38 protein-coding genes, 1 tRNA gene and 2 pseudogenes (1 of these 41 running past the window's edge) are annotated in these 57,671 nt (G+C 67.6%); 31 read left to right on the top strand and 10 right to left on the bottom strand.

The genetic code is table 11. From position 1 onward, the window contains the following. Positions 1–2,471, top strand: the 3' portion of a protein-coding gene (locus LOC57_RS15520; RefSeq protein WP_229960801.1) for a glycosyltransferase. It extends 940 nt beyond the left edge of the window; only the last 2,471 of its 3,411 coding nucleotides appear in the window; the start codon falls outside the window, past its left edge; the stop codon is at positions 2,469–2,471. Next, on the top strand, positions 2,468–4,102 hold the full coding sequence (locus LOC57_RS15515; protein ID WP_229960799.1) for a DUF5719 family protein: 1,635 nt from the start codon (positions 2,468–2,470) through the stop codon (positions 4,100–4,102). The genes LOC57_RS15520 and LOC57_RS15515 overlap by 4 nt, the downstream gene beginning before the upstream one ends. 10 nt (positions 4,103–4,112) lie before the next feature. Here the strand turns inward: LOC57_RS15515 and LOC57_RS15510 are convergent, their stop codons facing one another. Further along, positions 4,113–4,625, bottom strand: coding sequence for a metallopeptidase family protein (locus tag LOC57_RS15510; RefSeq protein ID WP_227914106.1), 513 nt, complete (start codon positions 4,623–4,625; stop codon positions 4,113–4,115). A 92-nt stretch (positions 4,626–4,717) separates the two neighbouring features. On the opposite strand from LOC57_RS15510, the gene LOC57_RS15505 reads away from it, so the two are divergent. The 3 genes from LOC57_RS15505 to ahcY all read left to right on the top strand — a co-directional run bounded on the left by LOC57_RS15505 (position 4,718) and on the right by ahcY (position 6,940). Then, a complete protein-coding gene (locus tag LOC57_RS15505) occupies positions 4,718–5,164 on the top strand; it encodes a DUF3499 domain-containing protein (protein WP_331460684.1) in 447 nt (148 codons plus the stop codon). Positions 5,165–5,256: 92 nt separating this feature from the next. Continuing rightward, complete coding sequence (locus tag LOC57_RS15500; RefSeq protein ID WP_227914108.1) at positions 5,257–5,463, top strand: Trm112 family protein; 207 nt, start codon at positions 5,257–5,259, stop codon at positions 5,461–5,463. A gap of 16 nt (positions 5,464–5,479) precedes the next feature. Further along, positions 5,480–6,940, top strand: a complete 1,461-nt coding sequence (gene ahcY / locus LOC57_RS15495) for an adenosylhomocysteinase (RefSeq protein WP_229960797.1) — start codon at positions 5,480–5,482, stop codon at positions 6,938–6,940. A 24-nt stretch (positions 6,941–6,964) separates the two neighbouring features. On the opposite strand, the gene LOC57_RS15490 is transcribed toward ahcY, so the two are convergent. Beyond that, positions 6,965–7,765, bottom strand: a complete 801-nt coding sequence (locus tag LOC57_RS15490) for an RDD family protein (protein WP_227926965.1) — start codon at positions 7,763–7,765, stop codon at positions 6,965–6,967. A 61-nt stretch (positions 7,766–7,826) separates the two neighbouring features. Between LOC57_RS15490 and LOC57_RS15485 the strand changes: the two genes are divergently transcribed. Both LOC57_RS15485 and LOC57_RS16560 read left to right on the top strand, forming a co-directional pair. Continuing rightward, positions 7,827–8,813 (top strand): stage II sporulation protein M, encoded by a 987-nt coding sequence (locus LOC57_RS15485; RefSeq protein ID WP_229960795.1) that lies wholly within the window; start codon positions 7,827–7,829, stop codon positions 8,811–8,813. Positions 8,814–8,909: 96 nt separating this feature from the next. Then, positions 8,910–10,628: a TIGR01906 family membrane protein gene (locus LOC57_RS16560; protein ID WP_229960793.1), complete on the top strand. Its 1,719-nt coding sequence runs from the start codon at positions 8,910–8,912 to the stop codon at positions 10,626–10,628. An 81-nt stretch (positions 10,629–10,709) separates the two neighbouring features. Here the strand turns inward: LOC57_RS16560 and LOC57_RS15475 are convergent, their stop codons facing one another. Together LOC57_RS15475 and LOC57_RS15470 are read right to left on the bottom strand one after the other, a co-directional pair. Next, positions 10,710–12,518 carry an AMP-dependent synthetase/ligase gene (locus LOC57_RS15475; RefSeq protein ID WP_229960791.1) on the bottom strand — a complete coding sequence of 603 codons (1,809 nt, stop codon included), beginning with the start codon at positions 12,516–12,518 and terminating at the stop codon, positions 10,710–10,712. Positions 12,519–12,560: 42 nt separating this feature from the next. Continuing rightward, the gene (locus tag LOC57_RS15470) at positions 12,561–14,210 is read right to left on the bottom strand and encodes a dolichyl-phosphate-mannose--protein mannosyltransferase (protein ID WP_442860735.1); all 1,650 of its coding nucleotides are present in this window, start codon (positions 14,208–14,210) and stop codon (positions 12,561–12,563) included. A gap of 43 nt (positions 14,211–14,253) precedes the next feature. On the opposite strand from LOC57_RS15470, the gene rsmI reads away from it, so the two are divergent. Together rsmI and LOC57_RS15460 are read left to right on the top strand one after the other, a co-directional pair. After that, a complete protein-coding gene (rsmI, locus tag LOC57_RS15465) occupies positions 14,254–15,144 on the top strand; it encodes a 16S rRNA (cytidine(1402)-2'-O)-methyltransferase (protein ID WP_283997677.1) in 891 nt (296 codons plus the stop codon). A gap of 146 nt (positions 15,145–15,290) precedes the next feature. Beyond that, a complete protein-coding gene (locus tag LOC57_RS15460; protein WP_227914115.1) occupies positions 15,291–16,772 on the top strand; it encodes an NAD-dependent succinate-semialdehyde dehydrogenase in 1,482 nt (493 codons plus the stop codon). A 66-nt stretch (positions 16,773–16,838) separates the two neighbouring features. Here the strand turns inward: LOC57_RS15460 and LOC57_RS15455 are convergent, their stop codons facing one another. From LOC57_RS15455 to LOC57_RS15445, 3 genes are read right to left on the bottom strand one after another with little or no spacing between them, the layout of a single operon-like run. After that, entirely contained in the window at positions 16,839–19,196 is a 2,358-nt protein-coding gene (locus LOC57_RS15455; protein ID WP_229960787.1) for a transglutaminase TgpA family protein, read from the bottom strand. Further along, positions 19,193–20,590 carry a DUF58 domain-containing protein gene (locus LOC57_RS15450; RefSeq protein ID WP_229960785.1) on the bottom strand — a complete coding sequence of 466 codons (1,398 nt, stop codon included), beginning with the start codon at positions 20,588–20,590 and terminating at the stop codon, positions 19,193–19,195. Before LOC57_RS15450 ends, LOC57_RS15455 begins: the two co-directional genes overlap by 4 nt. A gap of 43 nt (positions 20,591–20,633) precedes the next feature. After that, positions 20,634–21,707 (bottom strand): AAA family ATPase, encoded by a 1,074-nt coding sequence (locus LOC57_RS15445; protein ID WP_227914118.1) that lies wholly within the window; start codon positions 21,705–21,707, stop codon positions 20,634–20,636. A 231-nt stretch (positions 21,708–21,938) separates the two neighbouring features. Between LOC57_RS15445 and LOC57_RS15440 the strand changes: the two genes are divergently transcribed. Further along, complete coding sequence (locus LOC57_RS15440; protein WP_229960783.1) at positions 21,939–22,871, top strand: TatD family hydrolase; 933 nt, start codon at positions 21,939–21,941, stop codon at positions 22,869–22,871. Positions 22,872–23,166: 295 nt separating this feature from the next. After that, on the top strand, positions 23,167–24,321 hold the full coding sequence (locus LOC57_RS15435) for a ubiquitin-like domain-containing protein (RefSeq protein ID WP_331460683.1): 1,155 nt from the start codon (positions 23,167–23,169) through the stop codon (positions 24,319–24,321). Positions 24,322–24,332: 11 nt separating this feature from the next. Here the strand turns inward: LOC57_RS15435 and LOC57_RS15425 are convergent, their stop codons facing one another. Further along, positions 24,333–25,553, bottom strand: a complete 1,221-nt coding sequence (locus LOC57_RS15425) for a helix-turn-helix transcriptional regulator (protein ID WP_229960781.1) — start codon at positions 25,551–25,553, stop codon at positions 24,333–24,335. A 236-nt stretch (positions 25,554–25,789) separates the two neighbouring features. Here LOC57_RS15425 and rsmA point away from each other — a divergent pair, with 236 nt between their 5' ends. The 3 genes from rsmA to LOC57_RS15410 are packed head-to-tail and all read left to right on the top strand — an operon-like array spanning position 25,790 to position 29,546. Then, the gene (gene rsmA, locus LOC57_RS15420) at positions 25,790–26,674 is read left to right on the top strand and encodes a 16S rRNA (adenine(1518)-N(6)/adenine(1519)-N(6))-dimethyltransferase RsmA (protein ID WP_227914121.1); all 885 of its coding nucleotides are present in this window, start codon (positions 25,790–25,792) and stop codon (positions 26,672–26,674) included. Between the two features lie 19 nt (positions 26,675–26,693). Further along, positions 26,694–27,662, top strand: a complete 969-nt coding sequence (locus tag LOC57_RS15415; RefSeq protein ID WP_229960779.1) for a 4-(cytidine 5'-diphospho)-2-C-methyl-D-erythritol kinase — start codon at positions 26,694–26,696, stop codon at positions 27,660–27,662. A gap of 6 nt (positions 27,663–27,668) precedes the next feature. Further along, positions 27,669–29,546, top strand: a complete 1,878-nt coding sequence (locus tag LOC57_RS15410) for an ABC-F family ATP-binding cassette domain-containing protein (RefSeq protein ID WP_227914123.1) — start codon at positions 27,669–27,671, stop codon at positions 29,544–29,546. 67 nt (positions 29,547–29,613) lie between these two features. Here LOC57_RS15410 and LOC57_RS15405 read toward each other — a convergent pair. Together LOC57_RS15405 and LOC57_RS15400 are read right to left on the bottom strand one after the other, a co-directional pair. After that, a pseudogene (locus LOC57_RS15405) lies at positions 29,614–29,982 on the bottom strand (NUDIX hydrolase); the annotation flags it as partial. Between the two features lie 90 nt (positions 29,983–30,072). Next, positions 30,073–30,657, bottom strand: a pseudogene (locus LOC57_RS15400) (TetR/AcrR family transcriptional regulator); the annotation flags it as partial. Between the two features lie 142 nt (positions 30,658–30,799). Between LOC57_RS15400 and LOC57_RS15395 the strand changes: the two are divergent. From LOC57_RS15395 to LOC57_RS15315, 17 genes are all read left to right on the top strand, one after another. After that, positions 30,800–30,871, top strand: a tRNA-Gln gene (locus tag LOC57_RS15395). An 84-nt stretch (positions 30,872–30,955) separates the two neighbouring features. Beyond that, the gene (glmU, locus tag LOC57_RS15390) at positions 30,956–32,464 is read left to right on the top strand and encodes a bifunctional UDP-N-acetylglucosamine diphosphorylase/glucosamine-1-phosphate N-acetyltransferase GlmU (protein WP_331460682.1); all 1,509 of its coding nucleotides are present in this window, start codon (positions 30,956–30,958) and stop codon (positions 32,462–32,464) included. Next, positions 32,461–33,444, top strand: coding sequence for a ribose-phosphate diphosphokinase (locus LOC57_RS15385; protein ID WP_227914125.1), 984 nt, complete (start codon positions 32,461–32,463; stop codon positions 33,442–33,444). Before glmU ends, LOC57_RS15385 begins: the two co-directional genes overlap by 4 nt. A gap of 262 nt (positions 33,445–33,706) precedes the next feature. After that, positions 33,707–34,315, top strand: coding sequence for a 50S ribosomal protein L25/general stress protein Ctc (locus LOC57_RS15380; protein ID WP_227914126.1), 609 nt, complete (start codon positions 33,707–33,709; stop codon positions 34,313–34,315). A 66-nt stretch (positions 34,316–34,381) separates the two neighbouring features. Next, the gene (gene pth, locus LOC57_RS15375; protein WP_227914127.1) at positions 34,382–34,969 is read left to right on the top strand and encodes an aminoacyl-tRNA hydrolase; all 588 of its coding nucleotides are present in this window, start codon (positions 34,382–34,384) and stop codon (positions 34,967–34,969) included. Positions 34,970–35,415: 446 nt separating this feature from the next. Continuing rightward, on the top strand, positions 35,416–38,025 hold the full coding sequence (locus LOC57_RS15370; RefSeq protein ID WP_229960777.1) for a helix-turn-helix transcriptional regulator: 2,610 nt from the start codon (positions 35,416–35,418) through the stop codon (positions 38,023–38,025). A 16-nt stretch (positions 38,026–38,041) separates the two neighbouring features. Continuing rightward, complete coding sequence (locus LOC57_RS15365; RefSeq protein WP_229960775.1) at positions 38,042–40,732, top strand: helix-turn-helix domain-containing protein; 2,691 nt, start codon at positions 38,042–38,044, stop codon at positions 40,730–40,732. A 467-nt stretch (positions 40,733–41,199) separates the two neighbouring features. Beyond that, positions 41,200–43,353 carry a helix-turn-helix transcriptional regulator gene (locus LOC57_RS15360; protein ID WP_229960772.1) on the top strand — a complete coding sequence of 718 codons (2,154 nt, stop codon included), beginning with the start codon at positions 41,200–41,202 and terminating at the stop codon, positions 43,351–43,353. Positions 43,354–43,478: 125 nt separating this feature from the next. Next, complete coding sequence (locus tag LOC57_RS15355) at positions 43,479–46,367, top strand: LuxR family transcriptional regulator (RefSeq protein ID WP_331460681.1); 2,889 nt, start codon at positions 43,479–43,481, stop codon at positions 46,365–46,367. Next, the gene (locus LOC57_RS15350) at positions 46,364–49,117 is read left to right on the top strand and encodes a helix-turn-helix transcriptional regulator (protein ID WP_227914132.1); all 2,754 of its coding nucleotides are present in this window, start codon (positions 46,364–46,366) and stop codon (positions 49,115–49,117) included. The genes LOC57_RS15355 and LOC57_RS15350 overlap by 4 nt, the downstream gene beginning before the upstream one ends. Before the next feature lie 256 nt (positions 49,118–49,373). After that, on the top strand, positions 49,374–50,900 hold the full coding sequence (locus LOC57_RS15345; RefSeq protein WP_227914133.1) for a sugar transferase: 1,527 nt from the start codon (positions 49,374–49,376) through the stop codon (positions 50,898–50,900). Between the two features lie 59 nt (positions 50,901–50,959). Continuing rightward, a complete protein-coding gene (locus tag LOC57_RS15340; protein ID WP_227914134.1) occupies positions 50,960–51,400 on the top strand; it encodes an adenylyltransferase/cytidyltransferase family protein in 441 nt (146 codons plus the stop codon). After that, a complete protein-coding gene (locus LOC57_RS15335; RefSeq protein WP_442860195.1) occupies positions 51,397–52,578 on the top strand; it encodes a DUF1972 domain-containing protein in 1,182 nt (393 codons plus the stop codon). The genes LOC57_RS15340 and LOC57_RS15335 overlap by 4 nt, the downstream gene beginning before the upstream one ends. Next, on the top strand, positions 52,575–53,363 hold the full coding sequence (locus tag LOC57_RS15330; RefSeq protein ID WP_227914135.1) for a CDP-alcohol phosphatidyltransferase family protein: 789 nt from the start codon (positions 52,575–52,577) through the stop codon (positions 53,361–53,363). The genes LOC57_RS15335 and LOC57_RS15330 overlap by 4 nt, the downstream gene beginning before the upstream one ends. After that, positions 53,360–54,106, top strand: a complete 747-nt coding sequence (locus LOC57_RS15325) for a hypothetical protein (RefSeq protein WP_227914136.1) — start codon at positions 53,360–53,362, stop codon at positions 54,104–54,106. The genes LOC57_RS15330 and LOC57_RS15325 overlap by 4 nt, the downstream gene beginning before the upstream one ends. Beyond that, the gene (locus tag LOC57_RS15320; protein WP_227914137.1) at positions 54,103–55,017 is read left to right on the top strand and encodes a hypothetical protein; all 915 of its coding nucleotides are present in this window, start codon (positions 54,103–54,105) and stop codon (positions 55,015–55,017) included. Before LOC57_RS15325 ends, LOC57_RS15320 begins: the two co-directional genes overlap by 4 nt. Before the next feature lie 126 nt (positions 55,018–55,143). After that, positions 55,144–57,555, top strand: coding sequence for a delta-60 repeat domain-containing protein (locus LOC57_RS15315; RefSeq protein WP_227914138.1), 2,412 nt, complete (start codon positions 55,144–55,146; stop codon positions 57,553–57,555). Positions 57,556–57,671 lie beyond the last annotated feature (116 nt).

Below are 57,671 nucleotides of genomic sequence, written 5' to 3'. Positions count from 1 at the left end.
TGCGCAGCACCGGCAGGGAAGTGCGCGAACACCGCCGGACCCTGACCGAGGCACATACCGGTCCAAACGGTCCAGGCGGGGAAGAATACGTCCCCTCCGGTGACGCCAGTGATGACTTTGCCGCCCTTGAAGGATCCGGCCGCAGCTGGGTCGGCCTCGGCGCTCTGGCCGGGGCCCTGCTGCTGGCCGCAGCTTCCCTCACGGGCCTGCACCGCCTGATCGGCGTACCAGCTGCTTCCGGCGGCGCCCTCCTGCCCTTGGGTCCGGGGGTGGCTGGAATATGGGATGCGGCCACCGGATGGTGGGCACAGGCGGGCTCCGGTTACCCCGCCCACGGAGATCCTTTCGGGTTTGTGCTGTCCCTGCTGGCCATGGCCGGATTCGGCAACGGGAACACCGCCGTGCTCGTCCTGCTGATGCTCGCCCTGCCCCTGGCCGGGCTGAGTGCCTGGTTCGCGGCAGGGGTCTTTACTCAACATCGCGGCCTGCGGTTCTGGGCAGCTGTCTTCTGGGCCGCCGTACCCGCGTTCCAAACGGCCCTGGGCAGCGGACGGCTGGGCAGCATGATCGCCCACATCCTGCTTCCACTCACGGTCCTCGCCGTTGCGCGTGCGGTGGGTGCCGGCAAGCCGGCGCCTGCCGCCGGCGCCGGGCGGGCAGCGTCCTGGACGGCAGCTGCCGCCGCCGGGCTGCTCCTGGCTGTCCTTACCGCAGCTGCGCCGATTCTCTTTGTCCTTGCGGTGGCCGCGGTCCTGATCCTGACGCTTGCCCTGCGCCGCCGTGCCCGGACCCTCTGGTGGTCCCTGCTCCCGCCTGCCGCGCTCCTGCTGCCGCAGGTACTGTCCGCCGCGCCGGACCATCTGCGCGCTGTCCTGGCGGACCCCGGAGTCCCGCTGGCCTTTGACCGTTCCGAACCGTGGCAGCAGCTGCTGGGTTACCCCGTGGCGTTTACCGTTGACGGCACCCTTTCCGGCCTGCTCCCGCAGGGTCCGTGGAACCTGGTCCTGGCACTGCTGATCGGCGCGCCCGTGGTGGTGCTGGCCGCTCTCGGACTGTTCCGGACGAGGACGGCCCGGCTTGCCCGGCTGGCCTGGATCCTGGCTGTCACCTCACTGGCTGTTAACGCCGCGGCGTCCTACTTGGGTACGGCCGCCACTGCTGATTCCGTGGTCACCGCGTTCGCCGGCCCCCTGGTTTCAGCGACCGTGCTGCTGCTCCTGGGCGCCGCGCTGGCCTGCACCGCGGATGTGCTGCCCGGTAGCCCCGCGCCGGTGCACGCGCGCCGGCCGCCGCGCAGCAGGCGTTCCCTTGCCGTGGTCCTCGGGCTTGTCCTGGCCGCCGGACCCGCCGCCAGCCTTGCCCTGTGGGCGGTCCCGCAGTTCACCGGCAATGGATTCCCCGGCACCGCCGCCAACGGCGGTCCAAACGACGCCGGCATCCTGCCGGGACTGGAAACCGCCGTGCAGGGCGCCCCCGCACGAACCCTCCCAGCCACGGCAGCTGATGCCGGCTACGGAGACGCCCAGTCCCGCAGCCTGGTCCTGCACGCCGACGCCGACGGGAATGTCACCGCCGTCCTTATGCGCGGCGGAGGCACCACACTGGAACAGCTCTCCACCGTTTCTGCCGCCCGCGGACTGGAAGGCGTTCCCGGCACGCCGGGCGCCGACGATCCGGCCACCGCGGACCTGCGCCGGGCCGTTGCGGTAATCACCGCCGGCACGGGAGTTGATCCGCGGGCTGAACTTGCCCGGCTCGGCGTGGCATTCGTGGTCCTGCAGGAGTCCGATACCGCAGCTGAGCTGCTGGCCGGCCGGATGGATTCCGTGCCCGGCCTGGCCGCCGTCGGCCAGACCGGCGCGGGCTGGCTGTGGCGCGTGACCGAGCCGCTCAACGATGCCGGGACCGAAACACAGTCGGGGCTGGGTGCGCGGGTGCGGATCCTGAACGCCGACGGCAGCACGGCAGCAGCTGTGCCCTCACATACTGAAGAGGTGCGCACCACCCTCGAGGCCGGTGTGCAGGGGCGCACACTTGTCCTGGCCGAACGCGCCGATGACGGCTGGCAGGCCACCCTGGACGGCCGTCCGCTTGCGGCAACGGAGGGGGGCTGGGAACAGGCTTTTGAACTTCCGGCCGACGGCGGGGAACTGGTTATTGCCTACCGCTCGCCCTGGGAGCCCTGGGTCGAGGCCTTGCAGGTGCTGGTCATTGGCCTGACCGTGCTGCTGGCACTGCCTACTCCGGGTGCCGGCAGGACAATCCGGCTGCCGGGCAAACGCCACGCGGGTGCCGATGCTGCGGACAGCACCGCCGCGGGCGGCAGCGAAACGGATGCCGCCGGACCGGACGGGCCGGCCGCGGCCGCCCCCGCTGAAGTTCCGGCGCAGGACGGCGCTTCGCCTTCCCCTGTCCGCACCGGTGCCGGCAGCGGGCCCGAAAACCGGACCCGGGAGGGGAACCAGCCATGAGCGAAACGAAGTCCAGCCCTGAAGGCCAGCCCACCGCACGCGATCAGACCGTGAAGGAACGGGGGCGGAAGACCGCTCCCGCGCCTTCCCGGGCACGGGCAGCGGGCCGCTGGTCCGGCGGAGTCCTGCTGCTGGCCTGTGCCGGAGCGTTGGTGGCCGGTTCCAGCCTGGCCGGTACCGGTACAGCCGGCCGCGCCGTGGACGTACCGTACGCGGAGGTGCCGGCCGGGCCGCTGACCGGGGTATGCCCGGAACCCCTGCGGCTGCTCTCGGGCAACGTGGCCGGCACCGATGCCGAATTCAGTGCCGAGTCCTCGTCCGCACGCAGCGTGGTCAACGCCGTCGTCCTTCCGGCAGCAGGCAACCCGCTGCCCGCCGCGTCTTTGGCGTCCGTCAAGGACGGCTCCGTACTGCTGCGCATGGGCGGAGGAACTCAGGTGCCGCTGGCCGGCACCCGGACTGCCGGCGTCGCCCGGGACCAGCAGGTCTCGGCGGCAACCGTACTCAGCGCCGATCCCAAGGGAGCCCTGCAGCCGACCGCCGGGGCAGCCATGACTTATGCCGCCACCGACGGCGACCTGTCCGGCCTGGCCGCCGCCAACTGCCAGACACCGGCCAACGACCAGTGGCTGGTGGGTGCCCGGACAACTGTGGGGGCAACCGCCGTGCTGCAGCTGACCAACGCCTCGCAGACGGCCGCGGCGGTGGACCTGGAACTTTACGGTCCGGCGGGTCCGCTGGACGGGCCCGGGACGCGCGGCATTTCCGTTGCTCCCGGGCAGACCCGTTCGGTGGTCCTGGCCGGGCTGGCCGCGAACCAGGAGGCGCTGGCGGTCCGGGTCCGCAGCTCCGGCGGGCCTGTCTCGGCAGTGATCTCGCAGAGCCTGCTGCGCGGCCTGACCCCGGGCGGGGTGGAACTGATCCAGCCGACAACGGCGCCGCGGCCCAACCAGGTGGTCGGCGGCGTCTTCATCCAAAACCCGGAGGCAACCCGAAAGCTCGCAGCCGTCGACGGGTACGCGTCCGTGACTCCCTCCCTGCAGGTGGCCGTGCCAGGGGCAACAGACGCCGTGGTCAACGTGCGCGTTTTCTCAGCGGCCGGCGAAGTGAACCTTGAAGGCGGGGGCAGTTACAACGCCGCAGCCGGGACGGTGACCAAGCTGCCGTTGGATTCGCTGCCCGAGGGAACCTACACGCTGGACATTTCCTCCGACGTTTCCGTGGCGGCGGCCGCCGTCGTCACCCGCGGCACCGATGCCGGTGCAGGCACTGACCTGGCCGTGGCCAGTGCAGGGGAGCGGGTCGGCAGCGAGCACCTGGCCGTGCTGGCCTCGGCCAACACGGTTCTGTCCTTCGCTGCCCCCGCGGGAGCCGCGGAGCTCAGCCTCGCCGCCGTATCGGCGGACGGGTCGCTGCAGGCGGAAAAGATCCTGCCGTTGTCCGCAGGGTCCACCACGGCGGTCCTTCCGGCCGATCTGGGCACCTCGCCCGTCGCGGTCCTGGTCCGCGCCACCGGCGCACCGGTATACGGAGCGCAGGTGGTGACCGAAGGGGACAGGGGCCTCAGCGTGCTGGTCCTGCCCAAGGGCAATGCAGGCGCAAACAGGGTCCAGGTGGGCGTGGGGAACTAATCCGGCCGGGCTACAGCGGACGGAACCTGCCGTAGGCCGGATCCACGGTTTCCGGGTCCATGCCCATCAGCCCGGCAAGCTGTTCCACGATCACGTCATGGACCAGTTCGCTGACCGGAACCAGTCCCCGGGCCGAGGTTTCCACGGCGTGCCGGTAAATGGTGATGACCGCCGGGCGGCCGGGCGCGGACGCGGTGGCCGCGCCCAGCGGGATGGGTCCGCCCTCGCGGGCCAGATCCTCCAGCCGGGGAGGGATTTCCGTAACCACGAACTGGTAGCTCTGGATCCGCTCGCCCCACAGCCGTTCCAGGCGCTGTGCGGATTCCAGGACCCACTCGTCGAACCGCTCGGAGCGGGTACGTGCTCCGGCCAGATGCGGCGGAATCAGGTCCCCGCGCAGCCCGCGGCCGTGCCGGTTGCGGCGGCGCTGCCGGAAGGAGCGGACCCAGTAGCCGGACGAGGACACAGCAGCCGAACCCGACTCATCATCGAGGCTCACCCGCAGCGAAGATCCCATGGACATGTAAGAACTCTAACCGCTGCCCCCGGGTGCCGGGACCCCGTCGCCGTGGGCAATAACAGCGGGCATCCGGCCGCCGGCGGCTCCCCGGCACCGTGGGGGCCCGGCGCGCCTGCACCGTCGTCGCCGGGGAGCGGGTAAAGTGGTCCTCCGTGGAATCCTTACGTCAGTGCTCCAGATCAGCATGCCGCCAGCCGGCGGTTGCAACCCTGACATACGTCTACGCCGATTCCACTGCAGTGCTGGGGCCGCTCGCAACGTACGCCGAGCCCCATTGTTACGATTTGTGTGCCGGCCATTCCGCCCGCCTCACCGCCCCCATGGGATGGGAGCTGGTCCGGCTGAACCTGGACGGACAGTCCCGGACACCGACCAGCGACGAACTGTCGGCCCTTGTGGACGCCGTACGGGAGCGGTTCGCCGAGACCCCGGCGGAGGACGACGATGAGCCCAAGCGCAGCGGCAAGCATGCGTTGGAGCCGCCCGCTGACATCCCCGGGTCGCGCCGCGCGCACCTGCGGGTCCTGCGCGAACAGAACTAGCTCCTGCGCCGGGGCCAGGGGTTAGGCTTGGCTGTGATGCGCCGCCAGCCGCGGCACCTGACGTGTTCTGACTTGTGAGGAAGTGCCGTCCCATGGCCACACTATCTGCCGGACTGCTAACGGTCCTGCGTTGCCCCGTTACCGGTTCCCGCCTTGTGCAGGAGGGCGACGAACTGCTCTCCACTGCCCCTGACACCTCCGGGGCCCGGGTACGCTACCGGCTGGAGGAGGGCATTCCCGTGATGTTGAAGCCGTCCGCCACCGGCGGCACCGGTCCCGTTCCTGCAGCAACGGATTAGGGGAGCGGGCGGAAGCATGGATTTCAAAGTCGCCGACCTGTCCCTGGCAGAAGCTGGACGCCACCAGATCCGCCTGGCCGAACACGAGATGCCCGGGCTGATGGCGCTGCGCCGCGAATACGGTCCCGGCCAGCCGCTGGCCGGAGCACGCATTGCAGGATCCCTGCACATGACGGTGCAGACCGCTGTGCTGATCGAGACCCTCACGGCCCTGGGGGCCGAAGTGCGCTGGGCGTCCTGCAACATCTTCTCCACCCAGGACGAAGCCGCCGCCGCAGTAGTGGTGGGGGAGGGTACCCCGGACAACCCGGCAGGGGTGCCGGTATTCGCCTGGAAGAACGAATCGCTTGAGGACTATTGGTGGACAGCGGAACAGATCCTCACCTGGCCAGAGGGCTCCGGCGGACCGAACATGATCCTGGACGACGGCGGTGACGCGACGCTGCTGCTGCACAAGGGAGTGGAGTTCGAAACAGCCGGGTTCGTGCCGGAGAATCCGCAGGCGGACGATGACGGCTACTCCTACGAGTTCACGGTCATTTTGGACCGGCTGCGCCGCAGCCTCGCCGAGCACCCCGGCAAATGGACCGCAATCGCCAAGGGTATCCGCGGCGTCACCGAAGAAACCACCACCGGTGTCCTGCGGCTGTACCAGCTTGCAGCCGAAGGCAAACTGCTGTTCCCGGCCATCAACGTCAACGACTCCGTCACCAAATCCAAGTTCGACAACAAGTACGGCATCCGGCACTCCCTGCCGGACGGGCTGAACCGGGCCACGGACACGCTGATCGGCGGCAAGGTCGCCGTTGTCTGCGGCTACGGCGACGTCGGGAAAGGCGCCGCGGAAGCACTGCGCGGCCAGGGCGCGCGCGTCATCGTGACGGAAATCGACCCCATCTGCGCCCTGCAGGCGGCCATGGACGGCTACCAGGTGGCCCGGCTGGAATCCGTGCTGGACCAAGGCGACATCTTCATCACCACCACGGGCAACAAGGACATCATCATGGCCCGGCACATGGCTGCCATGAAGCACCAGGCCATTGTGGGCAACGTGGGCCACTTCGACAACGAGATCGACATGGCCGGGCTGGCCCGGGTCCCGGGTATCCGCAAGGTCGAAATCAAACCGCAGGTACATGAATGGGTCTTCGATGAAGGCACGGACGAACAGCGCAGCATCATCGTCCTCTCCGAAGGCCGGCTGCTGAATCTGGGCAACGCCACCGGCCACCCCTCGTTTGTGATGAGCAATTCCTTCGCCAACCAGACCATTGCCCAGGTTGAGCTCTTCACCCGCCACGGCGACGGGACCTATGCCAACCAGGTGTACGTGCTGCCCAAAGTCCTGGACGAGAAAGTGGCCCGCCTGCACCTGTCCGCCCTCGGCGTCGAGCTGACTGAGCTCACCAAAAGCCAGGCCGACTACCTGGGCGTGGATGTCGCAGGTCCCTTCAAACCGGACCATTACCGGTACTGAACCGGAGCCGGTGACGGCCGGGGCCTAACGGCTGAACGGCGTCCGGTGCAGCCGTGCGGCCAGCACTGCAGCGGATCCGCGGGCCCGGTGCAGACGTGCAAAGTCCCGATCCCGCCGCTCTCCGGTCACGGCCCGCAGGTACGCCTCGGGGTGGGTGCCCATGGGTGGCTGCGGCGACACGTAAGGCACCGTTTCCGCTGCCAGTTCGGCGGCAAGCGCGGTCCTGGCGGGCCCGGACATCCCGCCGGTCTGCGCCAGGAACCGGGAGATCCGGAAGGACAGGGGATCGGGGAGCCGGCCAAGGTCGGCCAAACGCGCCCACCCGGCAAGTTCGGGCGGGGTCAGCACCGGAGGCGGTGCGGCGGCCGGGAGCCGCTCCTGCAGGGCATAGGTTCCGGCCAGCACGTCGCCGAGCCGTTTGGACTTGTCATTGAAGACGGCCACGAAAACCGCCAGGGCACCGGAGAGCGTATAGATTTCCAGAACGGCCGTGACCGACCGGATGATGGCGTGCCGGAACCGGACCGCACCGCCGTCGTCGCGCACTATGCGCAGCCCCAGGGCCAGCCGCCCCAGCGATTTGCCGCGGCTGGCCGCTTCGACGACGGCTGGAGCCACAACGAACACGAGCACCACGGACCCCACCAGAAGTGCCTGGAAGAGGGATTCATCCGCGTTGGCGGCAATCCCGCCGAGCGCCAGCACAAGGAGCACAAATACCACGACGGAGGCGGCAACGTCGATGAGGGCACTAAGCATCCGGGGCGCGAAACCGGCAGGGCGGAGCTCCAGGACCACTGCCTCGCCGGTAACAATGCTGCTCACGCGTGTGCCTCCTCCAAAGCCGTTGGTGAGCTCCACTGTACCGACCCGCTAGGGTGTACCCGTGGACCTGGATGCCTTCACCGCCGTGCACGGTGCCGATTGGATGCGCCTCGACGAGCTCACTGCCCGACGCCGCCTCAGCGGCCCCGAAGCGGATGAGCTCCTTCGGCTGTACCAGCGTGCTTCAACACACCTGTCCATAGTGCGCTCCGTGGCCCCGGAAGGGCCTTTGTCCGCTGGGCTTTCGATGCGCCTGGCGAGGGCGCGTACGAAGTTCACCGGCAACCGCTCCGCCGCGCTCACGGACCTCTCACGCTTCTTCCTGTATTCCCTCCCTGCCGCGTTCTACCGGGTGCGCTGGCTCACCGCCGCCATCGGGGCAGTGTTTGTCCTGGTGGCCTGGCTGAGCGGGTGGTGGGCGCTGAACACCCCCGGAGTGTTGGCAGCCATGGGCACAGAGGCTGAAATGCGCCAATACGCCGAAGAAGATTTCGTGGACTACTACAACCCGTCCGCCGGCTTCGCCGGAATGGTCTGGACCAACAACGCCTGGATCGCCCTCCAGTCGGTGGCCTTCGGCGTCACCGGGGTGTGGGTGCCGTGGATCCTCCTGCAAAACGCCGTGAATGTGGGGATGTCCGGCGCGTTGCTGGCGGCGCACGGGCGCCTGGATGTCTTTTTCACGTACATCCTTCCGCACGGTTTTATGGAACTGACCGCCATCTTCATAGCCGGGGCCGCAGGACTGCGGATCTTCTGGGCCCTGGTTGCGCCGGGCCGGACGCCGCGCATGGCAGCGCTGGCCAGGGAAGGACGCTCCCTGATAACCGTGGGCCTTGGCCTCATCCTGGTGCTGTTTGTATCCGGGTTGGTGGAAGGTTTCGTGACCCCAAGCCCGCTGCCTGCATGGCTGCGCCTTTCAATTGGGTTCCTGGTGTTCTGTGCTTACTGGGCTTACACCCTGATCCTGGGCGGCAGGGCCTACCGTGCCGGACACCGGGGGGACCTTGCCGCGCGCGACGCCGGCGCCGAGGCGCTGACTGCCTAAGCTGCGGGCGGGGTGGCGTGCGCACACGACCCGCACTGTCCCGGTAGGGTCGAGGTAAGACCAGTGAGAACAGTTTCGGGTAGTGAAATCCGGGTAGTGAAAGAGGAAGCAGTGGCAAGCCAGGACGAAACCCCCACGGATCGGCCAACGACACCGGGAGAGCCTCAGAACGGTGCCGCCGAATCCGCGCCTGCCGGGCCGGATAACCGCATCGGCTCCCGGTCCGGATCCCATTCGGCCCGGGCGGCCCGGGCGGCCGGCGCGGCCGGACCTGCCTCCCTGCCGGGCCCGGACGAACACGCGGACTGGGATGCCGAATTCAACAGCCTTGCCGGATCTGCGGAATCCACCGGAAGCGCCGGGGATGCCGGGAATGGCAGGGCTGCCGGGAAACGGGAAGACGCTTCGTCTCCGGCCGGACCCGACACAGAGCCGGCCGAGACGGGCCAACCGGACGCAGAGCATACTGAGGCCGGCATGCCGGACACCGAGCATGCTGAGGCCGGCACGCCGGACGCGGTATCGGCAGACACGGACTCGCCCGCAGCCGTCGTTCCCACCACCGCGCTTCCCGCCACCGCGCAGCGCCCCGTCACCGAGCAGCGCCCCGACCCGGAGGCGTCGCCGTCGCCGCACGGGACGGAAACCGTCCCGGGCGGCCATCCGAGCTTGGCGCAGCGCAGTGAGCTCCCCATGCGCCGGGCCAGCACTCTTCCGGACCTGAGCGGCGTTGCCCGGGCCGGGGACCGGAAGGAAGGCACCGCAGACGCTGGCGAGCCGGCCGAAAGCGGTTCGCCCGTGTCCGGAGCAGCAGTGCCGGCCGCAGCCGTGTCTGCCGATCACCATCAGACGGACCGCAGCAGTGCCGATACCAACGGCCACGCCGACGACGCCCTCCCGAACAACGAAGATCCGGAGAACACGGACCGGAACCTCGCTGATACAGAGAACAATCACCCCGACGACAGCGATCCGGAGGACACGGATCCGGAGGACACTGACCGGGACCCGGCCGATCAGGACGGTGCCGCGGTGTCGCCGGAGCAAGTCGAGCGGCGGGCCAAGGAACGCGAAAAGGCAGCTGCCGGCAAGCCGGTGCTTGCCCGTGTACTGCAGGTGATGATCGCCGTGTTCTTCCCGGTCATGGTGCTCGCTGCGGCCATCCGAGCCGTTGCCACACCCTTGTTCCTGTGGGCCGAATACCACCGTCCGGGCTTCCCCGAGGACGCCTACGGCTTCTCACGGGATGACCGCATGACATATGGCTCATATGCCGTGGACTATCTTTCAAACCTGAGCGGGGCGCGGTATCTGGGCGACCTGGTGGGGGGCGGCGGGGAACCGCTGTACCTCGCCAGCGAGGTCAGCCACATGGCGGACGTCAAAACCGTGCTGACGGCCGCGTTCACGGCCGGTGCAGTGATGCTGCTGCTCAGCCTGGCCGCAGCCCTGTACCTCCGCCGCCGCAGCCCCGGCGGTATCCGGCGCTCGCTGTTCGCCGGCGCCCTGGTGACCCTGGCGCTGATGGCCGTGCTGGTGGTCCTCGCCGTCTTGGGCTGGGAACAGTTCTTCACACAGGTGCACAGCATCTTCTTTGCGAACGGCAACTGGACCTTCCGCCTGGACGACACACTGATCCGGCTGTTCCCGGCCCAGTTCTGGATGGACGCAGGAATTGTGATCGCCGCCTTGGTGCTGCTGACATGCGCTGCAGTTCTCGCCTGCTGCTGGCCGACCAAAGCCCGCCGGGAACGCGTCCGCCAGGCACGCGAGGACGCCCGCCGCCGCTACGCAGAGTCGCTGAACGCGCTCTAGGCCCCGGCAGCTGACGCCGCACGGCACACAGAAAATCCCCCGGACCGCTGGACGGTACGGGGGATTTCCTATTGGCGGAGACTACTTCGCGTACAGCTTCTCAACCTCGTCGGAGTAGTCGGCAATCACGGCGTTGCGGCGCAGCTTCAAGGTGGCCGTCAGGTGCCCGGATTCCAAGGTGAAGTCCTTGGGCAGCACGGTGAACTTGCGGATCTGCTCAGCCCGGGAAACCGTCGCGTTGGCGGCGTCCACGGCCTCCTGCAGCATCTGCTGGACCCGGGGGTCGTCTCCGGCATTCCCGGTCGGCGCCCCGTTCTCCCGGCTCCAGGCCGCCAGGGCTTCGTCGTCGAGGGTAATCAGCGCCGAAACGAACGGCCTGCCCTCGCCCACCACAATGGCCTGGGAGACCAGCCGGTTCTCGCGGATCTTTTCCTCCAGCGGACCCGGAGCCACATTCTTCCCGCCGGCAGTGACCAGCAGGTCCTTCTTCCGGCCAGTGATGCGCAGGAACCCGTCGTCGTCCAGGACACCCACATCGCCGGTCTTGAACCACTCGCCCTCAAACGCGTCGGCGGTAGCCTCCGGGTTGCGGTGATAGCCCTTGAACACGACGGCGCCGCGGACCAGGACTTCGCCGTCGTCGGCAATCCGGATGGTGGTGCCCGGCATGGGCAGCCCCACCGAGCCCACCCGGGCGCGGGTGGCCTGGTTGACGCTGGCCGGGGCCGTGGTTTCGGTGAGGCCGTAGCCCTCCAGGACGGTCACGCCGCTGCCGCGGAAGAAATGGGCCAGCATGGGGCTCAGCGCGCTTGCGCCGGAAATGGCGAACTTGGCGTTGCCGCCCAGGACCGCACGGACCTTCGGGTAGAACAGCCGTTCAAACAGCTTGTGCTTGAGGGTGAGCGCGATGGAGGGGCCGCGGCCGCCGCGGGCAGCGGAATCCACCGCCTCCGAGTAGGCAATGGCAGTGGCCGAGGCAGCGGCAAAAGCCTTGCCCTTGCCGGCCGCTTCGGCTGAAGCCTGGGCGCCGGTGTAGATCTTTTCGAATATCCGCGGCACGGCCAGCAGGAACGTCGGGGAGAAGGTCTTGAGGTCGCTCATCAGATCAGACGCGCTGCGGGAGTGGCCAACCTTCACGCCCGCGTGCAGGCAGCCCACCTGAACCGCGCGGGCCAGGACGTGGGCCAGGGGCAGGAACATCAAAGTGGTCGGGTTGGGGACCTTGAGCATCTCCGGCAGCACTTCAATCACGTTGACGCCGAAGAGGGCGAAGTTGCCGTGCGTGATTTCGCAGCCCTTGGGCCGTCCGGTGGTCCCGGACGTGTAGACCATGGACGCGGTGTCCTCGAGGTTCGCGGTGCTGCGCGCCGTTTCCAGGGTGTCGTCGCTGACACCGTGTCCGGCTGCGGCCAGGGCGGTGAGCGAATCGGCGCCGTCGCCGTCGTTCATCATCCACACGGCGAACTCGCCTTCCAACCCTGAAAGGGCTGACTGCACGACGGCGGCCTTCCGCTCATCTTCGACGAAGACGTGGCGGGCGCCGGAGTCGGCCAGGATCCACTCCACCTGGGACGGGGAGGACGTTTCATAAATCGGAATGGTCACTGCACCGGCAAACCAGTTGGCCATGTCGGCAACGGTCCACTCGTAGGAAGTCCGTGACATAACGGCCACGCTGTCGCCGGGGCGGACTCCGGAACCAATGAGCCCCTTTGCCAGGCGGGTGACTGCCGCCAGGAACTGTGCGGCGGTGATGTCTTCCCACTCACTGCCGTTCTTGACCGCGTACAGCACGCGGGCGGGGTCCTTCGCATGCATCTGGAGCAACAGATCCGTGACATTGGATTCTGCGGGAAGACTAACCAGGAGGTCAGTGGCGGATTCGCGCACCTAGCCCTCTCTTTCTGTGCCGGAGCACATGGATAACGAGACTTAAATCCAGCTGGGCATCCACATGCGCAGCCGCCAGACAGAATACGGGACGGTTTCGGCCGTCCAAACCGGCATGAAGAACGCCGAGAGGAGGAGGACCGCGGCTGCGAAGCAGCCGACCACCAGCAGACCCGTGCGCCGCCGCCGCGTGCTGTCGGTGCGCCGGCCCAGGACCAGACCGAGGACATAGACCAGGGCCAGCACCAGGAACGGTTCAAAGGACACAGCGTAGAAGAAAAATGTGGTCCGTTCAGGATAGGCGAACCAAGGCAGGTATCCAGCAGCCACTCCGGAGAGCACCGCGCCGGCCCGCCAGTCGCGCCGGCCCGCCCAGTAGAACAGCACCACCAGCAGCGACAGGGCCGCCGCCCACCAGATGAGCGGATTCCCCACGGACGTAACTGCGGACGAGCAGCTGTCCACCGTGCAGCCGCCCTCGCCGTTGGCGGAGGATTGGTAATAGAAGGAGGTTGGCCGGCCCATAAACAGCCAGGTCCAGGCGGATGCCGAGTAGCTGTGTTCGGAGGACAACCCGTTATGGAAGGCGTACGCGCTGCGGTGGTACTCGGCCAGGGACCGCAGCGACTGCGGCAGCCAGCTGAGGCCGTCGCCCGGGTTCTCCGCCGCCCACTGCCGGTTGTAGGCGTCATCGGATTGGAACCATCCGGTCCAGGCGGCCAGGTAGGTGAGCAGAGCAGCTGGAATAACGGTCAGGAAGGCCGGGACGCCGTCGCGCAGCAGCGCGCCCTTCCACCGCGTAATCCCGGCCAGCCGCCGGGCGTTCACGTCCCAGAGCACGGTCATCAGCCCGAACACGGCAACAAAGGCCAGGGCTGACCATTTGGTGCCCACCGCCAGGCCCAGGCATACACCGGCAACAAGCCGCCAGGGCCGCCACAGCAGCCATGGCCCGTTCAGCCACGGCCCGCCCATCAGTTGACTGCCCGCGGCGCCCGGGGGCGCGGCGGCCCGGGACAAGGCGCGCGCCAGGCGCAGCCGCCCGTCCCGGCGGTCCAGCAGCAGGGCACCGAAGGCAGCCACTAGCCAGAAGGTCAGGAAAACATCCAGCAGCGAGGTTCGTGAATGGACCAGATGGTGGCCGTCCACGGCCAGCAACATTCCGGCGAGCCCGCCCAGGGTCGCCGAACTGAACAGCCGGGCCGCAATCAGCCCCAGGAGCAGGACCGTCAGGGTCCCGGTCAGGGCCGCGCCGAACCGCCAGCCGAATCCGTTGTCCGCACCGAACAGCGCCATGCCCAGGGCGATCATCCACTTTCCAACAGGCGGATGCACCACATATTCCGGCCCGTCCAGCGGTGCCTGCGGGGCGCCGGCGTTAAACGCGTCGTTGGCGTCCTCGGGCCACTCCCGTTCATAACCGAACTGCAGCAGTGAATAGGCGTCCTTGACGTAATACGTCTCATCGAACACCAGCGAACCGGGTTCCCCGAGGCGGACGAAGCGCAGTACGCCGCCCAGGAGGGCCATCAGCAGCGGCAGGACCCAGCCGGCTCGGCCCAGCGGCACGGCCAGGGTACCCAGCAAGCGTTCCCGCAGTGCCTCGTAGGTCACTGCCCGTTGCGGGGATTCAAGCCGGGACAGTGCGTCGCGGCGGGTTCTCGGGGCAGCGGTGAGACTCACGCGCCCCACTCTATAGCCTGTCGCGTAGGGTTAGAGGGTGGACTCAAGCAAGATATCCGGCAGTACGGCGGACACAGATACAGGCAACGCGGACAAAGGCGGGGCAGGGTCCGGGCAAATTGTCCTGGCCGCAACTCCCATCGGGAACATGGGAGACGCAACCAACCGGTTGATCGGCCTGCTGGAAAGCGCCGACATCATCGCCGCGGAGGACACCCGGCGCCTGCACCGGCTGGTGAGCGCACTGGGCATCACGACGCGCGGGCGGATTATCAGTTACCACGAACACAACGAGGCGACCCGCACCGCAGACCTGCTGGAAATGGTCCGCAGCGGCAGCACGCTGCTGATGGTCACCGACGCCGGAATGCCGGCCGTGTCCGACCCCGGGTTCCGGCTCGTGGAGGCTGCGGCGGCGGAAGGGCTGACGGTGACGGCTGCTCCGGGCCCGTCAGCGGTACTGACGGCGCTTGCCCTATCGGGACTGCCCACGGACCGCTTCTGCTTTGAGGGCTTCCTGCCGCGTAAGCCGGGGGAGCGCAGCACGCGGCTGGCCCAGCTCGCCGGCGAGCAGCGGACCATGGTCTTTTTCGAAGCACCGCACCGCCTGGAACCCATGCTGCGGGCACTTGATGCGGCCTTCGGCTCGGACCGCCGGGCCGCCATAGCCCGTGAACTGACCAAGCTCCATGAGCAGGTGCTGCGCGGACCCCTGCGTGAGCTGCTGGAATGGGCCGAGGCCGGAGACGTCCGCGGGGAAATCGCCGTCGTGGTGGAAGGCGCACCGGATGCCGCCCCCGAGCAGGCCGCGGACCACGTGGGCGCGGTGAACGGACTCGTAGAGCAGGGCATCCGGCTGAAGGACGCGGTTGCCGCCGTCGCCGAGGACGCCCGCATCAGCAAGCGGGAACTGTACTCTGCGGTGCTGGCAGCACGGAACTGACCAACCACGCGGCTGGGCAGATGCACAGCGGTTCGGCCGGTGGCCAGTGCGCCTCCGCATTTACACGGCCGGGCCGGGAAGCCTACGGTGAAGGGAACTGCGGGCGCAGCGTCCGCAGTATCCGATGAACTTTGGAGGCAATTCCCATGGGTATTCCCGCAGACCGTGAAGCCGAACTCCTGGCGCAGGTCCCCACCGGCCTGTTGATCAACGGGCAGTGGCGGGACGCGTCGACAGGCAGCACGTTCGACGTCGAAGACCCCGCCACCGGCAAGACCCTGCTGAGCATCGCCGACGCCTCAGCCGAAGACGGCGCACTGGCCATGGACGCCGCCGCCGCTGCGCAGGACGCTTGGGCACGAACCGCCCCGAGGGAACGCGGCGAGATCCTGCGCCGTGCCTTTGAGCTGGTCACCGAACGCACCGAAGACTTCGCCCTGCTGATGACTTTGGAAATGGGCAAGCCGCTGGCCGAGTCCCGCGGTGAGGTGGCCTACGGCGCCGAATTCCTCCGCTGGTTCTCCGAGGAAGCGGTCCGGGTCTCCGGACGGTACAGCATGTCACCGGACGGGAAGTCCCGCCTGCTGGTGAACAAGAAACCGGTGGGACCGTGCCTGCTGATCACGCCGTGGAACTTCCCGCTGGCCATGGCCACCCGCAAGATCGCCCCGGCCGTGGCTGCCGGCTGCACCATGGTGCTCAAGCCCGCCAAGCTTACTCCGCTGACTTCCGCCCTATTCGCCGCCGTCATGATGGAAGCGGGCCTGCCTGCAGGTGTGCTTAACGTTGTGCCGACCACCGCAGCAGGCGACGTGACGGGACCGATCCTCAAGGATTCGCGGCTGCGCAAGGTGTCCTTCACCGGCTCCACTCCTGTGGGGCAGGGCCTGATCCGTGATGCAGCGCAGAACGTCCTGCGCACGTCCATGGAGCTGGGCGGCAACGCTCCGTTCATCGTGTTCGAAGACGCAGACCTGGACAAGGCGGTGGACGGTGCCCTGGCCGCCAAGCTGCGGAACATGGGCGAGGCCTGCACTGCAGCCAACCGCTTTATTGTCCAGGACACCGTGGCCGAGGAGTTCGCAGAGAAGTTCGCCGCCCGGGTGGGTGCCATGGCCACCGGCCGCGGCACCGAAGATGCCACCAAGATCGGGCCGCTGATCGACGCCAAGTCCCGTGACAAGGTGCACGGCCTGGTGACGGACGCGGTGGACGGCGGTGCCGTGGTGCTGGTGGGAGGCGAGCCCGTGGACGGTCCGGGCTACTTCTACCAGCCGACGGTCCTGAAGGACGTTGCGCCGGACGCACGGATCCTTCAGGAGGAAATCTTCGGGCCGGTTGCGCCTATTGTGACCTTCTCCACCGAAGATGAGGCAGTAGCCCTGGCCAACAACACCGAGTACGGATTGGTGTCCTATGTCTTTACCAGTGACCTGAACCGCGGACTCCGGATCGGGGAAGAACTCGAATCGGGGATGCTTGGCCTTAACGCCGGCGTGGTATCCAACGCGGCAGCACCGTTTGGCGGGGTCAAGCAGTCGGGTCTGGGCCGCGAAGGCGGTGCCGAGGGCATCGAGGAATACCTCTACACGCAGTACATCGGCATAGCCGATCCCGCGCAGCGGTAACGCCGGCTCAGCACGGTCCAGGGGCTTCTCCGCCGTCGGCGGGGAGGCCCCTGGCCGTGTTGGAAGCTAACCGTGCCGGAAGCGGGTGGTTAGCGACGGCGGCAGGAACCTGGCGTGGAGCCGGGTAAACAGGCGGGCGTTGGCGTGCAACGCGGCCCGCACCGAGTCCACATCAGCCCAATCCGCCGCCGGCCGGGCCGATACGGTCCCGCCTCCCGGCCGGACCCCGGAGTCCGCACGTGCGTAGGCTTCCTCTTCATAGGCCCGGCAGATCCGGGTCAAGGCGGCGTCGGCAGGCGGGGCAAAGCCGGCCTCATCGGACAGCCGCCGTGCGTAGGCCCGCGGCGTATCCGAAGGGTGACCCGGATACCCGTAGTCCAGGCCCAAATCGGCTATTTCATCCCACGCCGGCCCGGAACGGGATCCGGAAGTTTTGCGCTTTGCTGTTCGGCGCCGGCGCAGTGCCCAGGGCGCCAGCGCGGCCGCGGCGGCCGCCAAAGCTGCCAGTACACCGCCGGTCCACGCCGTGCCCTGGGAAGCGTCCGGTTCCAGCACCGTTTCCGGTTCCAGCGGATCCTCACGCGGTACGGACGGAACCGCGGGCTGGGCTCCGGGAACGCGGGGATCTTCATCCTCGCGCACGGACGCTCCGGTGGCGGGCCGTGCCTGCTGGGCATAGTCCGGAACCGACCCGCGGGACGGGGTGGGCTCGAACCGGACCCAGCCAGCACCTTCGAAGTACAGTTCCGGCCAGGCATGGGCATCCGTGGAATCCACTTCAAATTCGGTCAGCGCTTCGCCGTTGGGTCCGGTCCCGTCCGGGGTCTCCCCGGTGGACTGGCCGGGAGCGTAGCCCAGGGCCATCCGGCTCGGAATTCCCTCATACCTGGCCATAACGGTCATGGCCGCCGCGAAGTGGATGCAGTACCCGGCCTTGCGGTCCAGGAACTCGGACAGGACATCCATCCCGTTCCCGTCGTAGCCGCCCTCCACGGGAGCATCCAGGGAGTAGGAGAACTGGGGGCCGCGCAGATAGCTCTGGATGGCCATTGCCTTGGTGTACGGCGAGGACGCATCTCCCACCGCGTCCCGGGCTGCCTCGCCGATCCGGGCGGGCAGGTCTTCCGGGAGGTCGGTGAACACCGGGTCTACCTCTGAGGTGTCCGCCGCCGGAACCGCGGCCAGCTGCTCCGGAGTGAGCTGCGCGGAAACGCTGAGGACCTGGTAGTCCTGCGCGCCGGAACTGTCCGAGCCGTCGTCGAGCACCGTCATGGTCTTCGGGTCCCAGCTCCAGGACCCGTCCGCCCCGGAGATGCCCAGCGGGTAATAGGGGGCCAGGAGCCAGGGGCTGGCATAGGTCTTGCTGCTGATCCGCGTCACCACGGGTGTACCCGGTGTTCCCTCCGGGGAGCTGTACCCGGTGGTTCCAGCGGCCATCGCGGCTATTCCCTGGCGCCGCTCATCGGTCCGCAGATCCGGTGACCAGCGGCGGCCGGAGAAGTCCTCCAAGGTGGTTGAGCGCAGGTATACCGGTTCCTGCGAGGACGTGGCGTACGTGATCCGTCCTGCGGACTGCGGCTGGCGCAGGTCGTTGCCGAGTGTAACTATCGGGTTCAGGCCGGTGGTGTTGGACCAGAAGTTGAATTTTGAGCCTTCCGGAAACGCGCCGCCCGTGAAGCCGGGCAGCACTGCCGGAAGCAGCAGTGACAGGAGAAGCGCCGATGCCGAGACCGCGGCGCTCCGGCCTGCCCAGGCGCGCGGCATCGGAACTCCGGGTGCCTGCTGTTCCCGGCGCGATCCGGCGGCGAGCAGCAGAAGGTATCCGGCGGCCGCCAACAGGAAGTACCAGGGCCCGATGCTCTCCGGTTTCAGCACTGCCGGGATCATCACCACGGCAAACAAGCCCAGGCCGGCGGTGGCCGGCATCCGCAGGGTGGCCGCCAGTGTATCCGCCAGGACTGCCACCAGCCCGACGCCGGCGCAGCATAGAAATACGATGCCCGCCAGGGGCTGTACGGGGGTGACCTCGGTGATGATTACCGTACGCGCTTCCAGCAGCAGGGCGTCCGCCCGGGCGAAAGCGGCCGGGCCCGGAAGGAATCCCAGCACTGCGGAGGAGGCGGCGAACAGCCAGGTCAGCGTCAAAACCAGTGCGGCAATACCGGCCAGCGGTACCAGGGGCAACGGCCATCCCAGCCGCCTGATGCCGGCAGTAGCGGCGAGCGGAAGGACTACAGCCAGGAACAGGGGAGGGAGCCAGGACCAGCCTTCGATGACCCCGTGGATGCTGAGCGAGGACAGCAGCACTGCCGCCGCCGTTGCCGCGCCCACGGGCAGGTTGGCGGACCCGCGGCGTACCGGGCGGCCTCCATGGGCGGACGGAGCCGGGCGGGCCTGCTGCGGGCGGGAGAGGAGCGTGGTCATTTGGAACCCCTTCCGGCACCGGTGGACGGGGCGGAACGAACGGGACGAGCAGCGCTCCGAGCCGCAGCCGGAGAAGGCTCCGGAGTGTTGCCGGCGTGCAGGAGCGACCAGGCGGCCGGGACCGGGGTACCCGGGCCCACGGCAACCGTGCTCCAGCCGGCCTCGTGCAGGATCCGTTGCGCCTGACGCTGTTCTGCCGGCCGGTCACTGACCATCAGCACCATGGGCTGCGCCGAATACCGGGCTGCAGGCGCGAGGGCTGCTGCCTCGGCGGCGCTGATCCTCCCGGCCACCACCAGCAGCGGGCCCGGAGAACGGCCAGCAGACAGGCCGTCGAGCAGCAGGTCCCCGAACGGGGCGGCCGGTGCGGGGCCGCCGGTAACCTGGGCCGGATCGGCAAGGCCCAGCGCGGCCAGGCCTTCGGCGAGGTCCTGCAGACCGTCGGCGCCGTGGAACAGGCGCTCGTCGGCGTCAACGGCCGACGGCGAGCGGGACAGCCCGGGCCGGAACAGCTCGTCGGTGAAGCGCACGGCGTATCCGGACTCGGCGAAAAATACGGCGCTGGAGATCACGGCAGAGACGGCCCACTCAAAGGCTTCGGAGGTCAGCAGCCCGCCGTCGTCCGCGCCAAAGGCACCAGGGGACCCGTAGGCGGGACGGCGCTGGTCAAGGAGGATGGAAGCAGTGGGTGCAGTGACGGGTTCTTCCTGACGGACCATCAGTTCGCCGTGCCGTGCCGTTGCCGCCCAATGCACGCGGCGCATAGGGTCTCCGTACCGGTATTCCCGGGTGGTCACGTCATCCTCGCTGGGGGTGCCGCGGCGCCTGCTGGGGGAAGACCCGTCCGTTCCCGCGGGCCCTACGATCGGCGCAGGGGGAAGGTCCCGGGGTGCGGGGGCAACAGCGAGCTGATTCGTTCCGCCCAGGGTGTGGACCGTCTTGGCCAGGCCGAAGGGGTCGAGGAATTCAGCGGTCACCGGGCCGATCGAGTACAAGCCCCGCCGGCCCGAGCGCAGACGGTACCGGTAACTTCCGGTTCCGGTTTCGGCCCCGCCCTCGGGGGGAAAGCGGAACACCGGACTGGCACCGAAACGCAGCGGTAGTCCCTCCCGTATCAGTGACACCGATGCCGGCCGGCCCCGAATGGACAGGGTCACGGTGGCTGCCGTACCGGTTTCCACCAGCGGCGGGGCAAAGGACCGGTCAACCTGGAAGCCCGGTTTGACCAGGCGGAGCGTGGCAGCAGCGAGGAGAGGCAGGCAGATCAGGAGAACAGCGAGGGCCAGCAAGTCCTCGCGCCCCAGGGCAGCAGCCCCCAACAGCGCCACGGCTCCGGCCGCGAGCAGGCCCCAGCCGCGCGGCGTGAAAAACCCCGTAAGGGAGGAGGGTGCCATGGCGGCCTTTCGCTCGGGGTCCGGCGGGTGCCGGTACGGAAGATCAGCGGCGGGAACGCTCCGCGCCGGCGGCCGTGCGGGGCACCGGGACCGAGGCAACTACCGAAGCTATGACGCTGGAAGCACTCTCCCCGGCGCCGGAGGCCTTGCGGTTGAGCAGGAGCCGGTGGGCCAGGACGGGATCGGCCAGCGAGGCGACGTCGTCCGGGAGCACAAAATCCCTGCCCTCCAATGCGGCGAAGGCCTTGGCTGCGCGCAGGAGCTGGAGCAGCGACCGCGGGCTGGCACCCAGCCGGAGGTCCGGATGTCCGCGGGTGGCCCGGCCCAGCGCCACCGTGTAGTCCTTGACCGCCGTTGAAACATAGATGTCCTGCACCCGGGCGATCATGGCAGAGGCTTCCCGCATGCCGACCACGGGGGTAATGCTCTCCAGCGGTGAGCCGGACTGGTGGTTCTCCAGCATGTCCGCTTCGGACCGGGCATCCGGATAACCCAGTGAAATCCGTGCCATGAACCGGTCCCGCTGCGCTTCGGGCAGGGGATAGGTCCCCTCCATCTCAATGGGGTTCTGGGTGGCCACCACCATAAAGGGAGCCGAGAGCCGGTGCGTGCCGCCGTCCACGCTGACCTGACGCTCCTCCATGCATTCGAGGAGGGCGGACTGGGTTTTGGCGGAAGCCCGGTTGATCTCATCCGCAATCACGACATTGGCGAACACCGGTCCCTGCCGGAACTCGAACCGGTGGCTGTCCTGGTTGTAGATAGACACCCCGGTAACGTCCGAGGGCAGCAGGTCCGGTGTGAACTGGATACGGCTGACGGTGCAGTCGATGGTGCGGGCGAGCGTCTTGGCGAGCATTGTCTTCCCGACGCCGGGAACGTCTTCCAGCAACACATGCCCTTGGGCCAGCATGACGGTCAGGACAAGCCGGGCCGCTTCCTCCTTGCCGTCGATCACCGTTCCGATGGCAGCCAGGATCCCGTCCGCCGCTGAGCGGAAGGAATCGGGGGTGTAGGGCTCGGAATGAAGGGCAGTAGCCGTTCCCTGCCCGGATGCCGGCGGGCCGGAGGGGAAGGCGTTAAGGGACGCAGCGGCAGACGGGATTGGAGCGTCCATGGACACCTTCCATAGTCGGCGGTTGCAGCTGCAGCCCGATTGGTCCGCCCGGCGGCGAACCGCCGGGAGTCCGATCAGCAACCCCGTCGGGTGGCACCCTGGCGCTGCAGCGGCGGAACTGCGAAAGCTCCCTCAGCTGGAACCTGCGCCAATGACAGACCCATGACAGACCAGTGACCCGACCAGCGGCACTTGTCTGTACAGCGTACTAGCTCACTTAGGCTTAAGAACATGAGTAATCGAAGCGGATATCTTCCCGGCACCACACCGGAGGCCTACCTGCCCGGCGGTGCCGGGGCAGGGGCGCCGGGACGCAGCGGCAAGGGCTATCCGCCGGCACCCGAGCCCCTGCCCGTGCCGGTGATGGACAACCATACGCATTTCGACTTTGCAGGCGGGCCGGACGCCGGCCTTGCCGCTGCGCTTGCCGCGGCCCTGGACGCGGCGGAGGGGGCAGGGGTCAAAGGCGCCATCCAGGTGGGCACGGACCTGGCCTCCTCCCGTTTTACCGCAGCCGCCGTCGACGTCGATCCGCGGCTGCTGGGCGCGGTGGCAATCCACCCGAACGATGCCCCGCTGCTGGCTGCCGAAGGTGCACTGGAACCGGCGCTCGAGGAGATTGAATTGCTCGCCGCGCACCCCCGCATCCGGGCCATAGGCGAAACCGGGCTGGACTACTTTCGCACGGGGGAGGAGGGCCTGGAACGCCAGCAGTACTCCTTCCGCCAGCACATCGACATCGCCAAGCGCCTCGGACTGGCCCTGCAGATCCACGACCGCGATGCCCACGCCGACGTGCTGCGGGTGCTGGCCGAAGAAGGAGCTCCGGAAACGGTGGTGTTCCATTGCTTCTCCGGAGACGCGGAGCTGGCACGGACCTGCAGTGAGAACGGCTGGTATATGTCCTTTTCCGGCACACTGACCTTCCGCAATTCCGCCAACCTGCATGAAGCGCTCGCCGTCGCGGACCGGGACCTGCTGCTCGTGGAGACGGATGCCCCCTACCTCACCCCGCACCCGCACCGGGGCCGGCCCAACGCCAGCTATATGGTGCCGTACACCGTGCGGTTTATGGCCGAACGGCTGGATGCTGATCTGGCCGAACTTGGGGCGCGGCTGGCCGCCAACACCGAGCGTGCCTACGGTTCGTGGGACGTCCGTTAGCTGCCGGGGGAGGTCCGCGGGGACTCCAGGCGCGGCAATGCGCCGGAACCTTCGGTTGCCCTCAGATCACGGTTCGGTTACGGTAGGGAGCTATTAGCCGGGGTCGGGGAAGGCATCCGGACTAGATCTGTATAAATTCGCAAGGCCGTGCTAGTGCTGCTTCCGCAGCTCCAGTGGGCCCTGCCCGCCATGCCTGCGCCGCGCGCGCTCCTGCTCCGCCGTCAGCCGGTGGGCGGGAACGCACGCCCGGTGCTTCAAGTCCCCGTGCCCGGATGCTGTGACAGTTTGGGAATTCGTGGCAAATTCACTCGCAAAGCGTGGGGTAAAGATCGTTGGCCAAGCGGCCGTGATGGTGTGCCTGGTCCTGGGGCTGGTTGCCTTTGTGGGTGCCACCAAGACGGTGGTGCTCACCGTCGACGGCGACCGCCAGGAGGTACAGACCTTCGGCGGCACTGTGGCTGACGCGCTGGCCGCCGCCCACGTGGAGGTGAATCCCGCAGACCGGATCACTCCGGCACCTGCCAGTGCCCTTACAGAGGACACTGCCATTGAGATCACCCGCGCACGCGCAGTGGAGGTCACGGTGGACGGCAACGGAACCACTGTGCACACCACGGGGGAAACCGTCGCTGACCTTGTGTCAGAGCTGCGGGTCTCCACGAATTCGGCGGTTTCCGCTTCCTTGGACACTTCTCTGGAGGGCCTGGACGGGCGTATTTCCATCTCGACCCCCAAGACCGTCTTCTTGATCGTGGACGGCGCCACCCACCCGGTCAGCACAACTGCCGGGACGGTGCGCGATGTGCTGAAGGAAATAGGCGTCAGCCTGGGGACGGCCGACCGGGTGTCGGCGCCCCGCAGTGCAGCGCTTGTGGATGGCATGGGCCTGAAAGTGACCCGTGTCGCTGCCGGGAAACAGGAAACCGTAACCGAGCCGGTGCCCTTTACCAGCAGCGAGGTGCCGAACGCGGACATAGTCGAGGGCGAGAAAAGGGTCACCACGCCCGGCGTCGACGGCGAACGCACCAAGGTCTTTTCCGTAACGGTCGTGGACGGCCGGGAAGTCAGCCGGACGCTGGTCAGCGAAAACGTCACGCGTGAGCCGGTGGCGGAAGCGGTGGCAGTGGGTACCAAGAAGCGCGCTGCGGCGGAAACCGGCGCGCCTGCCGCAGGGGCGGCCGCCGGATCCGGGGAGGCACCGTCTTCGGGCACCTGGGCTGCCTTGGCACAGTGCGAATCCGGCGGCAACTGGCACATCAACACCGGCAACGGCTATTCCGGCGGCCTCCAGTTCAGCTCCGCCAGTTGGTTGGGCGCCGGCGGAGGCGCCTACGCTCCGACGGCCGGCGAGGCCACGCCTGAACAGCAGATTGCGGTGGCGGAGAAGCTCCGCGCCAGCGGCGGATGGGGTCACTGGCCGTCCTGCGCCGCAAAGCTGGGCCTGCTCTAGGTCCCGGGGGCTTAGCGTGTGGTGATTTCGTGGGCCAGGGCGGCCGCGTGTGCGGCACGGTCCCCGGCCCCCACCGCACGGAAAGACTGCTCGCTGTCGGCCAGGTAAAGGGACCCGGCGTCGGTCGCCCCGGTCCGGGCCAGTGCCAGGCCCAGATGGAGGGCAACTTCCCCTGCCGCCTGGGGCGGAAGCTCCTCCCGGTGCGCGTACACCTCGGCGAGGATGTCCACCGCCTGTATGTGTTCCCCGTTGAGATCCAGCCATAGCCCGCGGCTGTGGATCAGCTCCAACTGCTCCGCCGCCGGCAGCCCCACCACTGCCATCCCCACCTCGGCGTGCTCTATGCAGGCCAGCGTCTCGGCATCGTGAATGCCTGCCGCCAGCCGCATGGCGGCAGTGGAACTGTTGAAGCGTGCCCACAGCTCGACGTCGGATCCCGGCAGCAGCAGGACGGCGGCGTTCCGGTGGTAACGGAGTGCGGTGCCGTAATCCCCCCGGCGGAAGGCAACATTGCCCACGGCCCACAACGCCCGGCCCCTGGCCTCCCGTGGAAGTCCCGTTTCCAAAAGAGGCAGCACCAGCGTGCGGCAGTATTCCCATGCCTCGTCGATCTGCCCGAATTCGGCCAGTGCGGACGAAAGTGCTTCGCAGGCCTCAAGGAACAGCAAGGCTCCGGGCGCGGAGCCCTGTACCGACCGGAGGGCGGCACGGGCATGGGCCACCGCTTCGCCGAGTTCACCCATGCCCTGATACGCGCGGGCGAGGAGGATTTCCGCCTGGGCACGCAGGCCGGGATGCTCGGCAGCCAACGGATGGCGGAGCAGTCCGGACGCTTTCCCGGCTGCCTCCCGGACCCGGCACATTGCCTGCAGGCACCGGGCAGCCAAATGGGTCATTGCCCACCAGGACTGCTGGTCCCCGGCGGCTGCTGCGGCGTCGGCGGCCCGGCCGGCCAGCACACATGCCCCGCCGTAGTCGCGTTCATCCAGGGCCTGCCACGCCGAGAGTTCCAGGAACAAAGCTCCGTCTTCGCACGTACCGGAAGCGGCTCCGCCGCGGCCGCTTTCCAACCGCCGGCTCAACAGGGCGGGCGCGCCGGGTGCCGGTTCGCGGCGCCCGGTTTCAAGCAGGGAAATGTCCCGTGCCCTGAAAGCGCCGTTGCCGAGCTGTGCCTGCGTCAGATGCCGTTCCAACCGCGCCGTGCGCAGCTTTTCGCCGAATGATTTGCCCATCGTTGTTCCGCCAATCACCGGGTGCGACAGCCTGTAGGGCCCCGCCAGTGCGATCGATGCTAGCCCCCGGAGCCGGGCCGCGGCAGAGCATCCGTCGCTTCTCGCAGGCAAAGCGGCCAAGTGCCTTCCGGGGTGCCCCGGGTGCGGAAACCGGGCCGTCGTTCACCGGGAAGAGCCCCCTGCGGCACCCGGATGCCGGCTCCGGCGCGTACGCCCCGCTCGGCTAGTATTACTGGGTGAGTGAATCCGAACCCGCCCCCCGTTCATCGGTCCCTGCGCTGCTTGGCGCCACGGATATCCGGGCGCTGGCGGAGGAACTGGGTGTCCGCCCCACCAAAACGCTGGGCCAGAACTTTGTCATTGACGGGAACACCATCCGCCGGATCGTGGCTGCCGCGGATATCCGGCCCGGTGAAACGGTGCTGGAGGTCGGACCGGGACTGGGGTCGCTGACCTTGGGACTGCTCGACGCCGCCGGGACGGTGGTGGCCGTGGAGATTGATCCGGTCCTTGCCGGCAAGCTGCCCGATACCGTGGCACGGCGGAGGCCTGAATCCGCCTCGAACCTGCACGTGGTGCTGGGAGACGGCATGCGGATCACCGAGTTGCCGGCTGAACCCACGGCACTCGTGGCGAACCTGCCCTACAACGTTGCCGTGCCCGTTGTGCTGCACCTGCTCGAACACTTCCCCTCCCTCCAGCACGGGCTGGTGATGGTCCAGGACGAAGTGGCAGACCGGATGGCGGCCGCCCCCGGCTCCAAGACCTACGGTGTGCCCTCGGTCAAGGCCGCGTGGTACGCCACCATGCGCAAGGCCGGCGTCATCGGCATGAATGTCTTCTGGCCGGCGCCGAAGATCGCCTCGGGCCTGGTTGGGTTCACCCGGCACGAACCGCCGCAGACCCGCGCGAGCCGCGAAGAGGTCTTTGCCGTGATCGACGCAGCCTTCGCGCAGCGCCGCAAGACGCTGCGTGCCGCACTTGCCGGCTGGGCAGGCAGCCCGGCCGAAGCAGAGAAGGCGTTGCGCGCCGCGGGCGTGGATCCGAGTGCCCGGGGCGAAGTCCTGGACATCGCGGCGTTCGCGCGTATTGCCGAGGCCGCGAAACCGCTGGTTGCCTGAGGGAAGAGATGCAGAAAACATGAGCGCACCGGCTTCCGTCCGTGTCCGGACCCCCGGCAAGATCAACGTCTCCCTGAAGGTCGGCCCGCAGCGGGCGGACGGCTACCACGGCGTAGCCAGCTTGTACCTGGCCGTGTCCCTCTTCGAGGAAGTCACCGCTACGGAGCTGGCAGGCGATGAAATCCGGCTGACCGTCAGTGATCCCGACAACCGCGTGCCCGTGGCCGGCATTCCGCTGGACGGCAGCAACCTCGCCGCCCGGGCCGCCCGCGCAGTAGCAGCCCGGGCCGGCCGGGCCTCGGCCGGGGTACACCTGCACATTGCCAAGCGGGTCCCCGTGGCCGGCGGCATGGGCGGAGGGTCGGCCGATGCCGCTGCGGCCCTGGTGGCCTGCAACGAACTGTGGCAGGCCGGGCTGGGAACCGGTGAGCTTTCGGAGCTGGCCGCGGGCCTCGGCGCGGATGTGCCGTTCGCCTTGATGGGCGGTGCCGCTGCCGGCCTGGGCGTGGGGGACCGGCTGACCCCGGTGCCCGCACCGCAGCCGCTGCACTGGGTCCTGGTGCCGGCTGCCTACGGTCTTTCCACCCCGCAGGTCTTTGCGGCCTTGGACGCGCTCCGGGCCGATGCCAAGGTTGCCGAACCCGCGGAGGTGGACCCGCGGATCCTGGGCGCCCTGGCTGCCGGGAACACTGCCGGCCTGGCCGGCGTTCTAGTCAATGACCTGCAACCCGCCGCACTGGAACTGGCACCCGGGCTGGAATCCGTCCTTGCGGCCGGTGCCGGCAACGGCGCCCTGGCCGGCATGGTCTCCGGTTCCGGCCCCACCCTAGCCTTCCTCGCATCCTCAGAGGCCCATGCGGCCGCACTGGCCGAGGCGCTGCGCGGCGGGGGCCACGCAGCCATAGCCGTCTACGGACCGGCACCGGGCGCCGTTGTCCTGCCGGAACCGGACCCGGATTCCGCCGCAACACCCACGCACAGAAAGTAGTACCGATTGGCACACCTGCTTGGCGCTGAAAACCTCAGCATCTCCTTTGGCACGCGCACCATCCTCGACGGGGTATCGCTCGGCCTCGAGGAAGGCGACCGGATCGGGATGGTCGGCCGCAACGGCGACGGCAAGTCCACCCTGATGAGCCTGCTGGCCGAACGGCAGACCCCCGACGACGGCCGCGTCACCCGCCGCCGCGACGTCACCGTGGGCTACCTGGACCAGACCGACGTACTGGACGGGGACCTCACGGTAGGGCAGGCCATTGTCGGCGATGCCGCAGACTACGAATGGGCATCCAACGCGCGGATCCGCGACGTGATGAGCGGCCTCGTGCAGGAAGTGGACTGGAACGCGCAGGTCTCCTCGCTTTCCGGCGGGCAGAAGCGCCGGGTAGCGCTGGCGAAGCTGCTGACCGGCGACGACGACGTGATTATGCTCGACGAGCCCACCAACCACCTCGACGTCGAGGGCGTGGCCTGGCTGGCCAGGCACCTGAAGCAGCGCTGGCGTCCCACCGACGGCGGCCTGCTGGTCGTCACCCACGACCGCTGGTTCCTGGACGAAATCTGTACGCGCACCTGGGAGGTCCACGACGCCGTGGTGGATCCGTTCGACGGCGGCTACGCAGCGTACGTGCTGGCCCGCGCCGAGCGCGACCGGATGGCGTCCGTCGTGGAGAACAAGCGCCAGCAGCTGGTCAAGAAGGAACTGGCCTGGCTGCGGCGCGGCGCGCCCGCCCGCACGGCCAAACCGAAGTTCCGCATCGAGGCCGCAAACAACCTGATCGAGGACGTGCCCGAACCCCGCGACACGCTGTCCCTGAACAAGATGGCCACCGCCCGGCTGGGCAAGGATGTCCTGGACCTGGAAAACGTGTCCCTGACGCTGGGAAACACTGACCTGTTCCGGAACATCACACTGCGCCTGGCGCCGGGTGAGCGGCTGGGCCTGGTGGGTGTGAACGGCGCCGGGAAGACCACCCTGCTGCGCCTGCTCAACGGGGAGATCGAACCCACAGCCGGGCGGCTCAAGCGCGGAAAGACCGTGCAGACCGCCGTCCTGACCCAGGAAGTGAAGGAACTGGACGAGGTGGCGGACCAGCGGGTCATCGAGGTCATCGAAAACGAGAAGCGGGTCTTCAACGTGGGCGGCCGCGAACTGTCCGCCGGCCAGCTTGTAGAGCAGCTGGGCTTCAGTGCCCAACGGCAGTGGACACCTGTCCGGGAACTTTCCGGCGGTGAACGGCGGCGGCTGCAGCTGCTGCGCCTGCTGGTGGGTGAACCGAACGTCCTGATGCTGGATGAGCCCACCAATGACCTGGACACCGACACCTTGGCCGCTGTCGAGGACGTACTGGACGGCTGGCCCGGCACCCTCGTGGTGGTCTCCCACGACCGGTACCTCCTGGAACGGGTCACCGACCACCAGATGGCACTGCTGGGCGACGGGAAGCTGCGCGGCCTGCCCGGCGGCGTCGACCAGTACCTGGAACTGCGCAACGAAACACTGGCCGCGAACTCCTCGGCGTCCACGGCTGCCCGCGGGTCCTCGCAGGCGGCCCGTGCCGCTGCCGCCGGAGCATCCCGCCCCGGAGGATCAACGGGCGGAAGCGGAACGACGACGGCGCTGGCCGGCTCGGGTGCCAGCGAAGCCGAGAAGCGGGCGGCGAAGAAGGACCTGGCCCGGATCGAGCGCCAGCTCAGCAAGCTGACCGCGCAGGCGGAAAAGATCAACGCGCAGATGAATGAGGCCACGCAGCAGTCCGGCGGCGCGGACTTTGAGCTGATCGGCGGGCTCAATGCCAAGCTGCAGGCCGTTGCCGCCGAGCAGGAAGAACTGGAAATGCAGTGGCTGGAGGCCTCGGAGCTCCTCGAGTAGGGAACCCGGGCAACTCAGGCGCAAGCGGCTCAGCCCCAGCGGCTCTGGAGCACGCTCACGAGGGCGCTCAGCCCAGCATGCGGGGCAGGATGTGTTCGGCCAGCAGCGGAGACAGGTCAGTGCGCTGCGCCGCGGCGGCCGGGGCCAGCCAGAGGATTTCCTCGATCTCCGCCGCGGCGGCCGGTTCGACGCCGGCCGGGACGGTCCACGCGAACAGCCCGGCGTCAATGAAGGTGTTTTCCTCGTTGGCGGCCGGGCCGTACCAGCGGCCAAGGTCCGTCAGGTCTGCCGGGGCGGCCTGCACCCCGAGTTCCTCGCCCATTTCGCGGGCAGCGGCCTGCACGAAAGACTCCCCGGGCTCCAGCTTGCCGCCGGGCTGCATAAAGCGCGAGGTGCCGCGCTTGCGGACCAGGAGGATGCGGCCGTCGTCGTCGGAGACCAGTACGGCGGAAAGGCGGAGGACGGCGGGGGAGCTGTCTGCGCTGCCGGTGGAAGCGACGGACGGTGCCCCGCCCGCCATGCCCGTGAGCTGCGGTTCCTTCTGCAGGCCTGTCAGCCCGTTCCAGGCCAGATTGACCAGGTGTGCCGCCACCGTGGCTTTGTCGGGGGTGCGGGAATCCAGCCACCACTGGCCGGTCATGGCGACCATTCCCACCAGCATCTGCGCATACATGCCGCCCACTTCGGCGCTGAGGCCGCGGCTGCCGAACTCCTTGGACAAAATGTGCTCCACGTCCCGGGCAATACGGGAGAGCAGGGTGGAGAAGGTGCCGTCCGGCTGCGACGGCGGGGCGTCCCGGGTGAGGATCCGGAAGCCGTCGGTGTGGTTCTCGATGTAGTCCAGCAGTGCGTAGGCGGCCCGCTCCAGCAGGACACGGGGGCCCGCGGACGCATTCAAGGACTCGGTAACGGCAACGAGCAGGCGGTTGAACTCGGCCTCCACCACTTCGGTGTAGAGACCCTCCTTTGACCCAAAATGTTCATAAACCACCGGTTTGGACACACCGGCCGCGGCCGCGATCTCCTCGATGGTTGCGCCGTCGAGTCCGCGCAGCGCAAAGAGGCTGCGTGCCACTTCGATCAGCTGGGCACGGCGCTGGACACCGGTCATACGCAGGCGTGTAACGCCGGCGGAAGTCTTTACCACCGCTCCAGTCTACCCATCCGCCGGCGGCGTCCTGCGGCCAACTCGCGAACGCATCGGCTCCCGTGGCAGACTAAACTCTTGTGTGCGTGGCTAGCCAGGCACAAGATCCGCCCTGGTGTAATGGCAGCACCCCGGCCTTTGGAGCCGTGGAGTATAGGTTCGAATCCTATGGGCGGAACACTGTGCGGCGTGCCTCCGGGATGTTCCCGGGGTTGCCGCGCTGTTGATACATACCGGCCGTACCACCAAGGAGCGCCATCTCGTGACCACCAACGATGTCCGGACCAACGGGAATTCTGCGGAGGGTTTGGCTGCGGTTATTGTCCTTGCTGCCGGTTCCGGGACGCGGATGAAGTCCCGGACCCCGAAGATCCTCCACACCGTCGGCGGAATCTCGATGCTCGGCCACGCACTGTCAGCCGCCGAAGCGCTGCACCCGCGGTTCCTGGCCGTGGTTGTGCGCCACGAACGCGACCTGGTTTCGGCCCATGCCGCCGAGCATGTACCGGACGCCGTGATTGTGGACCAGGACGATGTTCCCGGCACCGGCCGTGCGGTCCAGGTGGCCGTCTCCGCGCTGGATGCGGTCAGTGAGCTGGACGGCACGGTGGTGGTCACCTACGGTGACGCACCCCTGCTGGAAGCGGACACCCTCCGCCGCCTCGTAGCCGTGCACGAGACGGACGGCAACGCCGTGACCGTGCTGACCGCCAAGCTGGCCGACCCCTCCGGCTACGGACGGGTGCTGCGCGCCGAAGACGGCACAGTCACCGGCATCGTGGAACACAAGGATGCCACCGACGCACAGCGTGCAGTGAATGAGATCAACTCCGGCATCTACGCTTTCGACGCCGCCGCGCTGCGCCGCGCGCTGGAATCGGTCACCACGCAGAACTCCCAGGGTGAGATGTACCTGACCGATGTGCTGGCCATTGCCCGGGACGCCGGCGGCCGGATCGCGGCCATGGCGACGGAGGACCAGTGGCAGGTCGAAGGCGCCAACGACCGGGTCCAGCTCGCCGCCCTCAATGCCGAACATAACCGGCGCGTCCTGGAGCGGTGGATGCGGGCCGGCGTCAGCATTGCCGACCCGGCCACCACGTGGATAGATTCCACCGTCACCCTGGCCGAAGACGTCACCATCCTGCCCGGCACGCAGCTGCACGGAACCACCAGCGTTGCCCGGGACGCCGTCGTCGGTCCGGACTCCACCCTGACGAACGTCCAGGTGGGGGAGGGTGCCTCGGTGGTCCGCACGCACGGCAGTGATGCCGTCCTCGGTGCCGGAGCCGCCGTCGGGCCCTTCGCTTATCTGCGTCCGGGAACCGTGCTGGGCGCCAAGGGCAAAATCGGGACGTTCGTGGAAACCAAGAACGCCAATATCGGTGCAGGTTCGAAGGTTCCGCACCTTTCCTATGTGGGTGATGCCACTATCGGCGAGCAGTCCAACATCGGCGCAGCGTCCGTTTTCGTCAACTACGACGGCGTAAACAAGCACCACACGACCATCGGTTCGCACGTCCGAATGGGCAGCGACAACATGTATGTGGCTCCCGTCACGGTGGGCGACGGGGCGTACAGTGGAGCCGGAACGGTGGTCCGCAAGGACGTCCCGGCAGGTGCCCTGGCCATCAACGTCGCCCCGCAGCGCAACTTGGACGGCTGGGTCGCGGAACACCGGGCCGGCACTGCCGCCGCCGACGCCGCCGCAGCGGCCCTTTCAGCTTCTTCCCCCACAGGTAACCCCACGCGAGAAAGCGACCACGAATGAGCAGCGAAATCACCTCCAAGGGTGAAAAGAAGCTCGTCCTTGCCACAGGACGTGCCCATCCAGAGCTGGCAGAGGAGATAGCACGCTGCCTGGATACGGAGCTGCTGCCGCTGGCCGCATACGACTTCGCGAACGGTGAGATCTACGTCCGTCCCAATGAAAGCGTCCGCGGCACCGATGCCTTCGTCATCCAGGCGCATCCGGCCCCGCTGAACAACTGGCTGATGGAACAGCTGATCATGATCGATGCGCTCAAGCGGGCTTCCGCCCAGCGCATCACCGTGGTTTCCCCGTTCTACCCGTACGCCCGGCAGGACAAGAAGGGCCGCGGCCGCGAGCCCATCTCCGCACGCCTGATTGCCGATCTGTACAAGACCGCCGGCGCGGACCGGATCATGAGCGTTGACCTGCACACCGCGCAGATCCAGGGCTTCTTCGACGGCCCGGTGGACCACCTGATGGCCATCCCGCTGCTGGCCGATTACATCCGCACCCGGGTGGATGCCTCCAACGTCACGGTCGTATCCCCGGATACCGGCCGCGTCCGCGTGGCAGAGCAGTGGGCCGAACGCCTTGGCGGCGCGCCGCTGGCCTTCGTGCATAAGAGCCGCGACCTCACGGTGCCCAACCAAGCTGTGTCCAAGCAGGTTGTGGGCCAGATTGAAGGCCGCACCTGCGTGCTGATCGATGACATGATCGACACCGGCGGAACCATCGCCGGCGCCGTGCGCGTCCTGAAGGAAGCCGGCGCCAAGGACGTCATCATCGCAGCCACGCACGCGGTGCTGTCCGATCCCGCTTCCCGGACCCTGGCCGAATCCGGTGCCCGCGAAGTGGTGGTCACCAACACGCTGCCCATTCCGGCAGCCAAGCGGTTCGAGCAGCTGACGGTACTCTCGATTGCCCCGATGATCGCCCGGGCCATCCGGGAAGTCTTCGAAGACGGCTCGGTCACCAGCCTGTTCGACGGCAAGGTCTAAGCGGATCCCTTTCCGCGCACAAGGGCGCCCGCCCGGACTTCGGTTCGGGCGGGCGTCCTTGTGCTGGTAGCATTAACCCCGATGCCTAGGCGAGGGAGCGGCCCGGAATGATCCGGGCGGACTCCGTTATCGACGGTGGCTGGCAACTTCTGGCCGTACACGGGACCGATCCGGTCCGTACGGTGCACTGTTCCGAAACCGGCGCCTACGCCCATGGAAAGCCGACACGGCACCCACGGAACACCACTTACAGGAGTTAGCAATGTCTGAGCAGAAGCTCGCAGGAACCACCCGCACCGATTTCGGCAAGGGTGCAGCCCGCAAGGCCCGCGCCGCCGGCCAGATCCCCGCAGTCATTTACGGACACGGTGCCGATGTCATGCACATCCTGCTGCCGGCCAAGGCCACCACGCTGGCTGTCCGCACCTCCAACGCCCTGCTGGAGATCGACGTCGACGGCGAGTCCCACCTGGCCCTGGCCAAGGATATCCAGCGCGACCCGATCAAGCAGATCATCGAGCACATCGACCTGCTGACCGTCCGCAAGGGCGAAAAGGTCGAGGTAGAGGTCAACGTCCACGTTGAAGGCGAACTGGCTCCGGGCACCGCTGTATACAACCAGGAAGCCAACACGGTCCTGGTTGCCGCAGATGCCACCTCGCTGCCGGAGACCATCGTGGTCAACATTGAAGGCCGCACCGCCGGCGAGCACATCTACGCCAAGGACCTGGAGCTGCCGGCCGGCGTCGAGCTGCTGCTGGATCCCGAAACCATGGTCATCAACGTTTCCGAGTCCACCGTCCAGGACCTGGGCACCCCGTCTGACGAAGAGGTTGCCATTGCAGCCGCTGAAGTCGGCGCCGAAGCGTAACCCACTTCCGGGGCCTGCTCCCCGTAACGGAGCCGTCCGGTTCTCAGTGAAGGAGCAGTACCCGCAGTGAACAGCAACACCTGGCTTGTAGCCGGGCTCGGGAACCCCGGGCCCGGCTACAGCCGTAACCGGCACAATATCGGCAACATGGTCGTGGATGAACTCGCGTCGCGCATGGGCGGGAAGTTCAAGTCCCATAAAACCCGAGCCGCTGTCCTGGAGGGCAGGATCAGCCTGGGCGGCCCCCGGGTGGTCTTGGCCAAGCCACTGACCTATATGAATCTGTCCGGCGGACCGGTGTCCGCCCTGGCCCGGTTCTACGACATTGATCCCGGACATGTAGTCGCCGTCCATGACGAAATCGACATCCCCTTCAATACCGTCAAGCTCAAGCTCGGCGGAGGCGAGGGCGGACACAACGGCCTGCGGGACATTAGCCGGGCCCTGGGCACCAAGGACTACCTGCGGGTACGCGTAGGCGTCGGGCGACCGCCGGGCCGGATGGATACCGCGGACTACGTGCTGAAGGACTTCTCCGGCGCCGAAGCCAAGGAACTGCCGTTCCTGGTGGGAGACGCCGCTGATGCGGTGGAAATGCTCCTGGCTGACGGGCTTCTCGCAGCCCAGCAGAAGTTCCACGGCGCTGTTTCCTAAGGGTTCCTTCCCATGGCGGCCCTAGGTAGCAGCGTCCTGGGATTGGGGTAGTTTTCCAGCGCCCCGGACCGGCCCGAACCATTGTTTCGCTTCCGGTGCCGGGCCTAAAATGGAAGCAGCCTTAAGGGCTCCCAATACGGGGCCGACGTCGGGAGGCCTCCGAGACTGGGCCACCCCCATCCCGGCGTCGGTCCCTTTTACATGTGGCTTTTCCTCACGGCCACGGCCCTGCCGGTATGGGCCTGGGCAGGGTACACCTCGCGCCGCCCTGTCGCCATGGAATAAGCGCCTCGCGGACCTTCCCTGGTTCATGTCTTTGTATGTACTGGACGGGGTGGAGGGCCGCGCGTATGCTCGCCTCTACTGACCAGTAGCTACCGACAGCTGCAGTATTGGGGACCATGGTCCGGGTACTGCGTGCGTTTTTGGGGGGCGTGGCTTGAGCGATGAAGAATGCGTCGGCTGTTGACGATCTGGTTGGCCGTGCCGACGCCCTCGACGCAATATGCACGGCGGTGGTCGAAGGCCGCGGAGCACTGGTCCTGGGCGGGGCGGGTTTCGGTAAGACTGCTGTCCTCCAAGCGGTTTCTGAGCGGCTGAGGGAAGACTTCCACACCCTGTACGTCAGGGGAACTCCGATTTCCTCGCATACCCCCTACGGCGCATTGGCGTTTCTGATCGGCGGGCTTCCCGAAGCAGCGGTCAGCAGCCCGTTGCAGCTGCTCCGCGAGCTGGACTCATCCCTGGCAGCGGGCTCGGGCGGCCGGCGGATACTCCTTGCCGTGGACAATGCAGACCGGCTGGACCGCTTCTCAAGCATGGTGCTTGCGCAACTGCTCCGCCGCGGCAGCGTAGCGGTGGTCGCAGCGGCATCCGCACATTGGGAGTCAGGGTTCGAATTGATGGACCTGTGGAGCGAAGGACTGTTGGCAAGGATAGCCCTGGAGCCATTGTCCGAGCGGCAGACCCGTCAGCTGATGCAGCAGATCCTCGGTGGCGCCGTCTCCTCCCTTGCCGCCGGTACCATGTGGCACGAAACAGAGGGCAGCCCCCGTTTCATCCGGCTCATGACCGAAGCACAGGTCCGCTCCGGGACCTTGGTGCGCCGGGGTCCCGTATGGGTCAGGACGGGTTCCTTTGTCCGCACCGGGGACGTGGGAGAAGTGGTGGACGCGATGCTGGACCGGCTGGCCCCGCAGGAACGCCGGCTCGTGGAGGTCCTGGCCCTTGCACGCAGCCTTCCCCTGCCCACCGTCCTCGAACTGGTGCCCGCCGGCGTTGTCGATTCCCTCGAGGAGCGCCAGCTGATCCGGGTCGAAGACGCCGGGGCCGCTGTGCGGTTTGCCGGCGGAAGTGTGGGCACAGTCATCGCAGCGACCATGCTTCCCGGGCGGCGGCGGGAGCTGTGGGATGACGTGTCCGTTTTGGTGGACCAGGGCAGCTTGGCTCCGCCGGAACTGGTTGCCTTTGTGGGTTGGGCCATCTCCTGTGGGGGATCTCCCGGCCCGGCCGCCGTCCTGCAGGCGGCGGCTGCAGCAGCAAACGGGCGGAGCGACCCGGCCACGGCACTGCTGCTGTCCCGAACGGCGGCCGGTGAACGGACACAGGGGTTGGTCCTCGAAGAAGTCCGAGCGCTCCGGGCCACGGGGGACTTTGAGGGGGTGGTCCGTGCAGTCGGGGAGCACCGGCCGGACCCCGGGGACAGGGACAGCTACGTGCCGCTGATGACGGAGTACGCCTATGCACTGGCGCGGTTTAACGCGCCAGATCCGGATGCCGTACTGGCCGGCGTCCAAATCTCCGGACCGCCTCAGGGCGACGGGCCTGAAGCTGCTGCGGCGCTGGTTATTGCCCGCAGCGCACTGGTACTTGACAGCGGAAACGTATCGGCCGTGCCGGACGGCTTGGCATCGCTGACCCGTGACCTGCGGTTGAGCCACGGCATCCGCACCCATGCCCGTGCCCTGCACGCCAACGCGCTTGCCCTGGCAGGCCGGGGCAGCGACGCGATGGCCGCCCTGGCCGCTATGGGCAGGCCTGCTGACTACGCGCCGGGTGCAGGCAGCGGGGGCGCCGGAAATGTGGAGGAAATATGTACCAGGGTATTCGACACGTACATCCTCGCCGGAGAACTCGAGCGCGGCGCGGAGTTCGTAAAGCTCTTCGACGACACCGGCGTCCGGCCGTCCTATCAGGGCAGCGCAGGCGAGCTGGCTGTATCGGTGCTCGCGGTATGGCAGGGGCAGGACGGCGCTGCGCGGGAGGCGCTCACCGGCGGTATCGGACAATTGGAAGTCCACGATCCGCAGGAGATGCTCCCACTGGCCCGCATCCTCGCGGGCTACGTCCGTGTCCAGCAGGGCCGGGCGGCGGCAGGCACACCGCTCAATGCCGGGACAACCCGGTTCCGGGAACCGTATTTCCGGGGGTTCCAGAGGAAGTACTTCGCGATCCTGGCGGAAGAACCGGACCCGGATAGCCGCTGCCGGTTGCTGCGCGAAGCGGCGGTTTCGGCCCTGGACACAGGGTGCGCCGCGCCCGCGCTGCTGTTCCTGTCAGCAGCAGTCCGGGCAAAAGACAAGGCCGCAGCCGGGCAAATGCTGGAAACGGCCGACAGCTCGCAGGGCAGGTTCGCGGAATCGTTGTCGCTGTACGCAGCCGGCCTGCTCAAGGATGACCCGGCATTGCTGGTTGACGCGGCAAGGGGCTTTACCGCCCTGGGCCAGCACCTGCTGTGCCGGGACGCGGCCAGCGCCGCCTCGGAGCTGCTGGCTGCCGCCCCGGGAGGAGATGAACGCGGACTGGCCAGGACGGCCCGGGGCTTGGTGAACCTGAGCCTGCGGCGGATGAAGCACATCGGCGGGCGGGCAGAAACGCTGGCCGAATTAAGTGAATTTGAAGCAGATCTTGCGCATCGTGCCGTTACGATGGCCACCACCTCGCAAATAGCCCGGGAACTGAACCTGTCGCCTCGCACCATCGAGTGGCACCTGGGAAAGATTTTTGCGAAGCTCCACGTCTCCGGACGCGCGGAGCTGGCCGAGGTACTGGCCTAGGAACGGGGGATATCGCATGATCGGGTCGAACCCGCGGGCACTGGCGGGCAGGGACGATGTCCTTTCCGGCGTGCTTGAAAGCCTTCGCCGCCCCGGCGGCCACGGGGCGGTCATTGCAGCCGAAGCGGGCCTGGGCAAGACCGCTGTGGCGGCGGCCGCCGCCCAAGAACTGGAAACCGCTATGCCCGTGCACTGGGTGTACGCCAGCCCCGCGTTGACCGCGGTGCCCTACGGAGCCCTGGCGGCGCTTTTACCCGACATTGCTCCGGAGCAAACAGGATCGGCGCTGGCCGTGATGCGCGCAATCATGGGCAAACTGGGTATTGGCGAGCACGCCGCAGAACCGGCCGGCAGCCCGGCCGCCCCCCTGCTCATAGTGGACGACGCCCACGAGATGGACCAGCCGACCCTTGACCTGCTGTCCCAACTGCTCGACGCCGCACAGATCAGGCTGCTGGTCCTTACCCGCACTTTCGCAGACGTTGCCGGGACCCTGCCGCACATGTGGGACGGCCAGCTCACCCGCCACCGGTTGCTTCCCCTCACCGAGGATGAGGTCCACACGCTGTGTGAGCAGGAACTTCCGGGGCAGGTTGCCACCACTGCATCCGTTGAGCTGTCCCGGCTCACCGGCGGTAACCCCGTGTACCTCCTCGCCTTGATCGAGGAGGCGATCCGGAGTGGTTTCCTGGTCCAGCGGCACGGTATCTGGGTGGTGTCCGAGGCCGAAGTGCCGGTGGGTGGCCGTGTGACGGACTTGGTCAAGGGCCGGCTGAGGGCACTGGACCCGGAGGACCGCTCGGCGCTGGAAACGATCTGCCTTGCGGAACCGTTCGACCTGGCGGCAGCCTTCCGGTTGGGCATGCACCGCTCCATAGACCGGTTGGCCGCAGCTCTGTTGATCCAGGTATGCGGGGATGCGGGGAACGCGCAGTCGCTGCGTCCCCTGCACCCGATCTACGGGGAAGCAATACGGAAACTGGTCCCGGCAGCACGCAGTGCGCGCCTGCTGGGGAAGCTCGACGGCCAGGTGCCGGGAACCGGGGAGGAAAGCCTGCTGCGCTGGGTGGCTTGGTCCCTGTCCCTGGGAACCGAAGTCCCTGCGGCCGGGTTGCTGCGTGCGGCCGAAGCAGCGAATAACCGGTCCGACCCGCGGCTCGCCCTTCGGGCAGCATCTGCCGTGCCCGACGGCGGCACCCTGGTCCCGGCCCGGTTGCAGGAAGCGCGGGCACTTCTGCAGCTGGGTGAATATGAAGCTGCCGCAGCCGCAGCTAAGGGCACCCTCGAGGAAGCGCCGGACCTGCGCACAGCCAAGCAAGCGGTAGTGGTGCATGCCCAGCTGGCCATGCGGACAGGCGGGGATAACGCATGGGTGCGGCCGCTTTCCGTTGCGTGGCGCCAGGCGATCGCACGTTTATCGGCGGTGGAGCCGCCAGGGGCTGTGGCGCGGGCCCGCGGCGGTCCGGAAATGCTCCTGGTGTTGGAAGCGGTCCGGGAGGGGGAATATGTCCGGGCCGAGTCCGAACTCGTGGACTTGCGGGCTCGGGCCGCGGAGGATGCCGAGGCCGTACTCTTCGCCGAAGCCCTCCTGGCGGAGGTGCTGGTGGCTACTGGCCGCGCTGCAACAGCCTTGACCCACAGCAGTGCGGCCATGGCGCTGCTGCAGCGGGAAGGCTCCGGCTTGCTTCCTTATTACCCGTTTGTACTGCACCGGCACCTCACCATCCTGGTCTGGCTTGGGCAGTGGGAAGAGGTGCATCGGTGCGTGGGGACCGCCGGCTCCGCGGCGCAGCGGTCGCTGCTGCATTCCGGCGGGATGGCTGATTTCGCGCTGGGACTGTGCAGCCTGCGCTCCAGCGCCATGGAAGACGCCGCACGGCATTTTGCGGCGGCGGTCGAGGAAGCAGAGGCAGCTAACGATCCCGAAGGCGTGCTTGCCCTCGCGCTTGGACTTGGCTCCTTTGCCGCAGCCAGCCTGGGCCAGCGCGAACAGGCGGGCAGGTTGCAGCAAGCGGCTGAACAGGTGCAGTCGCACGGTCCCCGGCAGTACCAGGTACTCGCCGCCGGCATCCTCAGCGCAGCAAAACTGGCCAAGGACTCGGACGACGCTGCCGCCCGGAGCCTGCGGGCGCAGGCCGCCGCCGCTCGGGAGTCCTCCTTCACCGCCATTGAATTCACCCTGCGCCACCTCGCCATGCGGCTGGGCGACTTTTCCGACGCAGGCCGGCTGCTGAAGATTACCGAAGGTTTCGAGGGACCGCAGGCGCCGGTGGTTAACCGAGTCGCCCGTGCCGTTCTGGACCAGGACGTTAACGCACTGGCGGCGCTGGCGACCAGCCGGGAACCTGAAATGGACCTGCTGCTGGCCCGGCAGTGCACGCTCGAAGCGCTGCGGCTGGCACGGAAAGGTTCTGACCGTGCGGTTCTGAACCGCATCCAGCGGCTGGTCGGAAAACAGGGTGGGAACGGACATTCCTCCCTGCCCGGGTTGACCCGCAGGGAACACGATGTTGCCGAACTGGTTGCCGCTGGCTACCGCAACGCAGAGATAGCCGGCCAGCTGGATCTCTCCGTGCGGACCGTGGAAGGGCACATATACCGTACGTACGAAAAACTGGGGATCAGCCGGCGCGATGAGCTCAAAGCCAGGTTCCCGTCCTTGCGCAACCCCGCCGCGGGCTGGAAGCCGCCGCCGCGCGGCGAGTAGTTTGCCCACCAAACACCAGTAGGTTTTACTCGGGCAAAGCGTTTCCGGGGTTCGTAGCGTTATGAGCGTTACTTGAGGTTCGAGGGTGCAGCGGTGCAATTCGAGGCTCTGAAGGTTTTCTCCGACGGGGGTTGTGGAGGATAACCGCAGGGCCCCGTGCAGCCGTACCCGGACTTCGGGTCCCACAAACGGAGCCGGCGGCGTCGATGCCCTCTGAGACCGGGGCGTCCCCCCAGCCGCCGCCGGCTCCTTCCCCCTAGCTGGTAGACAGCACCCGATATTCTGAGCGCACTGGTGCATGCAACCCGGTGGACAGATGGAGCCATTCGATGGATGTTGCCGGCCCAGGCCTGGCCCGCCCTAGCGACCAAAACCCCCTGTCCGCACCGGCACATCACCTCCAGCCGCCGCCCCTGGCACAGGTGCAAAGCAGTGCAGCCTCCGCACTGGATGCGCTCAATCAAGGCATGAGCGTGGTCATTTCCGGCGCTGACGGAACCGGTAAATCCACTGTGATGGCCCACATCCTTGGCGCACTGGGCGGGGAATTTTCCGTGCTGCGCCTGCGGGGGGCCGCTGCCTGGTCAGGGAAACCGTTCGGCGGTCTGTTCTGGCTGCTCAGCGAGCTTCCGCCCGAGGCGTTGTCCAATCCGGTGTTTGTCCTGCAGTTCGTCCGCGGAGTGTTGGCGGAAAAAGCCGGGGGACGGCGCCTGGTACTGGCAATCGAGAACGCAGAGGACCTGGACGTGTCCACCACTGCCGTCCTCCTCCAGCTCTGCCGTGCCGGATACACCCTCATGCTGGCAACAGTCAGGGACTTCTCCGCGTGCCCGGAGGAGTTTGTACGCTGGTCGGCAGACGGCTCCGTCCACAAGGAAGACCTGTGCCCGCTGCCAACGGCCGGGACGCGGACCTTGCTGGAAGACTTGTCCGCCGGCCCGGTATCCAGCCGCTTGGTGGCGGAAGTCCAGCAACGGACCCGGGGGAATCCGCTGCTGGCCACGTTGTTCTTCCAGGAACAAGTGCAGGCCGCGACGGTGCGCCGCCGCAGGGGTACCTGGGTCTGGACCGGAGCCGTGTCCTACGCGGGTGCCCTGGCCGAACGGGTGGAAACGGAAATCCGCGGCCTTTCCCCGGCCGAAAGGTATGCCGTGGATGTACTGGCGGTTTCCGGCGGGCTGCCCGCGCCCGTGATCCTGGACGTTGCCGATCCGGCTGCCGTGGAGCGGTTGGAAGACATGCTTCTGGCTGCTGCGGACTCGGGCCCGGTCCGGACGCTGCGTCTGAAGGACCCGCTGCTCGCTGGAGCTGCAGCAGCGCTGGTGCCGCACGGGCGGGCCAAAGAGATCCGGTCCCGGGTGGCCGTCGCCGAGGCAACCTGCCGGATTCGCGGCGGGCCAAACGCTTTTCCCGAAGAGGCAGCGGCCCGGAACGCGGTCCGGGAAGCCGTGGAACTGTCCCGCAGCGGCCGCTGGGCTGAGGCTACCGAAGCGGCCCGGGCAGGCCTGGACCTGCTCCTTGAGGACAGCGTCCGGCGCAGGGACCTGCTTTCGGAATTGTTTTGCGTGTTCCTGCGGTGCGGCGAGCTGCGGCTGGCAGCGGACGTGCTGGCCCGGACCGAGGCGGGTACGGAGGGCGTTGAGCTGCCCGGCGGCAATGATTTGTGTGCGGGGGTCGTGCAGGTGCTCGGGGGAAGGGCGGACAGGGCCCTCGATTATCTGCAGCGTTCCCTTGCCCAGCTCGAGGAAAACAGGACGCAGGACATAATCCCGCTGGCGAGCGCGGCCGCGGCCTACGCCTGTGTCCTGCTTGACGACGCCGAAGCTGCACGGGCCTACCTGGCGGCGTCCCAGCCACCGGCGGAACAACAGGCAGCAGATGCACGGGAACCCGACCTCCGGGACACCTGGCAAAGGGACTCAGCCGAGGGCCTCGCCGGTGCCTTGGGCCGGCTGTGCACCGTACGAGGTGTTCCGGACGGGTTCTTCGGGCCGGAGAGCGTTGATACCGGCAGTGTTGAAGAAGGCAGCGTTCAAGAAGGCAGCGGTGAAACGGTGAATACCGGCAGCACGGCGGCTGCCGGCCAATCCGCGTTGCAGTTGCTGGTACTGGCCGTTTCAGCGTTTCAAGGAACCCCCGGCGCGGTTGAGGAGTTGAGGGCAGCGGCATCCGCGTGCAACGGCGCTGCTGCTGCCATGTATTCGGACCTGGCCGCCGGGCTCGCCGATTCAGACCGCCTCGGTATGCTCCGTGCGGCCCGGACTGCCTACAGCCTTGGCCACTACCTCCTGGCCCATGAAGCGGCGGGCCGGGCGGTGCGCCTGGCCCGGGCGCACGCCGACCGCACGGTGCTTCGCACTGCGCGGCGGATCGAAAACGCGAGCTTCAGGATGCTGCTGGCAGCCAACTCCGTTTCAGATCGGCTGCCGGAGCTGTCGGATTTTGAGCGCGCCCTCGCGGTGGGAGCCGCAGCGGGGGAGAGCAGCTCGGACCTGGCCGCACGGCTGCATCTCTCACCCCGCACCGTGGACTGGCACTTGGGCCGCATCTTCTCGAAACTCCGCGTTTCGGGACGGGCTGAACTGCGTGAATGCCTGGAGACGGAACGCGCGGAAGCCTAACGCCGGGCCGCTATCCTCCCGTTTCTGCCCATACAGGTGGTGCGAAGAGCGCGAACACGTAGGCCGACACCTTTATGCGGCCGCATTTCCAAGTAACCACGTAAGGCAACTAGGGGACGCTACTCGTGTACCGCTGCAGGCGTGTTCCTACTCTGGTGCGCAACAGTGGCGCAGGTGTTCGGCCCCTACGGCGGACGCCGGGCTTCAACTACTGGACAGCAGAACCTGAATCGACAGGAACGGGTCTCAAAGTGCAGCCTCATGATGATCAGCCGACCTCCACCCGCCTTCACACCGGACCTGTCCAGGGCCCGCCTCCCGACCCGGGTTCCGGCCTCCAGCCCCCGCCCGCCGTCGTCGGCAGGACCGCGGTGCTGGAGGAAATCCTGAAAGCACTCTCCGGGACCGCCCAGGGCACGGGCTGCGTTCTGGTGGGAGACACCGGCATCGGGAAGACAGCCGTGATGCAGCACGTGCTCCGGCACCTGCAGGATGAAATGTACGTTGTCCAGGTCCGCGGTTCCGAATTCGCCGGCCGGACCCCGTTCGGTGCCCTGACGTTCCTGCTCTCGGACCTGGAACCGGAACTGTCCACCCACCCTGTCATGATCCTGCGCGGCCTGACCCAGCTGGTCCGGGAACGTTCCGGTGGCCGGCCCGTGCTGCTCGCCGTGGACAACGCCGAGGACCTGGATGAATTCTCCGCCATGGTCCTGACCCAGATGGTGCTGAACCGCAGCGCCGGAATGCTTGTGGCCTTCCGCGACTTCAGCTCCGCTCCGGGCGAGTTCACGGGGCTGTGGCGCGACGGCATTCTGGCCCGCGTTGACCTGGAACCTCTGGACGTGCAGGAAGCCGCCGCCTACCTGGCCTCATTACTGGGCGGGGCCGTTTCCCGGGCGGCCGCGGCAGCGCTGTGCGGTTACGCCGGCGGCAATCCCCACCTGCTGGCACTGGCCCGGCACGATTTCGAGGACGCCGGAGCACTTAGGCATCACAACGGCACCTGGATACTCGCCGATGGGGAGGAAATCCGGGGCGGCCGGGTTGCCGCCGCGGTCCTGGGTGTCCTCACCGGACTGAGCGCTGCACAGACACAGCTGCTGCAGCTGCTGGCCATGGCGGGGTCGCTGCCGCTGCCGGTGGCGCTGGGACAGCTGGACAGTACTGAACTTGACGAGCTCCAGGAACGCCGGCTGGTCAGCCTTGATGCCCGCCCTGTTCCCGATGTGCTGGTGAGCAACCCTGTGCTGGAGCGCTCCATCCGGGCCGGGCTGAGCACTTCGCGGAAGCGGTTGCTTTTTGAGGAGCTCGGCCCCTCGCTGAACTCCCTGGAAGGTTTTGTCCTTGATCCCGTAGTGCTTGCACGCTGGCTTGAGGACATCGGCGAAATCCCCGCAACGGAGCTGGCGGTACGCGCAGCACGCAGGGCCACTGCGGCACAGGACCCCGCAACGGCAATCCGGCTGCTCACCGCGGCGGCCGGATCCGGTGACAGCGCCGGCGCCGTCGTCGAATTGGCCCGTGCGAGGACGGCGCAGGGCGAATACGGTGCAGCTTTGGGGGTCCTCGCCCGGTTCAGGGGCGGTGAGCAGGTGCCCTCCCGGGAAGAACGCGTCCGCCTCCTGCTGGCCGAAAGCAGGGTGCTGTGCATTGAGGCCACCGGCCTGCGGGACCCGCGCTCAACGGATGCCCCCGCCGAACCCGCCAGGATGCGCCACACCGACATGTTCGCCCAGGCAGAGCAGGAAGCGGCGGGACTCGACCAGCACCTTGCCGGTACTGCCGAGTTGAGGCGTGAACTCGCCGCAGCCCGGGCGGAATGCCACTCCGCCCACGGACGGTTCCAGGAAAACATCGCCTACCTGGCCGAGCTCGACCGGCAGGACACGGGCGCGGATCCGGAATTCGGTATCCAACGGGCAGCATTCCGCTGCGAAGCGTGGGGGATGACCAACCGGCAGGACGACGCCGTCGAACTGGCCGGGAAGGTGGAAAAGCTGCTGGAAAATGCGCAGATCAGCCCGGGGACGCGGGCCAGGGTGGTGGGCCGGCTGCTGCACACGTATCTGCTGACGGGCGCCCTCCCGGCATGCGGGCGGCTGCTGGCCAGATCGGCCGCAGCCGGTATGGAAGGCAGCTACACGGAATTGGCAGAAGGTTTGCTGCATGCCTTCGCCGGACGGCCGGACGCCGCGCTCCCGGCGCTAACGGCCACGGTCAACCAGCTTGCCGTCACCGGACCGGCAGCATTCCTGCCGCTCGCCGCAGCAGCCGCAGCGTATTGCCACGCGGTGGAAGGCCATACGGAAACCGCGCGCCAGTACCTGCAGATGCAGCGTGCTGCAGCCGACGGCGGCCCCTGGGCCGTACGCCGGGGAGCCCGCCACTTCGCCGCCCTGGCCGAGGCTGCGCTGGGAGCGGAAACGGGCAGCACCCGGTTTTCCTCCCTCGCGGCCCAGGACCACCGCCGTGGTGCCTACGCCTACGAGCTGCTGGCCCGAATCACCGCCATGCGGCTGGGGGATGCTGAAAGCCTGGACGACGTTCTGGCCGTTGCCGCCAACCAGCAAGGGGACTTTGCCTCCCTTTGTGAAAGCTACGCCAAGGGTTTGGGCAACGCCGACGCGCAACTGCTCCTGCGGGCCTCGGAAATAGCATCCGGTTCCGGGCACGTGATGCTGGCCCGGGAAATTTCCGAACATGCGCTGGGTATCGCCTCCGGCGCCGGGGACCGGGCGACCGTCCGTTTCATCCACCGCAGCCGCCGGGTGGCAGCCCCGGATCCGGCCGCCGAGGCGGCCGACGAATTCCTCGGCGCGCTCACCGCCCGGGAACGCTCGATTGCGCGGAAGGCCGCGGCCGGCACCAGCAACAAGAAAATCGCCGAGGAACTGGGCATATCCGTCCGGACGGTGGAAGGGCACCTGTATCAGGTGTACTCGAAACTCCATGTGGGCAGCAGGCGGGAACTGGCACGGACCATCGCGGAACAGTCAGGGGCAAAGAAATGACACTATGGGGGCACGACCGGCAGCTGTTTGGCCGCGAACGCGAACTAGCCGAAGTAACCAGCCGGCTGCTGGACCCGGGCCTGCGCGGGGTTCTCATTCTCGGTGCCGAGGGCATCGGAAAGTCTTCCCTGGCCGAACAGGCAGCGGACCGGCTCGCCTCAATCATGGCGCCCTACTACGTCTGCGGCAGCCCCGTGCTGTCCACCATGCAGTACGGCATCCTGTCCACCTATCTGGGATCGGCCACGGCGGCGGAGATGGAATCCCCGCTGTCAGTGCTGAGGACCGTACGGGCGCATTTCCAGCGGCTGACTGAGACCAGCGGCATGCAGAGCCTGCTGGTCGTGGACAACGCCCAGCATATTGACGAGGCCAGTGCCCACCTGCTGACCCAGCTGGCCATGTCCGGTGAACTGCGTTTGATGGTGATTTCCCGGGCGCGGGCTCCCCGCATCCATGAGCTGCTGTCGCTCGCCCGTGACGGCCTGCTGGCCCGGATCGACCTGGGACCGTTGTCCCGGCAGGCGGTCCATGAGTTCTGCGTCAGCGTCCTCGGCGGCCCCCTCCTGCAAGCCTCCTCCACGCTGCTCAGCCGCATGTCCGGGGGCAACCCGCTCTATGTCAAGGAACTGCTTGGCCGCGCACAGCGGCAGCGCCGGCTGGTGGAGGCCAACGGGGCCTGGTTCCTCACCCAGGAACCGGACTGCGTCGACACCTCGCTGGTGGACCTGGTCAAAGGAATGCTTGCGGCACGGACCCCGGCAGAACGGAATGTGCTTGAGACGGTGGCTCTGGCAGGCCGGTTGCCGCGTGCGGTGGTCTCGGCGGTGGCCGACGACGAGGCGGTGCGCTCGCTGGTGATCGACGGACTCCTGGAGATTCTTCCCGACCGTGACGAGTCGGCGCATCTGGTGCAGCCCCTGCACGCAGAGATCATCCGCAGCTTGGTGCCGGTGGCACGCAGCGCGGAGATCCGCGCACGGGTGCTCGCCCGCTACACCCCGGTGTCAGGACCCGAACCGGACCACGAGACCGGCGCCGTCCTCCGCCGCACCGAGTGGGCGTTGGACTGCGGTGAACGCCTGGGGGCGGAAGAACTGCTGTCAGCCGCGCGGATGGCCAACGGTGCCGGCGACCCCGTCCGCGGGCAGCGCTTCGCCGCAGCGGTTCATGCTTTGCCGTTCCGAACCGCAGCCGAGGTGGAACTTGCTGTCGCCTGTGCCCAGCAAGGCAGCTACTCCTGGGCACGTGCCAGGCTGGAGGACCTGGCAGAAGGCATCCGGGAAGGCAGCGGCACGGGATGGGACCAGGACAGCCTGCACCGGGCTTCCTTCACCGGTGCGCTGCTGCTGCGCCAGACCAGCGGCCGGAGCACGGAACTTCCCCTGATGGCCGACCGGTGGTTGGCAGCTGCCGCGGAAGTAGCTTCGCGGCAAAGTGCAGGTGGCTCAGTGCCCGCACAGGTGCGTGCGGCTACGGAAGTCCTGCGTGTCGCGGCGCTGGTGATGGAAGGAGACTTCAGCCGGGCCCGGACGCAGCTTGCGGAACTGGTCAAGGAGGAGTCTCCAGCCCGCAGCCACGCGGACGGAGAACGGCTGCTGGTAGCCCACGGTCTTTACGCTGAAGTTCTGGCCGCGTGCGGCGAAGTGGGTGCCGCCCTGAAACACGCCCTGTCCGCAGCGAATCTGCTCAACTCCGCCGACGGTAAACTGCAGAGCTATTCCGGTTTCGTTTTCGTGCGGCAGGCACAGTCCCTGCTTCACTCCGGGCGTTATGCCCAGTTGGACCAGCTCCTGGCCAGGATGCACGCTGGTCCGCAGCACCTGCTGATCAGCTTGGGCGGGACCCTGGGAGTTTTTGAAGCGGCCCTTGAAATCCACCGGGGTCGGCTGCACGAAGGGCTGCGCCGGTTGCGGCCTGCCGTGGAAGCGCTGCGGGACAGGGACCCGGAGCTGCTGCTTCCCTATGCCCTGGGCCTGGCCGGCTACGCATCCACCGTAGTTGCCGACGGCACTCCGGCAGCGGGCTTCGCCGCCCAGGTCGAAGGGTCCCGCTACCGGGGGCCGGTGCACCTTTGGCTGACCGCGCAGGCTTACGCGGCGGCAGCCGAAGCGTCCCAATCCACGGAGGGTCCTACTTCCGGGCACCTTGCGGTGCTCGCTGCGCAGGCACGGGAAGCAGGCTTGCGCAGCACCGAAAAGGACATCCTGGAGCTGTGCCTGGCGGTGGGCGATCTTGCCCAGGCGGGACGCCTTGCCGAACTGACCGCCGACTTTGAAGGCGGCGAGGCGGAAGCCCTGCATGCGTACGCCGTAGCCGTCGCCTCGGGCAACCCGGACCGCATGGTGGCTGCGGCCGAAGATGCCATCCGCGCGCAGAAATACCTCGTGGCAGTGGAGAGCATTGGCCATGCCATCCGTTTCTACGGAAACCACGGCAATCTCCGGCGCCAGCGTGCCCTGATCCAGCAGCTGCGCCGGCGCAGGGAAGAACTGGCAGGCGTCACCGTCTCATATCTGAGCCCGTCCCTGCACCTGGTCCGACTGACACGGCGGGAACACGAGATTGTGGAACTGCTGCTCTCCGGGGCAACCAGCAAGGACATTGCCGCCCACTTCACCCTCTCCCAGCGCACCGTGGAGGGGCACGTCTACCGCATCTACGTGAAGCTCGGGATTAGCCGCCGGGCGGATCTGGAGTCCGCCTACCGGGCGCTTGAGCCCGGGCACCGCAGCAGTTCGCTGCTGTAGGAAGTGCCTCCGCCACCAGCCTTTTCCGTCCTGACGGAACCGTGCCCGGTGGGGCTGCTGTTTCGGCTGTTAATACATACTTCCATCGTCTAAGAGTTTCGTCTCCCCAAGCTGAGTAGTGAGACCCAAAACAACGGCGTCAGACGTGCCGGGCCGGGTATGAGGTACTCGTGTCTGCCGCATTTGGCGCTCCTAGGCTGAGGCCAATCCAGTATTTCAAAGGTCTTAATTGCGGGTTGTTCTTGGGGGACGGAAGATGACGGCAGTACAGGAATCCGGGACTGAAGTTCTCCACGCACCCACCTTCACTTTCCCCAGCTTTACCACCCAGGGTGTGTTCGGCCGGGACGGCCACAGGCGAAGCGCAGCAGTGGCCTGGAGCCGGCGGTACTGCCGTATCCTTGCAGCCTCCGACGCCCTCGTGGTGGCGGCCTCGGTCCTGGCAGGACACCTCTGGCAATTCGGCGGGCAAACCCCGGCGGTCCGGATCGGACCCTTTTATGCCGGGGACCTCATGGTCTCGCTCCTTATCGGCTTGGCCTGGATGCTGGCCCTGCACGTGTACCGCAGCCGCGATGCCCGAATCACGGGTATCGGCACGGACGAGTACAAACGGGTAGTGAACGCCACCGTCATGCTGGTCGGCAGCCTTGCCTTCGCCGCTGTGGTGTTCCAGGTGGACGTGGCCCGGGGATACTTCGGCCTGGTCTTCCCGGTCGGTGCCGTGGGACTGATCTGCACCCGGTGGCTCCTGAGAAGGTGGCTCAGCCGCAGGAGGCGCCAGGGATACTATCTGTCGAAGGTCGTGGTGCTGGGACGGCCGCGGGACGTGCGGTACGTAGTGCACCAGATCAGCGGGAAGTCCGCCTACAAGGTGGTGGGCGTGGCCCTGAGCGGGAAACCCCGCAGCTTTTTCCAGGTGGACGGTGCGGTGCTGCCCGTGGTTTCGGACGAGGACTCCGTAGTTGGGGCGGTGGCAAGGGTGGGGGCAGACGCCGTCATAGTTGCCGGACCAACCAAGGGCGGCGGACAGTATGTCCAGGAATTGGGCTGGGAACTGGAGGAATCGGCAACGGAGCTGATCCTGACAACCGGGCTGACCAGCGTTGCCGGGCCCCGGATCCATTCCCGGCCGGTGGAGGGCCTGCCGCTGATGCATGTGGAACTGCCCCAGTACTCCGGTGCCAGGCACGCACTCAAACGGGTTTTCGACATTGTCCTCTCCGCGGCGGCACTGATCATCCTGCTTCCGTTGATGGTCGTGCTCGGGCTGCTCGTCAAGCGGGACAGCCCCGGACCGGCGCTGTTCCGCCAGGAACGGGTAGGACGGGGCGGCAAAAAATTCCTCATGCTGAAGTTCCGTTCCATGGTTGAAACGGCTGAAGACGACTTGGTCGGCCTGCTGGACCGCAACGAGGGCGCTGGGCTGATGTTCAAGATCCGCAACGATCCGCGGATCACCCGGGTGGGGGCGTGGATGCGCCGCTACTCCCTCGATGAACTGCCGCAGTTCTGGAACGTCCTGATCGGGGATATGTCCCTGGTGGGACCGCGTCCGCCGCTGCAGCGGGAAGTGGATGGCTACCGCAACCGTGTCCACCGCCGCCTCTACATCAAGCCGGGGATCACGGGCATGTGGCAAACCAACGGCCGGTCCAACCTCAGCTGGCGGGACAGTGTCCGGCTGGACCTGTACTACGTGGAGAACTGGTCACTCACCGGCGACCTGATCATCCTCTGGCGCACGGTTGTCCAGATGTTCAAACCTCTGGGGTCCTACTGATGGCCCCCGGGAGCTCAGTCCCCTCCATCCACTTCATCCACTCTGGGAAGGCGGCAACCATGGCCATCCGCATAGGCTACGCCGCAGGCGCTTTCGACCTGTTCCACATAGGCCACCTCAACATCCTCCGCCATGCCAGGAGCCAGTGCGACTACCTCATAGCCGGAGTGGTTTCCGATGAACTCTGCGAGGCCCGCAAGGGCCGGCCTCCGGTCATTCCGCTGACGGAGCGCCTCGAGATTGTCCGGGGACTGCAGTGTGTGGACCGGGCTGTCGCGGAGGTCCTGCCGGACAAAATGGATACCTGGCAGCAACTGCGCTTCAATGTTTTTTTCAAGGGCGATGACTGGCGGGGTACCCCGGCCGGAACGGCACTGGAGGAGTCCTTTGCCGCCGTCGGCGTGGAAGTCGTGTACTTCCCCTACACAGTCCAAACGTCCAGTACCCGGCTGCGCCGGAGCCTGGAAATCCTGGATGCCGCAGCCGGGGGGCGGCTGTGAGGGGGCCGGCCCGGCAGGTGCAGCCCGGCCTGCGCATCGCAATGGTGGGGACCCGCGGGGTGCCGGCCCGCTACGGCGGATTCGAGACCTGCGTGGAGCAGGTGGGACAACGCCTTGCGGCACGCGGGCACGAGGTTACGGTCTACTGCCGTACCGACAGCCAGACCGACACGTCCGAAACCGAGTACCTGGGGATGGAGCTGGTGTATCTGCCGGCACTCCACCGGCGCACCTTGGAGACCCTGACGCACACCGGCCTCAGCGTGCTGCACCTGCTGCGGCACCGGCCCGATGCTGCCATAGTCTTCAACGCGGCCAACTCACCGTGGCTGCCGCTGCTGCGCACGGCACGCATCCCGGTGGCCACGCATGTGGACGGGTTGGAGTGGAAGCGCGCCAAATGGGGGCCGGCGGGCCAGCGGTACTACCGGGGCGCAGAGGCACTGGCGGTGCGCTTTTCCGATGCCCTGATCGCCGACGCCCAAGGCATCCAGGACTACTACAGGGACAAGTTCGGCGCTGACAGCACCCTGCTGACGTACGGGGCTCCGGCGATCAGCGGCGCCGGCAGCCGGCGCCTGGCGGAGGTGGACCTTGTGCCGGGCCAATACCAGCTGGTGGTGGCCCGGATGGAACCGGAAAACCATGTCCACCTGATTGTGGAGGGGTATGTGCACAGCGGGTCCGAGCTGCCGCTCGTTGTAGTGGGCAGCGCACCCTATTCCGAGCGCTACACCGCCGCCATCCGGCGCGCTGCCGACTCCCGGGTGCGTTTCCTGGGCGGTGTATGGGACCAGGAACTGCTGGACCAGCTGTACGCCAATGCCCGGGTCTATTGGCACGGGCATTCCGTAGGCGGAACCAACCCGTCCCTGCTGCGGGCCATGGGTGCCGGCACAGCGGTCAATGCATTCGACGTCGGCTTCAACCGCGAGGTCCTGGGCGATGCCGGACGGTTCTTCCGGACGGCCGAAGACGTAGCCAAACTGGCGCTTGACGCTGAGGAATCGCCCGCAGCCATAGCCGAACGCGGCCTGGCGTCCACCCGTGAAGCAGCACGCTACGACTGGACGGAAGTATCCCGCGGATATGAACGCCTGGTGCAGGAACTTGCTGCCGGGGAAGGAGGGCCCCCGCGGCCCTCCCGGCGCCGCCGGAGGGGGGTGGCGGCATCGTGACGCAGAGAACGCACGCGCCCGCCGCTCCCGCGCACCGGGCATCACCCCGGACCCCGGGATATGCAGCCACCGTGCACTCCCTGGCGGCTGCCCAGAAACGGGCCGCGCCGGGAGCCCCGGCGTATTCGCTCTTTATCAACCGCCGGGCCGGACGCTACCTGGCCGCCGCGTGCCACCTGCTGGGGATGACGCCCAATGCCGTGAGTGCGGTCAGCGCGGCGTTCACCTTCAGCGGCATCTTGATCCTGGCCCTGGCTGCACCGTCCTGGCTCAGCGCGGCCGGCATCTGCTTCTGCCTGGTCCTGGGCTACGCCTTCGATTCAGCGGACGGGCAGGTTGCACGGCTGCGCGGCGGAAGCTCACTGGCAGGGGAGTGGCTGGACCACGTCCTGGACAGCATCAAGCTCTCCTGCCTGCACCTGGCCGTGGCACTCTGGGCGTTCAGGCTCGACGGCGGCCCGGAGCAGGCCTGGCTGCTGGTTCCCCTGGGATTCACGGTGGTGGCCAATGTGTCCTTTTTCGCCATGATCCTGAACGACCAGTTGAAAACCGGCCACGCGCTTAGGGCCGGGCAAGCCGCCGCTGTGCGCACGGGAAACCTGCGCCGTTCGCTTGTACTGATCCCCACCGATTACGGCTTCCTTTGCCTGTTGTTCCTGCTCACCGCACTGCCGGAGGTTTTTGTGCCCGTCTACACCGCTGTCTTTATCCTCAACTTCCTGCACCTGGCGCTCGCCGCACCGAAATGGTTCCTGGACATGATCCGGCTGGAGGCACGCTCATGAACGGCTCGGATTCGGGCAGCGGCCCGCACGGTTCCTCCCGGCCGGAGGGGTCCGGGCACCGACGACGGCGTGTGGTGCTCGCGGTGGCAGTTGCCGCCGCAGTGGTCCTGGGCGTTTTCTTCGCGGCTAACGCCGTGCGCAATGACGGCGGCGTTCCCGCCGTGGCCGCATCCCGCGAGGCAACCACCCAGACACCGCGCGCGACGGCTGCCGAGTCGGGGCCGGCCGCCGAGCCCGCCCCGGCAGGAACGGCAGACCCGGGCACCGCAGCAACCCAGCCGGCACCCGGTGCCGAACCGGTTGCACCGGAAGACCCATCGCTGGCTGCCCAAGACCTGCCCGTGGCCGAACCCGTGGCCATTGACGGCGGATCCAGCGAGGCCGGGGGCCTGGACATACGGGTGGCGTCAATGGAAGCCGTGGAGGGTGAAGCCATCGGGATCGGCGAGATCGGCGGCCCGTCGGTCCGGTTCACTGTCAGCGTTGCCAACGGCAGCAACGAACCGGTTGACCTCAGCAACGCCGTGCTCACTGTCGAAGCCGGACCGGACCGGCTGCCCTGCACCGAGCTCAGCGGCCCCGCGACGGCCGCCTTCCCGGTCCAAGCCAAACCGGGTGAGACGGTTACCGGGATTTTTGTCTTCCTGATTCCGGAGGAGAGCCGGAACGACGTCACGGTCTACCTGAACTACTCGGTGGATGCCTCGGTGGCGGCCTTCCACGGAGCGGTCCCTGCGCCATGAACCAGACCTCGAAGCCGTTCCCGGGACGGGAACCCCGTGCCGCGGCTCTGCGCCGGATCGTCCGCAGCACCCGCCGCGCCGGACGCCATCTTCGGGCCCGGACTGAAACTCCGCTGCTGGCTATGCGGAATGCACGCTCCGGCGCCCCGGTGACCGGAACCGCCCCCGTAGTCGTATCGCTGACCTCTTACGGCCGCCGCCTGGAGACCGTGCACCTGGCCATCGAGTCCATCGGGCGGGGATCGGTCCGCCCCCGCCGGTTGCTGCTCTGGGTCGAGGACCCGCGGGTTGCTGCATCACCGCCGGCGGAACTTGCCCGGCTGCAGGCACGGGGACTGGAACTTCGGCTGAGCGAAGGCTACGGACCACACACCAAGTACTACCCATACGTTGCCTCCACCCCCAAGCACACGCTGCCTCTGGTCACCGCCGATGACGACATCATTTATCCGAGGCACTGGCTGCATGCCCTGCTCCGCTCCTACGCGGCGTCGCCCGACGTCGTCAGCTGCCATTGGGCCAACCGAATGACGGTCACCGGCGGGGCAATCGGGCAGTACCGTTCCTGGGTGCCCAGCCGCACGGCTGACAAACGGCGCGACAGCCTGGCACTTGGGGTGTCCGGTGTCCTCTACCCGCCGCACATGCTGGACCGGTTGGCTTCGGCCGGAGCGTCCTTCCGCGATCTGAGCCCTACCGCGGACGACATATGGCTGCACTGGGTGGCCCTGCGCGGCGGCGTTCCCGTGCGGCAGGTTTCCCCGGTGCCGCGACACTTCCCGGTTATCCCGGGCAGCCAGGACACCCGTTTACTGTCCGTCAACGTGTCCCAGGGGCGCAATGACGAATGGATCCGGGGTCTGTACACGGAGGAAGACATACGGATGATCGAGGGCGCCTATCAACCATGACCGTGGTTCCACGAACGCGAGAAGAAGACGTTGCGCGGCCGGGGCCGGCCGCTGTCTTGGGCCGGAGACCGGTCCAGCTTCAACTGCTCCCGGGTGCATGGCACCCATCAACGGATGGACACCGTAATGAACAGAAAGAAAGCAGCCGTGCATAGAAGCACGGAAACCACAGGCCCGGAACGCACCGTTCCGGGCTCCCGAACCAGGCAGGCCGGCCGCGGCCTGCGCCAGCTTGCGGCGCTCGCAGCAACCTGCGCCCTGACGGTTACGGCGCTCACTGCACTGGCCGGCGGTGCCAGCGCGGACACTGCACCGGTCAACCCCGCCGACCCGAAAACACCGGTAACGGTATCCTCAGATCCGCTGCCCACCGCGCAGCTCGACGGCGTCGCCTGGCAACAGGTAGTGGTGGGCGACACCGTGTATGTGGCCGGCAAGTTCAGCAAGGCACGCCCGGCAGGTGCCGCCGCCGGAAGCCAGACCGTCAGCCGGAACAATGTCCTGGCGTATCGGCTCTCGACGGGAGAACTCCTGCCGTTTACCGCGAACCTGAACGGGCAGGCGCTGAGCATTGCTGCGTCCCCGGACGGATCACGGATCTACGTGGGCGGCGAATTCACCCAGGTGAACGGCACGGCCCGCTCACGGATCGTCGCGCTGAACGCGGCCGACGGTTCCGTGATCTCCAGCTTCAATCCGAAGGTCGGAGGCACGGTCCGTGCCATTGCCACTGCCGGGGATACGGTTTACGCGGGTGGAATCTTCAGTAACGTCGGCTCCGTTTCCCGCTCCAGGCTGGCAGCCTTCCGCGCCGGTGACGGCGCACTCCTGCCTTGGAATCCCAAGACGGACAACCGGGTTAACGCGCTGGTGGTGTCTCCCGACGGCCGCCAAGTGGTCATCGGCGGTGCCTTCAGTACGCTCAACGGCAGCTCCCGCCCCGGTTTCGGCTTGGGACGGGTGGACGCGGTTTCGGGCGCCAGCATGTCCCTGGGCGTGAACAACACCGTCCGCAACTCCGGAACCAATGCGGCCATCCTCTCGCTTTCCTCCGACGGAACGAACTTCTACGGCACCGGTTACATCTACCGGGCATCCAACGGGACCGGTAACCTCGAGGGATCCTTCTCCGGCAAGTGGGGGGACGGCAACCTGCAGTGGGTGGAGGACTGCCACGGCGACACTTACGGCGTATGGGCCTCCTCCACCGCCGTCTACGTTGCCGGACATAATCATGACTGCCGGAACTTCGGCGGATTCCCGGAAGTAAACCCGCGGGTTGAGCACCGGGCCGTGGCGTTCAGCAAAGCCGCCACGGGGGTTATGGCGAAGGACACGCAGGGCTGGCCGTCCTTCACCGGGATTGCCTCTCCGAGCATGCTCAACTGGTTCCCCGACCTGGATACCGGCACAGCCAGCGGCCAGAGCCAGGGACCGTGGGCAGTGGCCGGAAACGAGCAGTATGTGACCATGGCGGGCGAGTTCCGCAACGTCAACAACAAACCGCAGCAGGGGCTGGTGCGGTTCGCCGTCCGGCAAGTTGCCCCCAATGCCGACGGCCCGCGGGTCAGCGGAGCCAAGTTCAACCCCACGCTGACGTATAAATCCGCAGGAACAGTCCAGGTGGACTGGAAGTCCAACTGGGACCGGGACAATGAGTCCCTGACCTATCAGGTGATCCGGGACAGCAACCCCACACCCGTGTACACCACTACGCAAACCTCGCGGTTCTACAACCGGCCCAACCTGAGTTTCACTAACACCGGGCTTGCAGCGGGGGAGCACAGCTACCGCATTGTGGCCACGGATCCGTTGGGCAACACCGTCAAGAGTGACATCCTTCGGGTCAACGTGCCCGTAGGGGCGCCCGGCGGGCCAGCGCCCGAACCGGAGCCCCAGCCGCAGCCTGGTGCAGGGGCCTCGGATGACTTCGGACGGACCGGCAGCGGCGGGTGGGGCACAGCCGCCACCGGCGGGGCCTGGACGCATACCGGCTCCGCCGGCCTGTGGTCGGTCGACGGGGCAGGAAAGATGTCCCTGAACAAGGCCGGACTCGGCCTGACCGCTCGGCTCAACCTGGCGCAGCAGGATTCCGTGGTCAGGGTGGACACTGCGCTGGACAAGGTACCCAACGGCGGCGGAGCGTTTCTGACCATTGCGGCCCGCAAGGCTGCCGCCGGTGAATACCAGGGTGTGGTCAAGGTTTCGGCGGCAGGGGCCGTAACCGTGGACCTGGTCCGGGTGGCCGGCGGAACCTCCACGAAGGTGGCCACCAAGACCGTACCCGGGCTGACGTACGCGGCGGGAAGCCAGTTGGCTGTTCGTTTCTCGGCAGTAGGGTCGGGGTCCACCGCGCTCGGTATTAAGGTCTGGCCGGCCGGCGGCTCCGAGCCGTCAGCATGGACAGTCACGGCAACGGACACCACTGCCGGGCTGCAGCAGCCCGGAACAGTTGCCCTGACGGGCTACATCTCAGGGAGCACCACCAACGTCCCTGTGACGGCAGCCTTTGACAACCTGCGGGTCACGGCCCAGTAGGGGTCCAGCCGCGGATCAAAACACGGATGGATAAGTGAAACCGGAAGCGGGGGGGGGGGGGGGGCGGGGGGCGGGGGGGGGGGGGGGGGGGTGGGGTGGCGGGGGGTGGGGGGGGC

The sequence above is a fragment of the Arthrobacter sp. zg-Y750 genome, from assembly GCF_020907365.1.
Lineage (GTDB): Bacteria > Actinomycetota > Actinomycetes > Actinomycetales > Micrococcaceae > Arthrobacter_B.
Note: the sequence above shows the minus strand (reverse complement) of the source record. Positions and strands in the feature narration are given on the sequence as shown.

Excerpts from the sequence above, each read along its gene's own strand:
- LOC57_RS15450 (WP_229960785.1), bottom strand. The coding sequence starts at position 20,590 with ATGGCACCCTCCTCCCTTACGGGGTTTTTCACGCCGCGCGGCTGGGGC.
- LOC57_RS15365 (WP_229960775.1), top strand. The coding sequence starts at position 38,042 with ATGATCGGGTCGAACCCGCGGGCACTGGCGGGCAGGGACGATGTCCTT.
- LOC57_RS15455 (WP_229960787.1), bottom strand. The coding sequence starts at position 19,196 with ATGACCACGCTCCTCTCCCGCCCGCAGCAGGCCCGCCCGGCTCCGTCC.
- LOC57_RS15385 (WP_227914125.1), top strand. The coding sequence starts at position 32,461 with ATGAGCAGCGAAATCACCTCCAAGGGTGAAAAGAAGCTCGTCCTTGCC.
- LOC57_RS15320 (WP_227914137.1), top strand. The coding sequence starts at position 54,103 with ATGAACCAGACCTCGAAGCCGTTCCCGGGACGGGAACCCCGTGCCGCG.
- ahcY (WP_229960797.1), top strand. The coding sequence starts at position 5,480 with ATGGATTTCAAAGTCGCCGACCTGTCCCTGGCAGAAGCTGGACGCCAC.
- LOC57_RS15425 (WP_229960781.1), bottom strand. The coding sequence starts at position 25,553 with ATGGGCAAATCATTCGGCGAAAAGCTGCGCACGGCGCGGTTGGAACGG.
- LOC57_RS15370 (WP_229960777.1), top strand. The coding sequence starts at position 35,416 with ATGAAGAATGCGTCGGCTGTTGACGATCTGGTTGGCCGTGCCGACGCC.
- LOC57_RS15345 (WP_227914133.1), top strand. The coding sequence starts at position 49,374 with ATGACGGCAGTACAGGAATCCGGGACTGAAGTTCTCCACGCACCCACC.
- LOC57_RS15350 (WP_227914132.1), top strand. The coding sequence starts at position 46,364 with ATGACACTATGGGGGCACGACCGGCAGCTGTTTGGCCGCGAACGCGAA.
- LOC57_RS15315 (WP_227914138.1), top strand. The coding sequence starts at position 55,144 with ATGAACAGAAAGAAAGCAGCCGTGCATAGAAGCACGGAAACCACAGGC.
- LOC57_RS15340 (WP_227914134.1), top strand. The coding sequence starts at position 50,960 with ATGGCCATCCGCATAGGCTACGCCGCAGGCGCTTTCGACCTGTTCCAC.
- LOC57_RS15325 (WP_227914136.1), top strand. The coding sequence starts at position 53,360 with ATGAACGGCTCGGATTCGGGCAGCGGCCCGCACGGTTCCTCCCGGCCG.
- LOC57_RS15500 (WP_227914108.1), top strand. The coding sequence starts at position 5,257 with ATGGCCACACTATCTGCCGGACTGCTAACGGTCCTGCGTTGCCCCGTT.
- LOC57_RS15380 (WP_227914126.1), top strand. The coding sequence starts at position 33,707 with ATGTCTGAGCAGAAGCTCGCAGGAACCACCCGCACCGATTTCGGCAAG.
- LOC57_RS15515 (WP_229960799.1), top strand. The coding sequence starts at position 2,468 with ATGAGCGAAACGAAGTCCAGCCCTGAAGGCCAGCCCACCGCACGCGAT.
- LOC57_RS15510 (WP_227914106.1), bottom strand. The coding sequence starts at position 4,625 with ATGTCCATGGGATCTTCGCTGCGGGTGAGCCTCGATGATGAGTCGGGT.
- LOC57_RS15415 (WP_229960779.1), top strand. The coding sequence starts at position 26,694 with ATGAGCGCACCGGCTTCCGTCCGTGTCCGGACCCCCGGCAAGATCAAC.
- LOC57_RS15440 (WP_229960783.1), top strand. The coding sequence starts at position 21,939 with ATGAGTAATCGAAGCGGATATCTTCCCGGCACCACACCGGAGGCCTAC.
- LOC57_RS15360 (WP_229960772.1), top strand. The coding sequence starts at position 41,200 with ATGAGCGTGGTCATTTCCGGCGCTGACGGAACCGGTAAATCCACTGTG.
- LOC57_RS15460 (WP_227914115.1), top strand. The coding sequence starts at position 15,291 with ATGGGTATTCCCGCAGACCGTGAAGCCGAACTCCTGGCGCAGGTCCCC.
- LOC57_RS15445 (WP_227914118.1), bottom strand. The coding sequence starts at position 21,707 with ATGGACGCTCCAATCCCGTCTGCCGCTGCGTCCCTTAACGCCTTCCCC.